Below are 57,671 nucleotides of genomic sequence, written 5' to 3'. Positions count from 1 at the left end.
GGACGGTTCGGCCACTTCTGGCCGCCGCGCGCTGACCTTGGTGCCGGATATTCACATCTGCGTTGTGCCCGCTTCCACGGTCGTCTACGGCATTCCGGAGGCATTTTCCCGTCTACGCGAGAGTGATCCCACTGCTCCAATCACTATGATTTCGGGGCCTTCTGCGACCTCGGACATCGAGCTTGCCCGAGTCGAAGGTGTCCACGGGCCGCGCACGCTGATTGTGATTATTGCTGAGTAGAGACAGTCGGGTCGGTTCTTGGCTAGCATTTTGATTGACACGCCAACATTTTGTTGTGGATGATGAATTTAGCTAGCCAAAGGAGCCTGTCATGAGCGCAATCATTCAAAAGTTCTCAGTAGCCGACAACCCACAGCTCCCCGGCATGGATCCCTTCCTGTTCGCGGTCCACCATTACGACCTATACCCGCAGGCCAAGGGCACAACCATGACACCAGATGCCTCGCTGCTCGGCCGTAATATCGGCATGGACTTTTCCGGCAAGGACGGCTGGTCCATGTACCACGGCACAACCGTCCCCGGCTTCCCCTCCCACCCACACCGCGGCTTTGAAACTATCTCGATTGTCGAGGAAGGTTACGTCGACCACACCGACTCCGAAGGTGCACAGGCTCGTTACGGCGACGGCGACACTCAGTGGCTGACCACCGGCGCAGGTACAGCGCACGCAGAGATGTTTCCGCTTTTGCATGTCGATGGCCCCAATCCCCACCACATGTTCCAGATTTGGCTGAACCTGCCGCCCGAAGGCAAGGAGGCAAAGCCGCACTTCCAGATGTTCTGGGCAGAAGACACTCCGCATGTCACCGGCACTGATGACAATGGCCACGGTTACGACGTAAAAGTCATCGCTGGCGCATTTGGCGATACCAAGCCACTCGCACCACCACCGGAATCCTGGGCCGCTGCACCAGATTCCGATGTAGCCGTGTGGTTGCTGCGTTTGCAGCCGAACGCGCAGCTCACTTTGCCACCTACCAATCATGCCGAGACAATTCGGACTCTCTACTCTCTACGCGGCAGCCTCACTATCGAGGGCGAAACGCTGGAGCAAGAGGGCGCAGTGCTGCGCTCAACCGAGACACTGGACATTTCTGCAGGTGACGAGGGGGCCTTCGCGCTCATCCTCCAAGGCCGACCAATTGGCGCTCCCGTGTATCAGCATGGCCCGCTTGTTGCGAATAGCCGCGAAGAGCTCGTTGAGGCATTCGACGCCTACCAGCGTGGTGAGTTCGGAGCATGGCCATACGAATCCAATGCTCCCGTCGCGCCTTTTGAAGAGGGGCGGTTTGCCCGCTACCCCGATGGCACGGTCAGTCGCCCGGCCAACTAACCGGGATCCCCCGACGGGCTGCACATGTGAAACTGTGTGAGTTTATGACACTTTCAGGCCATTTTTTGGGTCATTTTTGTCATAAACGCAGTCAGTAACTCGGATTGGCCCGCTTCCGCCAGGTACACCCGAAACAAAAATCCCTCAAGCAACCAGGCGAATCTAATCGAACCTAACCGCTTAAGGGATAAGACGTGCCCCCGAGAGGAGTCGAACCTCCGACCTTCGGTACCGGAAACCGGCGCTCTATCCACTGAGCTACGGGGGCGTGTGGCACAAGCACAACAAGTGCAACGAGAAAAGATGTTACCACTTGGCTGGGGCGATTAGCGAAATGCCCCGCACCCCAGCCAAATCCGCACTATGCGGCCTCAGAAACCTGGTCTTCCTCAATAGGACACACCACAGGAACGCCTCCATCATTAAGCACGCGGGCTCGAATTCCATAGACGCGGGCCAAAAGATCCGGTGTGAGAACGTCAGCAGGACTCCCCTGGGCAACCACGTGGCCGTCGTGAAGCATGACAAGCTCATCGCAGTAGCGGGCTGCGAGATTGAGATCGTGGATTGCGACGAGCGCCAAGGAGCTCCGTGAGGCGACCTCCGCGCGGACGAGCTGTAGGAGTTCCACCTGGTGGCGCAGGTCGAGGGCGGAGGTGGGTTCGTCGAGAAGCATGACCTCGGGATCGCGGACAAACATCTGCGCGACGGCGACGAGCTGACGCTGACCGCCGGAGAGCTCGCCGACGAAGCGGTCGGCAAGGTGCTCAATACCAACCTTCCGGAGAACCGCCGCAGTGTGCTCAATCTCGGAGCCGCGCACGCGCAGACGCCCGGCGCGCCGGCCAGAGACCAACACCGATTCAAATGCGGTCAGCGAGGCACTTGCTGGCAGATCCTGGGGCACGTAGCCCACCACATCGCGCAGTTCGGAGCCGACAACCCGCTCAGTGTCACGGGTCAGCACAATCTCCCCGGACATGGGCTTTCGAATCCCCGCCAGGGTGGTCATCAGTGTGGACTTACCCGCAGCGTTTGGCCCGAGCAAACCCGTCACCGTACCCGGCTTCAGCGTGCGCATCGACGCCCCGCGCAGCACCTTCCGCTTGCCATAGCCTGCAGCTACTTCGTTGACATCGAGAAATACGCCCATTAGTTCCACACCGTCCTCTTACGCAGGAAAACCAAACCGACAAAGAATGGGACACCGACGATTGCGGTAATGATGCCAATCGGCACTGCCACACCCGGCACCACCGTGATGGATACCGCATGAGCTGCCGCAAGCAGCGCCGCGCCTGCCGCCATCGATGCCGGGGCAAAGAAGCGCTGTTCTTCACCGACCAGCATGCGCGCAATGTGTGGACCGACCAGTCCGATGAAGCCGATGATGCCGGCAAAGGCCACTGCGGTTGCCGCCAGCAGCGAGGCTACAATCAGCGTCGCAATGCGCAGCCTATCCACATTGATGCCCACGGCTTTTGCGCGGGCATCGCCAAGTCGCAACACCGTCAGCGCCCACGCATAGCGAATGGTGAACGGAATGGCGATCAGCAGTGCCGCCGCAATAATGCCGTTGGCCACCCAGTTCGCGCGCTGGAGCGAGCCCATCGTCCAGAACACAATCTGCTGGAGCGCCTCGGTAGTCGCGCGGTATTGCAACAGCGACAACAGCGCTTGGAATAGAAACACCAGACCAATACCCAGCAGAATCATCGATTCCTTACCCGAGCCGCGCCATACCGACGCCGCCGCCACAATCGCCACCGCGATGACGGATGATACCCAGGCCACGGCCGCCAGGTTGAACTGCGCATGCGGAATAATCACCCAGCCCAGCACAATCGATGCCGCCCCACCGAACGCCGCTGCAGCCGAAATACCGAGGGTAAACGGCTCCGCCAGTGGGTTGTCGAGGATTGTCTGCATCTGTGCACCGGCAAGCGACAGCGCTGCACCAATCAGCACTGCCATCACTGATGCAGGAAGGCGCAGCTTCCACAGCACCGTACGAGTGGTTTCATCAACATCATTCGGGCTCACGATGCCCCGGACGACGTCTCCCACACTCAGTGACATCGGCCCCACGATTGTCGCCACTACAAACGCGCACACGGCCAGCCCCACCAGCACCGCAATAACGGCGATCTTTCGGGCTGAGCGTCGTCGGTACTGTCGCGCAGAGTCGTAGGTCGTGCTTGACGACGGACACTCGTGCTGTTCGGTGGCGGGCTGCGACTCTTGACCTCCACTGCCGTTGGTGGAGGTGGACTCGCGGGGTTCGTCGTCAAGCCCTGACGCGGGAGCGTGCAGATTGGTGTAAGTCATCGGATTCCTTCTTCGATGGTGGAAGATGGGTTACTTGGTCGGCTCCAGCGCGGTGAAGAAGGTGCCGCTGAGTTCGAAGGGCAGGTAGTCCTTGTGGAACTTGGCGAAGTCAGCGACCGGGTCGAGGTCAGCGAACTCCTCTGGGTGAATCCACTTGGCGAATTGCTCGAGCGCGAAGACGTTGTACGGCGAGTCGTAGAACTGGTGGAAGGCGGCGTACAGATCCCCCTTCTTCGGCGCGGTCAGGGTGTCAAAACCCGGAGTCTTCAGCAGGCCTTCCAGAGTGCGCTGTGCGGTCTCTGGGGTGGCGGTGTAGCCGAGTTCGACGTGTGGCAGCACTTCCGGCTTCTTCGGATCGAGCGCCCAAGAACCACCGGTGGCGATGATCTTCTCCGGCTGGACGGACAGGACCTTCTCTGCGGTCACGTCGCCCGATTCGGTGTCGAGGAGGCTGTCTCCGAGGTTCTCACCGCCGGCTGCTGTGACAAGGTCACCGAGGTTGGACTTGTTGACGGTCGAGCAGCAATCCTTGAGACCGGCTGCTCGCCAGACGAAGGTCTTTGGCTTGTCTTCGAGCTTGGCGGCACGTTCGGTGATCTCGTTGACGCGCTTTGTGTAGAAGTCGGTGAACTTCTTGGCATTGTCCTGCTCATCGACGATCTGGCCGAGGAGCTCGACGGACTTGGCGGTATTCTCCAGGGGCTTTTGCCGGAAGTCGGTGAATACGTACTTCAGACCTGCCTGATCGAGCTTGGTGAGGAAACCGGACTGCTCCGCGGCCTTCTTGTGGTCAAGGGTCATGACGACCACGTCTGGGTCGTGGGAGATGAGGTTTTCAACTGTGACATCGCCCTTGGCGATATTGCCGATGGTCGGCATGTCTTTCAGCTCGGGGTTCGTCTCGAAAAGCTTGGCTTCAAACGATGGTGCGCCCGAATGCAGATCGCTGCCCATGGCGACAACATGGTCACCCGGGTTTTCTTGGTCAAGCATCGCGGTGACAAACATGGCGCGACCTTCACCGAGCACGACTCGTTCTGGCTGCTTGTCGAAGGTCACAGTGCGACCTGCGACATCAGTGACAGTGAGTTCTCCCTTGTTGTCGGCAGCCGTGTTCGACTCTGCGTCCGCACCGCATGCTGTAGCGACGAAGCTCAGCGCTGCACACCCGATTGCGGCCAGAGTTTTGGTCTTTGGCGCGGTTTTAGCCTTGGCGAAAATATTGACTCTCATGCGTTTCAGTTTCTGCCTTGTTTATTTCTGCGTAATTTTTGGTACTTAGGGTGCACAAAGAGAAGTGAACAGTCACCCCTTTGCTTTAGGCACGCCTTACCTTACAGCTTGAAACGTAGAGAAAAAAGCGCCCTGCTAGTGGTTGTTTTACTAGCAGGGCGTGGAAGTCTTACTTCCTTTCGAGAACCGACTGGAAGCACCTCAGCATCACTTCGCGGTCTTCATTAGCAAGTGGTGAAATTACTTCCTGGCGAACAGTGTCTACATAATCCGGCGCCGCCTCGGCAAACACGTGCCGACCAACGCCTGTTAAGACGACGACATAATCCGAGTCCGGGTCTTCGCCGTGGTCTTCGGTGTGAATAAATCCGCGCTTTTCCAACCTGTTGGTATGCAGCAGCGCGCGGGGATGGTTCCACTTCAGTCGATCACAAATCTTGTCAACATGCAGAATCCCATCCTCTACCTCATGCAGAGCGATGAGCAGGGTAAAGTCCGCGAACGTCAGCCCGGTTCGAGTGCGTAGGCTTCGCTCGATATTGCGCTCTACCTCGCGAAAAGCAGCTACCATCGACTGCCAAAAGAGCTGTTCATCATCACTCAGCCATTCAAATGAGTTCATACTGCTCTAGGCTAATGGTGAGAGCCTCGTAGCGGAGACAAATGAGAAAACACTCACAAAAAACTTCTGGCTACTCTGCTTTTCCGTCGACTGAATCGGTGACCGTAGCATTGGCGGTCTCTGCAATCTTATCGAGCACAGCGGAAATCCCCTGATAGTCGATATTCTCACCGAGCACATCAAACAAAACATGGCGCACAAGCTTCACATGGTTCGGCGCCGCCTTCTCAATCACGGTTCGACCGTGTTCAGTAAGCGTGACATCAATACCACGGTTATCGCAGGCGCAGCGTTCCTTAGTTACTAGCCCGCGTCGCTCCATGCGAGTAATTTGATGCGACATTCGGCTGCGGTCCCATTCCAGGGATTCGCACAGGGTGCGCATGCGCACTACATTGTCTTCAGCCTCGGAGAGAACAACCAGAACCGAAAAATCTGCAGTGGAAATATCGAGAGAATCTTGCAGCTGAAGGTCGATTGACCTGTCAACGGCCCGTTTAGCGTTCAGAATTGAGCGCCATAACCGCTGCTCTTCATCACTTAACCACGGAACATCTTGCATATGTACAGAGCCTACTATCTTGAAACCAAATCCTGAATTTTCATAAACTCCGCTCCTGTCACACGATCAAAGCGGGCTTCATCGCACGTCAGGACTAATACCTGCATATCGCGCCCCGCTTTGGCAAGAGCATTATTCATCCGCCGCAAACGGTGTTCGTCTGAATAACCTAATGCATCATCAATAATCACCGGAGCGCCCTGCCCGCCCTCCATGACACCGGCAACGGCCAAGCGCAGCAGAATGTCCAGCTGCTCCTGCGCTCCACCAGATAGCTCATCGACATCGAACTTGCCATCGGCATTGGACCGTGACTCAATCTGCAAGTCCTCATTCATCGTGAACTGAGTTCCCGCACCGAACACACCGCCACCGTACTCTTCGAGCTTGCGCAGCAAGGGGTCAGCCAGCGCATTCCGCGATGCCACGCGTGCCTGTGTCATTACCTCCATGAGAGTCTTGGCGGCAGCTGCACGTCGACGCATTGAATTCCGATCTCGCTGTGTTCGCTCCACTACTCCCTCAGCTGCTGCCAGTTTCTCATTCGCGCTGTCGAAATAGTCCAAGTGCACCCGAATCTCTTGCCGACGCTTTTCCAGCTCAGCCAGGCGATTCTCAACTGCATCCCGTCGCTGCTTAGCGCCCGCGAGCGATGCTTCCACGTCGTCGGCATCCCGCTGCGCCAGCTCCTTCTGAGCCGCAGCCAGTTGCTCTTCTGCCGCCTCATAGTCCTTGCCTCGGTTTTCCACCGCAGCAAAGATCTCGGCGTCCGAGGCTTTTTCTCGCGTCGCCGTGAGCGAATCTTCGCGGACCTTCAGAACGGACCGAGCCCCTTCAAGCTCGCTGCTGGCCTTCGTATAGTTGGCGTGTGCAGGACGCTTCTCCAGCTTCGATAAGCGCATATCAGCACTGTCGCGCTCCGACTCGGCATCCCTACGCCCCACTGCAGCTTCTTCCAGCCGGGACTTTGCCGATACCAAGTCAATCTCCGTCGGCGCTTCCTCGCCCGCAAGTTCCTGATACCGCTCGCCGTGTACTCGTGCTTCTTCCTTCGCATCGTCCAACTCTGCTGTGAGCTGGTGATACTCCACACCGTCGGACACCGCAGTTATGGATGTCTCCACCTGGAATTTTGCTTTTTCCGCTTCCCGACGTCGTGTGTATGCCTTTTGTGCTTCCGCGACGGAATCAGCGCCTGCAACCTCAAGCTGTTCTTTGAGCGATGTCTCTGCTTTTTCTAGCTTGCGCTGCTGCGAATCTGAGCCGTCTCCGGGCTGTATAGCAACCGTGACGTCGCCGACTTCGATGGCCAATGGCTTAGTAACCGCGCGTTGAACTGTCTCAGCCTCCGGAGCTAGCCCCACTTTCTCGCCGTCGACCGTGACCTCCTGCGCACTACTAGCCGAGAGCTGCACACTCGGGCTCGATGCCTCCAGCACAGCGGCGGCTGTTGCAACTTCGCGTTCGCAGGTCAACAGTTTTTCCATTACCTCTTCGGTAACGGAATTCCGAGTAATTATCTCCTTGTGCTCTGCCAATTGCGCGCGGAGCGCATCGAGTTTCTTCACTCGCTTCGACAGAGCTTCAACCAAACCGCGCTTCTCTCCCAATGCAACTTCAGCTGCGGCCAGTTCTTCTGCCTTTCGAGCTTCGCGGTACGTGTTTACAACCGCATCGCGATCTTCCTGCGCCTTCTTTAAAGCTGCGACCTCCTTATCGAACGCTTCCTTAAATTCAGCAACTTTCTTCTCTGCAGCAGAATGCTGATCCTTGGCTTCTTGTGCCTGCTGAATGAAAGCTTCGCGCTCTTGCTGAGCCTGTTTAGCTAAGTCCAGCTGCTGCTTCGCCGCTGCAGAGACCTCCTGTGCCTGGGAGACGGCAACCCTGAACTTTTCGAGTTCTTCTAGTGCCTGGCCCCAGTGCTCGACTTCGTTTTGGGCTTCTGGCAACGATGCCCGCTGCGTTTGCTGGCTTTCTTCATTACGAGCAGCTTCCTCATTGAGCGCTTCGAATTCCCGGACCTTTTTCGCCGCTTCGTCGCGCACCTGCTGGGCTTCCGCCAGCTCCTTGTCTACGTCGGTAACCTGCTTGCGCTCTTTGCCATTTTTTTGGAAATAGTTGCCGTATTCGGCTTCAACGGCTTCAAAAAGGCCTACCTCTTCTGCGGTTTCCGCGCGCTGCCCCGATGCCGACTGCAATGCGCTAGTGACTTGTACATAACCGCCCAAGGAGAGGGTCTTTTGTGCTTGCCCCTGTTCAGCAACGAAAACCTGCCACAGGTTCTTGGTATCTGCATTGTGCATTCGGGCGGCCAGCCACTCCTCCGCCTGGTCATCTTTGAGAACCTCGGCTGTCGGAGAGTGGACGGTGACGATTGTGCCGGTGTCCTTGGTGCCACCAAAGATCTTGTCCAGCGTAAATTCGTAGCCGTCAAGCTCCAGCCGGAGCTTAACCTGCGGCTTTTCCTGGCTGGAGTGACTGTTCAGACTAAGCGCTTCGCTTGACCTGGACTTCCATTTTGTCGTCAGTGCAACGTGAATAGCTTTGGCGATTGTCGTCTTACCCGACTCATTTTCACCGGAAATCACTACCACGCCGCGCTCGGCGAGCCCTGTGATTGAGAGTGAATCAATCGCACGTACATTGTGTAATTCGATGTCGTGAAAACGCATGATTTATTCCTTCTCTCCTGCCAGGCGGGCCAGCAAGCGAAGCGCATCGGCTGCTGCGGTGGTTTCAGATTCTGATAGGGGGCTACCGCTCTCGGTTCGTCCCTTACTCAAGACCGTTAGTTTTTCTGCAGCTATGAGCGGATAACCGGTGAGATTGAGATTAGAGATATCCCCCTCGGACGGAACCACCGTCAAATCGGAACCACTTTCCCGGCGATAAAGTGCAGCGAAAAGCTGTTGATACTGCTCAAGTCGATTTTCAAAGGTAGTCGACTCCGACAGTGTCACGGTTCCTCGCAATGAATACTTCACCGCTGTGTCTGTCTTCGCCTCGATACCGTCCAGTTCAGCAAAGAACTCATCGAGGTCTTCCGCGCCAGTGATATCCATGTCAATGGCATGAAAAGCCCACTGCCCCACTCGGTGGGAGGCCACGGTAACTGAGCCCTTTTCGGGGCCGCTCTCTACAATGTCGACGACGAGTGCATTGCCGGAATCCCGTTCTTTGTCGTCGTACGCTGTGGTTTCGTGTGCGCCGGAGAAATAAACTCTGCCAGCATGATCGAGTTGGCTCGTGGAGTGGGAATCCCCCAGCGCAACATAGTGCAACGCCCCGCGCTCAATAGCTTGTTCCAAGCTGGTCAGATCAATGGTGGCTCCTGCATCAGCACCAAAGCCTTCTACTTGGCCGTGTGCGACCATCACTCGGATTCCATCGGCGGGCTCAAGCTCCGTGGCTATTTCCGCCACGATGTCGTCTGCCGAATACTTGCCGCGCACTGGCACGCCGATGAGTTCCACCCCGTCACGGATGGCAATGGGCGCGCTGTCGCGAATTACGTAAACTCCTCGGTCTTCCAAAGATTCGAAAGCACTACGTCGATAGATGGAAGAAGCATCAAGCGCATCATGGTTGCCGGGTAGGAGATACACCGGCACGGGTAGCTTGGCGATTCGCTCAAGAGCCCGCAGGAACACCTTATCCGGCAATGTGTTGGAATCGAACACGTCTCCAGCGACGACAATGAACTCAGCGCCTTCGCTGGTCGCCAACTCGCCGATGCGGTCGATGGCGTTGAGGCGACTTTCGTGGAACCTAGCTTGGGCTTCACCGCCGTCGAGCTCTAGGAACCACCGAGTCATTCCCAGTTGCCAATCTGAGGTGTGAATGAATTTCATGACTAGCGCTCCTTTTGTCCCAGGCTCAGCGATTCCTGCAGATGTTGCCAACAATCTTCCAAATCGGCGACTGCACGAATGGTCTCTCTCGAAATTACGCAGGTTGGCTGCAATGCTTCATGCAGCAAACTGCGGTCGGTAACTGTTAGTGGGTCAATAACCTCGAGCGAAGGAACGCTGACTCGTTCCAAATCATTGCCCCAGTAGTCGGCTTCGACAGCGAAAAGCTCGGCAACCTTTTTCTGCTCGTTGTCACCGCCATCATTTCCACCAGCGCCATCCGAGTTCTGGGCGGTTTTATCGGGATTCTCCCGAACCGCGCCACCAAGCCCGAGGCGCTTCGGCGCAGTCCGGTTTCGCAGCTGTGTTAGTTCCTGAAGCCGGCGTTGCAATTCGCGCTGCGGATAATCGCGCAGCTGTAGTAGCGACAGCGGATCGCGGTCGATATCAGCGACAAGTTGAGCGGCAACTGCAACGGTGTGCTTACACACAGGTGCCGGGTCCGGGCAGGTGCATTCGCTGTAAATGTGCTCTTCGCCATCGCACAACAGCATTTCCATCTGATCATACGGCAACTCGCCGTGCTCAAACTCTGTGAAGGCCGACGGATTGTTCACCAACCACCGCAGTACGTCGTCAGTTTGTTTCTGCTCCCGCCGTGGGAACCGAATAAAGACTGAAAATGGTTCCGGCTGGCTGCCCTGCACTTCACCGATGATGTAGCCATCCGCGATTCGAAGCCCCAGCACATTGCCGTCGAACCTGTACTTCTCACCTCTGTGAACACGACCCGAATCAGCGCCACGGATGATGAACTCCCACACCCACCGGGCAAAAGTAGTACGTGGCTCGACCGCCACGCGCGCTGCGGTTCCACGTCGCTGCTGTCCGGTAAATGCACCAGCCCAGTCCTGGGTGGCCAGGAGCTTTTCAATCGTCGAGCTGGTTGCTGGCGCGCTTCGCGCCGTAGTCCTTTTACGACCACGCTTTCCAGAGGGCCCCTTGCCAAACTCGGCAAAGATGACATTGTCGCCCCATGTCACGTCTCCGTCACCGGCCATCAGTACCACCTCTTCTGGACTCTAAACGGGGTCACATTGTTGGGAATCGAATCGTCATCCGAGGTTGTGGAGTCCGATGCCGTGCCCTTCGGGTTCACCCCATCAGTCACCGTCCCACCGGACTTTGACTCCGCTGCGTCCATCGATTCACGCAGTGACTGAATCTTGTCCTTGTCCAATTGCCACAGTGACCGCAAACGGTGAAAGTCCATCTCCGTCAGCTTGGTTTCACCAGCGCGCACAACTGCATCCGCCAATTCTGCTTTTTCAAAAATCAGCTCGTCGATGCGTTCTTCAAGCGTTCCAACACTGACCAGCTTGTGCACATGGACGTCTTTACGCTGACCGATGCGGTAGGAACGGTCCGTGGCCTGGTTTTCAACCGCTGGATTCCACCACCTGTCAATGTGAATGACGTGGTTGGCGGCAACCAGGTTGATGCCGACACCTGCCGCGAGAGTCGACAGCAAAATGATTGGCGGACCGTCCGGGGCATTAAACTCTGCCACTACTTTCTCGCGCTGTGCCGGAGTCATTGCCCCTTGAATAAACGGAATGTCCACGCCCAAGCGCTTGCTGAAATGAGGGGCAAGCATCTTGCCAAACTCCACGAACTGCGTGAACACAAGCGCGCGTTCACCGTTTTGCACAATCTCATCGACGAGCTCTTCCAACCGTGCGACCTTGCCCGAGCGATGCTGCCCATGATTAAGCAGCCCCGAGCCGTCGTGCTGGTAGTGCGCTGGGTGGTTGCAAATCTGCTTCAACTTCATGATGCCGCCGAGAATGATGCTCTTTCGCCCGAAGCTGCCAGAACGATTCCGCTTCGAGCGCTTAAGTTTGTCCTCGATATCCTTCACGGCCTCCTGATACAAGAAAGCCTGCTCCGTCGTGAGAGGCACCATCTCCACCTGCTCATTCTTCTTGGGCAGGTCCGGCGCGATAGCTGGATCCGACTTGAGTCGGCGCAGGATAAAAGGTGCTGTAATCGACTGCAATTGCAGTAGCATTTCCGCATTCCCATCACGCTCGATGGGAATCGCAAACTTGTTGCGAAATGCATTCGCCGAGCCCAGCATGCCTGGATTACAGAAATCCATGATGGTGCGCAGTTCGCCCAAGTCATTTTCCACCGGAGTACCAGTCATGGCGATGTTGTGTCGCGAGCCCAGGCTCCGCAGCGCTCTGGATACCTGTGCGTTGGGGTTCTTAATTGCCTGTGCTTCGTCAGCAATCACATGATCCCACTGCACTTGGGCGAGTTCGTTCACATCGCGGGTAGCAACACCATAGGTCGTCACAACAACATCGTGTTTTCCGATAAATTCTTGTAGTTCTCCACCATGAGGGCGGTTTGAACCATGCAGCAGCCCAACCTTAAGCTCTGGAGTGAACTTAGCCGCTTCTGCTGCCCAATTGCGCAACACACCTGTCGGAACCACCAGAAGCGAAGCCTTGTGCTCTTGAGCCGTAGCATCTGCTTTCCGACGGCAGCGCTCATACTCCAACAGCGCCAGAATTTGCACAGTCTTACCGAGCCCCATGTCATCAGCGAGAATGACACCAAAGCCGCGGTTGGACATATCCGTCAGCCACTCCACACCGCGCTGTTGATACTCCCGCAGCTCACCGACAAAACTCGGTGGCACCTCGACGGACTCTGCGAGGACCGTGGAACCGTCTGAGTACTTCGACACCAACGCCTTGAGCCAAGAGGGATCCCTGGGGGCGACTGGCACTGCTGCTGGAGCTTGCGACTCTAAGCCACCGTCGAAGACCAGCTCTTTCAGGGTGGCTTGCCCCTTACCGGTTTCCTCCCCGGCCTTGGTCTGCTCCACCAAAAACTTCAGGGCTTCCCTAGCTACCTCTGGGTTCGCGTGCACCCAATGGTCTCGCAGATGCACTAGCCCCGTACTCGATGCAGCGAGCTCACGCATTTCCGCTTCCGTCAGTACGGCATCCCCCACGGCCAGCTTCCACTCGTAATCAACCAGTTGGTCAAATCCGAGTTTCGGTTCCGAACGGCGCCCAGCAGGCCCCGTCGGATCTAACTGGATGACTTCAGTGTGCAACTGCAGGGTGGTCTCCACTGACTTCCAGTTCGGCGGCAGCATCACATCGATATCAACCTTTGCCAGCTGCGAGATGCCATCAGTCATAAGCTCTATCAGCTGCTCTGAGGTCAGCAGCAGATCCAAGCCCGGGTGGCCCGCTGCCTTCGCATATTTGAGCGTTGGGAATGCCTCCTGTGCAGCCAATAGCTGCGGGCGAAGCAGCGACAGCACGGACCGGCGACACATTTCTGGATTCAGGTGCTCCGGAGCTGCGACGCCGATGCGGTAGTACATCCGCAATGGCCATAGAGTCTCATGTTCCACCGCAGCTGAACGAGGATTGAAGCGAGTTACTGAGCCCCCTTCTTCATCCGCTCGATCCTGCAACTCCAACAGCTGCGGAAGATCCACATCCGGCAAGTCTTCCAGCTGGCCTTCAAAACCAACAGGTTCCTGCACCATTAGCTGCAGACGAACATCCTCACCATCGGCCGACAGTCTCCACTTTGCCAGTGACTGCGCCACCCCCGGCGTCGCACGCCCCAGGGACTGAGACTGCAACAACGACCGCACGAAACTCTGACGCTGTTCTGCTGGTTCATCCAAATCGGCCAGGAGCGCGTTGGTGACCCAATGAAACATCCGATTGATGAAGTCCTCAGCCACCGTGGCACCTCCGTTATCAATCAACACCGGTGGTGTACGGGAAATGACCTGACTCTGCCAAGCAATCTCACTCAGCCCCTCCGACATCCGCCACGTCGGCCACCACTCATTGTCTTCCCATGTCAGCGCCACCAATGCCCGCCCAGAGCGTGCGAAAGCATCCAATCCCTGTACAACATCCACAAAGAACCGAAGATCCGGTGCCATCGCCGCCGAGGCAACTTCCTCCTGCAATTGCACCAGTGCTGTCACCGCAGCCCATGGCGGGAACACCCATGTGGGTACCGCTTTCTCTACTGCCCGCCCCTTCGGTGTGCGCAGTTTTAGCGTCAGTTGCGCTCGACTCCCCTGGTCCAGCACTGCAAAAAGCCGACGCTGATGCGCCGGGACTTCCAGCAAATCCACGTCCGCAATAATCCGGTGCCCCTCTGGCCGCTCCACCCATAGGTGAAGACCCGAATCATCTTTCCAGACCGCGTGCAGCAGCAACGGCACCGCTGACTTAGCAACTTGATCCATTACTTCCTCCCCACTGCTTGCTCAGTCATCGCCTGCTCAGTCATCACCGTCTAATCACCCGGCGACTTCGCCACCAGATATTTGTTCAATGAAGATTCTGCCACGCACCCCGGATCAGCTTTTCCACCACACCACAACATTAGCACGCTTGTTCGAATTATGTATCTTGCAAAAACTACTCCCCTTCTGCCCAAATACCCCTTTTCCCAGGTAATTTGTCGCACTTAACCGATTTTTAAAAGCTTTTTCAACGCTTCTTATCTTGCAATGCAGCGCATCACATGAAAACGTCGTATAGGCCACAAGAATTAAAAATGTGTGACTCGTGCAATAGTTCTGCCATGGTTCGCATGTGCCAGTAGGCTCCGATGACTGTCGAAGATAGTCCGGAAGCTGAAGCTGTGTTGAATCGCGAACCGCAGGTTCCACCGTGAACGTCGGCCACTTTTTGGCTCGATGCTGCCGCGTCGCTGTGAACGTCGTCAAGCAGACTTGATTAAGCGAAATTGAGTTGTGCGCCGAAAATGCTTTTTGGTGCGCTAGGTAGTGCGCGAGTCCGACTGTACGACTAATAAATAATGAGGAGTTGCCCTGTGGACCAACACACATGGTTCATCATCGCACTAGTCATTTATCTGCTGTTGATGGTCTACATCGGTTGGACCGGATGGAAAAAGACTGCAGAGTATGACGAATACATGATTGGCGGCCGCGGCCTACATCCGTTCGTCGCGGCACTGTCAGCGGGTGCATCGGACATGTCCGGCTGGCTGCTGATGGGTCTGCCCGGCGCGATTTACCTTTCGGGTCTGAACCAGACCTGGATTGCAATCGGCCTGGTCGCAGGCGCATGGCTGAACTGGAAGTTCACCGCACCACGCCTGCGTAGTTACACCAAGATTGCTCGTAACTCGATTACCGTGCCGTCGTTCCTGGAGAATCGTCTGCACGATACGTCGAAGGTGCTGCGCGTTGCCGCAGGCCTGATTATTTTGCTGTTCTTCACCTTCTACGTCTCCTCGGGCATGGTGGCAGGTGGCCGTTACTGGGAGTCGACGTTCGGTGGCAACTACCTCGTCGGCATGCTGTTGGTAGCGGCTATCACTGTCGCGTACACCCTGTTCGGTGGCTTCCTGGCGGTGTCTTACACAGACACGGTGCAGGGCATCATTATGTTCATCGCACTGCTGGCGGTTCCGACTGTCGGCATCATCTACCTAATCAACAATGGCAACTCCGCCTCGGACATCTTCAGCTTTGCTGCTAACAACCCCTACCCGGGCAGCGAGGGACAGCCGGTTGAGGCCTTCTTCGATCCGTTCGCTGGCATTCCGCTAATCACGATTATCGGTCTGCTCGGCTGGGGTCTGGGCTACTTCGGCCAGCCGCACATTATCGTTCGCTTCATGGCTCTGCGTAGTGCAAAGGACGCAACCGAGGGCCGCCGCTGGGGCGTTGGCTGGCAGGCACTGTGCATGCTCGGCTCCGTCCTCGTGGCGCTGACCGCAACTGTTTTCTTCGCTACGAACCCAGATGCTTCGGTCACTGATGCGTCTTCCTACGAGACTATCTTCCTGGACATGACCCGCATCCTGTTCCACCCGCTGATTGCAGGCCTGATTCTGACTGCAGTACTGGCAGCAATCATGTCCACCATTTCCTCGCAGCTGCTGGTGTCTTCCTCCGCGCTAATCGAGGACCTGTTCAAGGCAACGGTCAACAAGTCCCTGCGTCCGAAGACCTACATGGCTCTCTCCCGCGTCGCCGTCGCGCTGATCGCCATCATCGCCGCAATCATCGCTGCTAACCCGAACAGCTCCATTCTGGATCTGGTTGGCTTCGCGTGGGCTGGCTTCGGCTCGGCATTCGGCCCGGTGCTGCTGGCCGCCCTCTACTGGTCGCGCCTGAACACGCCAGGTGCTGCTGCCGGCATGATCACCGGTGCGGTTGTCTCCTTCGCATGGGGCATGAGCTCGCTCAGCGACACTCTCTACGAGATCGTCCCGGGCTTCGCCGCTGCAACTGTCGTGATGATCATCGTCACGCTGGCCACGAAGGAACCGAATGAGAAGATCAAGGAAGAGTTCGACCACGCAGCAAAGCAGGCTCTGGTCTAACGCTTCGATCTAAGCTTGGCCTCCGCTAGCCCCACAGGCTAGCCCCGGCGCATACCTACAAGGGAACCGAAAAAGTATTTTTCGCGCCCAACTAGGTATGCGCCCTTTTTTATTTGCCATCCTAGCCGCCGTCTTGACCGCCGCCTTTGTCTCATCCTTTGCACTTACGCGAGTTCTCGTCACATCCTCCCCCGCTGGGCCGGACGCGGAAGCCGTCGTCAAGCAACTGCGCACTGTGCGCGTCGTCGCAGGCCGCCCCACCGTCACCGGGTACAAGCGCGAGCGCTTCGACGTCTGGGCAGGTTCTGCCGATTGCAATACACGCCATAAAGTGTTGGCGGCGTGGTTCGGGGGCTCTGTATGTTCGCTTGACGACGACTCCCTGCGCGAAATCCCCGACCCTTACACGGGTGACCCGGTGGGGGCGCATGAGGTCGATATCGACCACATTTATCCGTTGCCAGCGGCGTGGGATTTCGGAGCCTACACCTGGGATGCCGAGCGGCGTCGGCGATTTGGCAACGATATCGAGACCAACCTCGTGCCCACGCGAAGCGCAGTCAACCGGGATAAAGGCGATGCCAGCCCGGCCGAATGGCTTCCTGCGGATACGAAGGCGTGTGGCTATTCGCAGCGTTACTTAGCGGTGGCCATTAAATGGGACCTGCCCGTATCTTCGGCAGACTGGACGGCGCTGGCAGCTGCGTGTGGTATCCCCGCGGGGAAAGGCACGAAATAGAGAAAAAGGTGCGAGCACGTTAAGTTAAGGACTGGTCTTAATAAGGAAATATCCAGGCCACTCCTCGCTTGAACGCGAGGCCTACATTCAGTCGTGGAAAGGTAATACGTGCAAAACGTAGTTCTTATGGTTCACGTCCTAGCGGCAATTCTGCTGCTTGGACCGGTGACTGTCGCAATTTCGATGTTCCCGAAGCTCGCGCTTGCAGCCCGCGGCGGAGAGGCTGGAACGGTCGGCTCCGCGCGCACCATGCACGCCATTTCGCGCACCTACGGCATGTGGTCGCTGCTCGTGCCGCTGCTCGGCTTCGGTGTCATGTTCACCGATGTGTCGGCCTACATGAAGTCCGGGGCAATGCACGCCGCAATCCTGCTGGCGATCATCGCCTGGGCACTGCTGTTCTTCCTGATTATTCCGCGTCAGCGTCTGATGATGGCCGGCCTCGGCATCGCTGACGAAGACGAGGATGTCAACGACCCGGAGTTCATCGAACGTCGCAAGAAGGCTGACGAGCTCGACTGGGACAAGCAGAAGGGCCAGCTGGCCATGTTCTCCGGCATCTTCTCCCTGCTGTGGGTTGTCGCCGGCATCCTGATGTTCTTCATCTAGAGCTCACGCTCAGACACAATAAAACTGCCGGTGCGCCTGTACGTTTCGGCCCGACTTTTAGGGCTTGGAAGTACATGCGCACCGGCAGTTTTTTTATTTTCTAGGTCAGCGCCAAGGGCGGTCGTCGGTTGTCGCCTGACGACGCTCCCCCCCCAGCTCACCTCACCTAGCAGGTTTAGCGGCGTCCGCCTCGGTAACCACCGCGACGGTCATCACGGCCACCACGGTAGCCACCGCGACCGCGACCGCCACCACGACGGTCATCGCGACCGCGACCACGGCCACCGAAATCGTCACCGTCATCGAAGTTTCCACGGTAGCCACCACGGCCACGGCCACCACCACGACGGTCATCGCGACCGCGACCACCACGGTATCCTCCGCGACCGCGGCCGCCATCACGACGATCGCCACGGTAGCCACCACGGCCACCGCGGTAGTCATCGCTGTCGTCGACCGAGGTGCCGTCGTCAAGCTTCAGCCCAATGAGCTGGCCGGAGATGCGAGTATCGGAGAGGTTGTTGATGACTTCTTGCGGCAGGTTGGCCGGCAGTTCGACCAGTGTGTGGTCGCCACGGATGTCGATGTGTCCGAAGTCCTTGGAGGACAGGCCACCCTCGTTGGCGATGGCGCCGACGATGGCACCCGGGCGGACGTGCTGGCGACGACCGACGCTGATGCGGTAGGTTGCGGTGCCCTCGCGGTCGAATTCGACCAGGTCAGCGCGCTTGCCCTGACCGCGCTCACCGCGGGAGCGACCATCGCGGCCACGGTTGCGGTCGCGGTCGAAACGATCACGGTCACGGTCGTTACGACGGCCACGCGGCGGTTCCTTCATTAGGAAGTCGCCCGACTGTGCCTGCGCAGCGATAGCGGCGGCGATATCAACCAGTGGGGTGTCGTGCTCTTCTGCGTACTCCTCGATGAGCTCACGGAAGACCGGAACCTGCGAATCAGCAAGCGCCTCGGTCAAGTCATCAGCGAACTTCTGCTTGCGAGAGTCGTTGACCTCATCGACGGTCGGCAGCTTCATCTCGTGCAGCTGCGACTTGGTTGCACGCTCAATCGAGCGCAGCAGGCGTCCCTCACGCGGGGTGACAAAGAGCAGCGCCTCGCCGGAGCGGCCAGCGCGGCCGGTACGACCGATGCGGTGGACGTAGGACTCGGTGTCGTGCGGAATGTCGTAGTTGACCACGTGGGAAATGCGGTCAACGTCCAGGCCACGAGCAGCCACATCGGTTGCCACCAGGATGTCCAGGCGGCCGTCCTTGAGCTGATCAATCGTGCGCTCACGGAGAGTCTGCGGGATGTCGCCGTTGATGGCAGCAGCGGAGAATCCGCGGGCACGCAGCTTCTCGGCGAGCTCCTCGGTCTCGTGCTTGGTGCGCACGAACATGATCATCGCTTCGAATTCCTCGACTTCGAGGATGCGGGTCAGCGCGTCCAGCTTGTTGCGGTGGCTGACCATCAGGAAGCGCTGGCGAATGTTGTCCGCAGTGCGAGTCTGGGACTTGACGGTAATCTCTTCCGGCTCCGTCAGGTACTGCTTGGACAGGCGACGAATCGCAGCCGGCATGGTAGCCGAGAACAGCGCGACCTGCTTGTCATCCGGGGTGTCGGCAAGAATGCGCTCGACATCCTCCTGGAAGCCCATCTGCAGCATCTCATCGGCCTCGTCCAGCACCAGGAAACGCAGGTCGGAAATGTCCAGCGAGCCCTTCTCCAGGTGGTCGATGACACGACCAGGCGTGCCGACGATAATCTGCGCACCTCGGCGCAGACCCGACAGCTGCACTCCATAGGACTGACCACCGTAGATTGGCAGGACCTGAATCTTGCCCAGGTGATCAGCAAACGACTGGAAGGAGTCCGCAACCTGCAGCGCCAGCTCACGGGTCGGAGCAAGCACCAGAGCCTGTGGTGCACGGACGGAGCGATCAATGCGAGCCAGAATCGGCAGCGCAAACGCCGCGGTCTTACCGGTACCAGTCTGAGCCAGGCCGACGACGTCGCGGCCGCTCATCAGAGTCGGGATAGTTGCAGCCTGAATTGGGGACGGAGTCTCAAACCCAACCTTGCGAACTGCATTGACAATGTCATCCGGCAGCTCAAGCTCATCGAAGCCGACGGTGTCGTCGCCGTTGTCGTCTTTGTTCTTTTCGGCCTTCTTCTCGGCCTTTTCCTTGACCTCAGCCTTTTCGGTCTTTTCCTCAGCGGCCTTCTCTTCGACCACCGGTGCTTCCTCGGCCACTACATCCTCGGCCTTCACAATTGCGTCCTCGCGCTGGTTTTCGCGCTGATCCTCACGGTTTTCCTCGACGCTGCCATTCATTTCATTATTAGCCATTTGGGGCTCTTCCTGGGCCTTTTCGCCCGCACACTCAATATTCAACAGTTGATTACTCACAGTTGGGTCGCACATACATGACCCGCCCAATTTACGTTCTTGTTTTCAGTGCTCTCACGTCGGAATTGCGATGACATCGCTTCTCTTGCACATACTTCGAAAAATTGCGCCCAAACCCAATTCAGCTTTTACTTCCGAGGAGGGGCGCCCATCATGCACTATGCACTCTCAAGCGTTTCACCAGCGAATTTATACCGCTGCCAGATTCTCTGCGACATTGTCGTCAGGATTTCACACTGACTGCCCAGACTACGCCACCGTCGGTCAAAAAACCATTTCCCGTCAGCAAGGTCACAACACAAGGTGGTCGATTTCTTGGATGAGGCCCGGCGCTGGGGCCGTCGTCAAGCGAGCGCATTGCACCCACTTCGGGGTGCCTACTTTGTAATTTCCTAGGGTGAGCTGGCTAACATTTTCCCTACAAGTTTGTACACATATCAGCTATTTTCCGCCGTGGAACACCCACCGTTCGGCGGATTTTTGCAATTTCGCAACGCATAAGCCCAAGGTCGCTAGAGAATGTCCAGCTATAACAACGCACCAGAAACGCAGCCGTCTTCGCCCCGGCAGTCCCCGCTAAAACCACATTCTCCCGAGGAGATTTCTGGGAATGGCAGGCAGGAAAATAAGGCACCGTCGAAGCTCTCGGCAATGATTGAAGTTCTCGGGTTTCCGGGCTTTATTTTGGCGGGTTCGGCGCTGGCATTCTTCTTCCCCGCCCCGTTTACTCCGCTGACGGATTACATCACGTACTTCCTGATGATCATCATGTTCGCGATGGGCCTCACCCTGACCATCCCGGACTTTAAGCAGGTCGCTAAGCGCCCGTTGGCGATTCTCTTCGGCGTTATTGCGCAGTTTGTCATCATGCCGCTGCTGGCGATTGCCGTGGCTAAAGTCCTCGGACTCAACCCGGCACTCGCTGTTGGTCTGCTCATGCTGGGCTCTGTTCCGGGCGGCACTTCGTCGAATGTCATCGCATACCTGTCGCGTGGCGATGTCGCGCTGTCCGTCGCCATGACCAGTGTGTCGACACTGGTCTCGCCGATTATGACGCCGTTTCTTATGCTCGTGCTTGCCGACGCGCACACGGATGTCGACGGCCTCGGGATGGCCTGGAGCCTCTGCCAGACAGTCCTCCTGCCTGTGGTTGGTGGCCTGGTTATTCGCGTTGTGGCCGACTCGTTTATTAATAAGATCCTGCCGATTCTGCCGTGGATTTCCATTCTCGGTATCGGTGGCGTGGTCTTCGGTGCCGTGGCCAAGAACGCTGAGAGCCTGGCGAACATTGGCCTGATTGTGTTTGTGGCTGTGATCATCCACAACGTCCTGGGCTACGTGCTCGGCTTCTTTGCAGGCCAGCTGGTGGGGATGCCGACTGCGGGCAAGCGCACGGTGGCCGTGGAGGTCGGTACACAGTCCGCTGGCCTGTCCTCCGGTATGGCAGCGAAGTTCTTTACCCCGGAGGCAGCGCTTCCCGGCGCGGTGGCCGCTGTGGTGCATAACATTACTGGCGCTATCTACGTGGCTATTTGCCGAAAGCTCGATGAAGGCAAGGAAACTAGCAAATCCGCCTCTGCTTAAGCTGTTTTCGCTTCGGCTTCTTTGGCTCCGCTGTTCGACGAGTGGGCTGGTAGAGTCTCGCGCCCGAAGATCCAGCCCACCATTGCGACCAGCGAAATGACACCGCAAACAAAGAAACCGGCCTTGAACCCTGCGGCATCCACGATTGCGCCGACAATCAGCGGGCCGGAAATCGCTCCGAAGTCCTGAGCCATCTGGAAATTGGCGAGCACCTTTCCACCTTGGCGGTTGGCGCCGATGACGTCGGCAAGCACAGCCTGCTGCGATGGATTGATCATGCCAGCGCCGAAACCCGCGAGGACGGAGAGAATCAGTAGCGGAATGGCGCCGCTGCTAAATCCGATAGCGCCAGTGAATACGCCGTTGATAAACAGCCCTGTGATGAGCAGTGGGCGACGGCCAATGCGGTCGGAGAGACGGCCGGAAAACTGCAGTGCCGTAACATTGCCGAGTGCGAAGGCCGTCAGCGCAAAACCAGCTGTGGCAGTGGCGGCTACTGCCCCATCGCTGCCCGGTTCTGGTGCGCCGACATGGGAAAACGTTGCCGCGGCGAACAACGGGACAATCGCGACGCGCACGCCGAAGTTCGACCAACCGTTGGCGAAGGCTCCGACTAGTGCGCTTCGATATGCCGAGTCACGGATTGCCTCGGAGAACTTCAGCACCGGGGTCGTGCGCTTGGGCACTACGTGGCGAAGATGCTCCGCACTCAGCGACATACCGACCACAATCGTTGCCACAATCAGCGCGCCACCGTAAATGAAAAACGGCACCCTCATGCCCCATGCGCCCATCGCAGCACCAATAATTGGTCCAAAGACATTGCCCAACAGGAAGGCTGTGCCGTAGGCAGCCGAGCTCTTACCGCGGATCTCCGGCGGTGAAATCCGCACAATCAGCCCCATTGCCGAGACCGTAAACATCGTCGAACCGATGCCTCCGAGCGCACGAAACGCCAGCAGTTGCCAATATGTCTGCGCAACACCAACAAGCAAAGTCGAGAACGCGACGATACTGATGCCGGTTAGGTACGTGCGTCGATATCCGAGCTTCTCTACCAGTGAGCCCGATGCCGGCGCGAAGATTAGCCGGAAAATGGAGAACGAACTGACCACGAAGCTGGCCGCGAACACCCCCACATCGAAGCTGCGCGCGTACTGCGGCAAGATCGGTGCAATCAGACCGAAGCCCAGCGCAATGATGAACGCAGCGCTGACCAGAATCCAAATCTCTCGCGGAATCGGCTGTTTAGTCCCGTCTAATTCACCCTGCCGAGGATCCAGACCTTGTGGTTTGCTTCCCGCCTCCGATGCGATATCCGGCTGAGATTCGCACTTTGCTTTACGACGAAGCAGGTCGCGCGAACGGGAAGCTGACAAGGTAACGGTCCTTTCTACTGTGCAAAAGAGAGAATAAGAAGCCCAAGAGTTCACCATAGCCCGATCTGCAAACAGTGACGATTACTAGAATGAGGCGCAATGACAGAACGCGGAGTTGAGATGAAAAAACGAATCGAAGTTGTAGGTGCCGTTCTTACCTACGAAGGAAAAATCTTCGCCGCCCAACGCGGCCCAGGTCGCTCGATGGAAAACTATTGGGAATTTCCCGGTGGAAAGATCGAAGAAGGCGAGTCCCCTCGTGAGGCTCTAGCCCGTGAACTAAGAGAAGAGCTAAAACTTGACGCTGAGATTGGGAACCACATTCTCACTGTCGACCATGAGTATGACTTCGCCGTTATCTCACTTGCGACATACTTTTGTTCCGTTTCTTCTCCCGAAATCAAGCTAACGGAGCACACTGAATATCGTTGGTTAGAACCGTCCGAGCTTTATTCCGTTGATTGGGCGCCAGCGGACATCCCTACAGTCGACATTCTTGTAAACGAACAGTAATCAATACAAGCGACGCAGCGCGCATTTAGTATGCTAAAACAATGATGAATTCCCTGGTCGGAGACCTACGCTACGGCTTCATCGATAAAAACACCGTTGCCGACAAAAAATACAATCCCCGACTCATTCGCAACGACGAGTCGGCCACTATGTACAATGCGCTCCGCGAGGAGCTACGCACCGCTACGAGTTTCATATTTTCAGTAGCATTTATTTCTCCGGCCGCTCTTGCCATGCTGAAGGAGGATCTCCTTCAGTTTTCTGGCCCAATGACGATCATCACGTCGAACTACCTTGATTTCAATTCACCATCGATGTTCAGAGAACTACTCGAAATTGAGGGACTGAACGTCTACATCTACCCCGAAGATCATCACCGGGGTTTTCATCCAAAGGGATACCTCTTTTACAAGGAGGTTGAGCTTTCAGCCATCGTCGGCAGCGCAAATTTGACGCAAAAGGCGCTCCAGGAAAACGAAGAGTGGAATCTGCACTTTTCCAGTCACCAGAATGGTGATATCACATTCCAAATTGAGACTGCCATTGATATGCAACGTAGCCGTTGCATCCCACTAACTCATCAATGGGTCGATGAGTACGAACAAAACCGCGTACCTCCAGTTTCGAAAAACACGCACACAAAGTTGCTGCCCGAGGGCCCAGTTATCGCCAATCAAATGCAGCAGGTAGCGCTGTCGAATATCGCTGACTTGAGGCAGTCAGGCGAGCGGAAAGGCCTCATAATTTCCGCTACCGGCACGGGGAAGACGATCCTTGCTGCACTAGCAGTTAAAGAAGCACAGGCCAAGCGGGTCTTGTTCGTTGCCCACCGGGAACAGATTCTGGAAAAGACTAAGAGTGAGTTCCAAAAGGTACTTGCCTACTCCGGTTCTGAGCTTACGGACGCCGACTTTGGACTCTTGGTTGGTGGGAAAAGAGAAACTGATGCACGATACCTTTTTGCCTCAGTTCAATCCTTGTATTCCCAATCGACTTACAAAACCTTTTCTCCAGATGCCTTTGACTTCATCATTATTGATGAGGTTCATCGTGGCGCTGCTAATTCCTACAAGCCAGTTTTTGCATACTTCAACAGTGAGTTTGTCCTCGGCTTGACCGCAACTCCCGAGCGTCCAGATTCAGGGGACATCTTTCGCCTCTTTGATTTCAACGTTCCTTACGAAATCCGACTGCAAGCCGCTCTTGAAGCCGACATGCTCGCACCATTCCATTATTTCGGTGTCACCGATTTTGATGATGGAGTTCGAGCGATCGGTGATAAGACTGCATCCATCGATGCTCTCGTCGCTGAAGATCGTATCGACTATCTCCTGGAGAAGCTCCGTGTCTACGGGTTTCCTGAGAGAGTTAAGGGGCTCATATTTTGCAGTCGGAAAGACGAAGCGAAAGCGCTATCGGAGCAGCTTAACCAAAAGCAGCTCTTTGGCCGGCAGCTACGGACGAAGGTGCTTCTAGGTGAAGACTCAATCTCGACACGAAATGCTGTCGTTGCGGAGTTATCTGCAGGCGAACTCGACTACATCATCACCGTTGATATTTTCAACGAGGGCATCGACATTCCGGCAGTAAATCAAGTAGTGATGCTGCGCGGCACCGAATCAAACATCATTTTTACCCAACAGCTGGGCCGTGGCCTTCGCAAAGCCCCAGGAAAAGACCATCTCCGAGTAATTGATTTCATTGGAAACTACAAGAACAATTACATGATCCCGATGGCTCTTTTCGGAGATTCATCTAGAAATAAGTCGAAGCTCAAGAGCAAAGTCGTTGATCCCTCCAATATCCCATCGGGCTCTACTGTGAGCTTTGATGAAATTGCCAAGGAGAAGATCCTTAAAGCCATCGATACAGCCTCGGTGGACACGATTGCTGAATTTAAAAAGGATATTCAACTTCTCCAGTACCGACTGAATCGTGTACCACGACTAATGGATTTTGCTCGATTCAACCTCGTTGACCCTACAGTGATCTCCACCAGGCGTACCAAGAATTATTGGGAACTCCTACACCAGGTGGACAAAGCAGCAACAGGACCAACGGATAAGCAGAGTGAATACTTGAAGTTTTTGTCCCGCGAGCTACTTCCCGGAAAGCAACCCCAAGAGTTACTTCTACTTGACCAGCTTATTAAGCATGGTTCCATCACACGTGAAGAGTTTTCAGATTTACTCGACACAAGGGCTGTTTCTCACAGCGAGCTGGATCTCTCTGTTGTCGAACGAGTGCTCAACCTCGATTTTTACCCGAAGCGGGCCTACGAAGAAATTAGATTGGTCCGGTACGATGACGAAACCTCACGTTACAGTCTGACTGAGGAATTTTTGACTTTGTACAACAAGTGGGATTCGTCATATCCAAACAGCTTTCGAGAGCATGTGGATGACATCATTCAAACTGGTCTTTTCCTGTCCCGCGAAAATGATTATTTCGCGGGTGTGCTTCGCCGCAATCAACGATATTCCAGAAAGGATGTTTCTCGTCTTTTGAGGCTTCGGTCGGATCAATCAGGCACGCTAAATGGCTACAAGATTGATTCCCACTCGCAGACGATTCCAATCTTTGTAAACTACCGAAAGCACAAAGGGCTTGCTCCTCGCATCGCATACGAGGATGAATTCATTGACCATTCGACGATGCGTTGGTTTACACGTTCAAATAGGACGCTAAAGAGTCAGGAAGTCCAGAGCATCATCCAACATAAATTCCCTATCCATTTGTTTGTACGCAGGGATGATTTACCAGATGAAGGATTCACCTACCTTGGCGAAGCCACTCCAAGTGATCCCCAGCAAGCAAAAATGAAGGGGGTTAAGGGGAAAGACTCGAATGTTGTCACAATGAAGCTTCACCTTGAACATCCCGTTCCCGACACATTCTTCGAGTACCTTCACGCAAAGCCGATTGACTAACGAAAGCAAACCCCCTACCCCGCCACTGTGGCGGAATAGGGGGTTGGACGGAGCGTCGTAAAGCGAACGCCCTATCTACGAGACTGCGGTGACCTGATTAGAACAGGCTCGGCAGGTTCGCCTGCGAGGAAATGTTGCTGGCTGCCTGCGTTGCCTGAGCGGTCGCACCCGACAGCTCCGGAATCGGCAGCTCCGGGAGAGATGGGCTCTCCGAGATGATGTCCGCAATCTCCGGCGGGACCTCGACGCCCTCTGGGAGCAGCTCGCCAATCGGGCCCAGGTCCGGCTCTTCCTGCGGGACGTGCTGGTTGGTGAACTGGACGTCCTCGTCAATCGTGCGGAACTCGGACTGCGGTTCGGTGGAGGTCTCTACCTTGAAGCGCTCGTTGACCTGGCCGTCCGGAATATCGTACTGCTCTTCAAGAGCAACGTCAATCGGCTGGAAGCGGCTCAGCGGGCCGATGCCCATGGAGTTAACGCCGATGGCCTCGCGAGTCTCCGGGTTGTAAGCGTTTCCGCCCGAATCGCCGTGGTCAATCGGAGCGATAGCCCAGACACCGTTGCGGACACGGAAGACCTGGAAGCCGCAGCCGCGGCCAGTACGGGAACCGTCGGTGCACACGGGCTCACCGAGGTTGTCGAAGGAAATCTCCATCGGCTCGAGAGTGCGCTTGTCCTCGATACCGACGATCTGAACCGGCTCGCCGTGGACGTTGCCGAACTCATCCACAGAGTGGGACATAGAGGTGGTCTTGATGTCGTCCTGAACCTCAATGATGCCGTAGTCACCGCTATTGAAGAGCTCGTTGAAGAACTCCGGCATAGTGGTGTTTTCATCGAAGTCACCCTCTTCCGGCATGACATCGGTGCCCATGTAGTCCTTGTTGACCAGCTTGTCGCCATCCTTGGTTGGGATGAAGAACTGGCCGGTGACCTCTTCGCCGGTTTCAGTATCCTTCGCCACAACACAGTGGCCGGCAGTCATGATGACACGATGCGAAACACCATTCTGATCCACAACGGTGCCAGGAACTCCCAGAGAGCACATCGGGGACTGAACATGACGTCCATCGATGTTCTTGCTGCTCGGGAACGGCATTCGCAACGGCGAGCCCGGGCCGATGACAACATCCGAGTTTGCCGGTGCAGCCTCAGCTACCGCGATTCCGGGCACAAAGCCACCTGCAGCTACCGACAGTGCAGCCGTAAGTGTGGCGACCTTCTTCGAACTGGCCATAGTGTGCGCTACTCCATTTCTGTACAGAAAACTTGTCCCACTCAGTGTATTAGGGACACCTTTACAAAGCTCTCCAAAAATGGAACCTAGGGTGAAATTCTCAGTCGTGGAACCGTTCAATCGCCTTCACGGCACGCGCATTACGCATCAAAAAGTTTGTTCAACAGCAATGCAAGAGCCAGAACCATCCGCCTTGGATGATTCTGGCTCTCTTAACGGTTCGGGGGTGATTTTTGTCAGATTCTCAGACTGGCGCTAGCCCTCAAAGCTTGGAAGCTGAATTTCTGCCAACTGAGGCAGCTCAAACGGCTGTGACGATTGTGGCAATTGGGGCGATTGTGGCAGCTCAGGCAGTTGCGGCGACTGCGGCAACTGGTCCACAAGATCAGTTAACTGCGGTGCAGAACCTTCCTGAGAATCCTGCGAATTCTGCGTCCGGGCGTACTCCTGATCCGCCGCCATATCCTCGTTGAGGGTGCGATAGGTGGAGTCGCGCTGAGCCGTGGAATCCGATACCTCGAAGTGGTCATTTACCTGACCATCGGGAATGCCGTAGGCCTCCTGAATGGCAATATCCGCGGGCATCACACGCGAGACCGGACCGAAGGTCATCGAATTTACGCCAATAACTTCGTTAGTGGTCGGATCATAGGCATTTCCGCCGGAGTCACCATGGTCAACGCCAATACCAACCGTCCAAATGCCGTTTCGAGCCCGAAATACCTGATAGCCACAGGCACGTCCAGTACGCATGCCGTCCTTACAGATAGGTTTGCCAAAATTATCGAAGGAGACCTCGCCACGCGGCAGATCTTCATTGTCTTGAATGCCAGTCATCGCTACAGGCTCCCCGTAGCTCTGACCATTTTCATCGATGGAGTAACTTGCGCCGGTAGTTTCTACGTCCGGATCAAGGTTGATTACTCCATAGTCTGCACCATTAAAGGCCGCCGGCAACGACTCCAGTCCGACATCTTCCTGCGGCACTTCCCAACGGTGAGCACCTGTCGTACCAATGCGCTTATCGCCTTCGGTGGTTGGCACATACACCTCACCGGTAACGATTGGCAGACCCACATCCGGAGCATCATTCACACAGTGCCCTGCGGTCAACATGACCCGATGCTTTTCCCCATTGCGGTCCGTCACCGTCCCAGGAACACCCGCCGAACACATCGGCGAGTTGACATTTCGGTGCCCATCCCACGGGCTTCCCTCCATGGGAGTTCGAATCGGGTCACCCGGGCCAACCACGACAGCATGTGCCGCGACCGGGGCTGCCAAGGACAAAAGTGCTGCGAAAGCCGATACCGCCATTCGACTTCTTGCGTGCTTCATTGAGACGAATCTTTCAAATTTTTAGTTTTCCTTTAGGACCATCCCCCACACTAATCCACCACCCCACCCCCAGAAATAGCGTTTTCTCAGACTCTTGGACTTTTACAAAAGTCGTTATCGAATCGTTTCCACAACCCCACATGTCCCTGCAATAACACCAGGCACCTAGCCAATTGACTACCCCCACTTGGGTAGCCAATTGATGCTAAACACATCTCGAACATTAGTTCTATATGTTCGAAAATGTGAGTCCGGGGTGTTCGATAACTTGTGAGCCATGAACACAGCAGACGAGTTTCCCATTCATCGCCGCCTAGCTCTTCCCCCACTATCCGCTACCTACCGCGCAGAGTGTTTCGAAGACCTCGACCTCATCCACACAATCCTCTGCCACCCCACCATCGGCCGTAGGCATTCGCCCGGCGCGCTAGATCACACCTTCTCGCTTCCCGACGGGCCTGTGGTCACCGTCCGCGCGTCACGGATAGCGCTTCCTCGCGCACTGGTCTCTCAGCTTGCCGACGTGCAAGCGGAATACTTCATCCTGAAGGATGAGCCCATGTTCATGTACTCCGTTTCCGTCAAGGTGGAATCCTCATCGGAGGTAGTCCTCCGCGGAATTGGCGGTTCAAATCGGACGCGGGAAGAAAACCGCCGACGTACTCGGGCTGTGGCTGAGGCACTCCATCGTGCGCAAGATTGCAGCAAGATACACGAAAACGGCACTGACCTCGCGCTCCCCGGGCGCCGTTATAGCTGGATTGGCACCAGGGACGCGCGGCCACTGCCGTGTCCTAACGAGCTCTTTTCTTCTCGCCCATCAGCGGCTTAGCACTGGTCACAGTGCTGCCACAGTAGGCTACTCGCTGTCGTCGCCTTCTTCGTCGTCCTCGTCGTCATAGTCGCCATCGTCATAGAGGTCATCATCGTCGTCATCGTCATCATCATCCCCGTCCAAGGAGGCAACGTGATCAGAGTAGATATACTCCGCGTACCCGTCATCGACGGGTGCCAGCTGATCTTCCCATTCCTCTGCGCGGTCTACCACGAGCGCAAGGACATCCATCAGCTTGTCAAAGTCCTTGAAGGTGCCCAGCGTCAGAACCTCATTGCGCAAGGTCTGGATGTCAGAGTAGAGGTCAGCGAACATCTTGCGACGGTCATCATCGGTGAGAACCGTTTCGGTGTCCGAGTCCCAGAACTCTGCGATGGCCTGGTCGACAATGTCGTCCAAGTTCGCGTCCTGAGAGATGAAGCGGACGTGTGCGCTGGGCTCGTTGTTGTGGGCAGTTACCAAAACCTGGACCAACGAGGAGGTACCAACTTCGGAGGTGACCAAGGTTGCCTCTTCGGGGTCCTGTTCAAACTCCAGGTCAGCAATGCGGTCATCATCACCATCGAGCAGAGTGCGCAGCAGGCCAACAACCTGGTCAGTAGCTACATGGTGGGCGACTGCCGCGACGGCGTCTTCGACGGAGAATACAGCGGAGACCAGAACAGCTTCGAACTCGTCGTCCTCATCATCCACATCGGCAGCGGCTACGTAAACTTCGGCAGCCGGGATGTCCTCATCAATGGTGACGAACTGAACCTCCAGGTCAGAGGTAATGGGAACGAAGAGGGTGTCATCGTTGACACGGCTTTCAATGCCCTCGCGGTCCAGTGCCGCAGCAATCTGCTCGAAAAAGCTCATGGGTGGAATCCTCCCTTGAAAGATAATTGGCCTCTACCCGCAGCCAATCGTAGCGACAAACGCGCAATCATGGGGTGGCTCATGCCCCCGGCAATTGCTGCGAAAGATCGCGCCGGCAGCGTGCGTGCTGCTGCAAAGCCGCCAACGCGGTCGGTTGAGGAGCAGGCCGCCAGCTGTCGATTCTCGAAAACAGAGCGCTCAGTAGCGTGCCCAGAGTTGATGGCGTTCCTCACGAGAACGTTTTGGACAGGAGACACACAGATTGGCATCTGGGCTGTGATAAATCATGCAGCAAGTAGCTCTCTCCAGGTGAGTAACTACATCGAAGTCCGGTTCTTCTCCCGATTCAGCAGCGGCTTCATCCCAGGGGCGCACCTCGCCTCCGCAGGAATCCATGAAACGAGGAAGAGGAACCCGGTGTACTCGCTGTATTCCCTCAACGACATGTTTGCCAATAAGCGCTCCACGCCAGGGCTCCATCAGCTCATTACCGGCGGATATTGCGGCGTTAGCTACGGCATCGGCAGCCACGGCCCAAAGAGGGGCAGGCTTGATTTCCCCGACTTCTCCAACAACCTGAGCCAACGGCTCCAAGAAATGAGCCAGTGCTTCGCCGGAATCCTTCAGCTCATCCGCATCCTCAGCGGAAATGCTTTCAAACTGTTGAGCTTGGAACCCAACCCAATAGTCATCTCGAAGAAATGTGAGCCAAGAAGACCACTGCCACACTGGAACTCGATCGGACACCAACACGCATGCCAGCGATGGCCCTACCAATGCTCCGCACATGGACCACCACCACAACTGGGCCTGGAAACGGGTATCCACCTCAACCTCGGGCATGGGAAACAGCTTTCTCCCAGCCTCAATTCCGGCGGCTACAGCTTCGGTAGAAAGGTGCCACTCCGCAGCGCCGTCGTGAGGCGTGACATCTGCGGAAAACCGAGGAAAGTCCGCCAAAAGCTGGGAGTACTCGGGAGGCAATGCGGCACCCCGCGTGACATCGTTCACCAGTCTCATCCTTCTATCGACTGTGTTAATCGCCGTACACCTGTCTATTTTTCCACCGACTACGGAATTTCCCCACAGCTCAGTAGTGTTTATATGGGCATATGGCTCTCAACGGACCCGTTTAGGAGGTCTACTACTTTGTTCCAAAAGACGAAGAAGGATTCAACTCGCACAGTAACTGATGCGGTGAACTCAACCCCCGAAGCGATCGAACGTGATGCCGGAAAACTGGGAACCCTTCTTATCCAAACCCTGGATAAGACCATGAGCTGGCAGTCGTCTGCCATCACCGGGTACGTCAGTTCCCTGCACAAGCGCAAAAAAGATGAAACTCCGGCGCAGGTACAAGAACGTATTGATTCCCACTACCTCAACCTGGTCACCGGCACCGGTGGTGCCGCCGGCGGCAGTGCGGTTCTTCCCGGCGTCGGCATGATTACGGGCTTGGCTGCGGTTACCGGTGAATCGCTGCTGTTCCTGGAAGCATCAGCCTGGTACACACTGGCCTCAGCAACCCTGCGCAATATTGACATCACCGATCCGCAACGCCGTCGCACGCTGATTCTTGCGGCCATGAGTGGTTCTGAGGGGACAGCTATTATGGCCTCTCTGCTTGGCGAGGAATCGCTGCGGAAGCAGACCAAAACTTCCGTAAATTCTCTACTGCCACGGCTTGGCGTTCCGCAGCTGGGTGCAGCAAACCGCCTGCTGATTCGCGAGGCACGCAAGCGCTTGATGAAGAACGCTCGCCTGGCCATCATCGGTAAGATTTTGCCATTTGGAATTGGCGCCGTGGTTGGGGCCTCCGCCAACCGCAAGCTCGGTGGCATTCTTATCAGCTCCACTCGCGCATCTCTGGGCCCGCTTCCCCAGGATTGGTCGGACTTTGAACGAAAGCTACCGGCTAAATCCAACACCTCGGAGGACTCGAAGAAGGACTCAAAGTCATCGAGGTTCTCTATTCCCTCGGCGCTGAAGTGGCCGAAGAAAAAGAAGAATAAGTAGTTCCTCTTACCCCGATTACCCTTCAGCGACTTACCCTTCAGCGACGTTTTTCAATGGAAGAGCGGTACCCACCATGGCCCAGAGCAAACCCCTCAGAACCTCTCCCATGAAGTTCTTGTGGAAACAGTCTCTTCACAGGCCACTACCGCTCTATGGTGTCGTTGTCGCAGCGCTAATCGTTGTCGGGCTAGAGTCCGTACTTCCGCTTCTCACTAGAGATGCCATTGATGTGGCAACGGGCTCTTCCGATGGCGGTGTCCCCGCGCGCCTACTGCCTTCCCTAACTCCCCTGCAGGCAGTCATTTCCGTCTTTCTGGCCATCGCGTTAGTACGCTTCGTCGCCCAGGTGGGGCGCAGATTCTTCTCCGGCAAACTCTCCATTGATGTTCAGCACGACCTGCGACTAAAGATCCTTCGCTCCCTACAAAACCTCGATGGTCCAGCACAAGACCGAGTCAACACCGGCCAGGTTGTGTCACGGTCAATTTCTGACCTCCAGGCAGTGTCCGGACTACTGGCGATGTTGCCGTTGACGCTGGGATCCGTCGTCAAGCTGTTCATCACAATCGGCATCATGCTCGCCCTCTCGCTGCCCCTGACACTGGTCGGCCTCGCCGTGGTGCCAGCGATTGTCTACATTGCAGTGAATTCGCGTGACAAACTCCATGCCGCAACCTGGGCTGCCCAACAGCAAGCAGGCGAGATCGCCGGACAAGTCGAGGAAACCGTTTCCGGCATCCGCGTTGTCAAGGCGTTTGCGCAGGGTGACAACGAAGTTGCGAAGATGGAGCGTAACTCGTCGCTGCTCTACTCCCTCCGCCTGCGAGCGGCAAAACTCAGCGCTCGATTCCAACCGGCGCTACAGTCGTTGCCGCAACTGTCCCTCGTCGGAAATATCGCGGTCGGTGGCTGGCTCGCGATTAACGGACACATCACCCTAGGCACGTTCGTAGCTTTTGCCACGTATCTCACCAGCCTGACTGCCCTGTCGCGTCTGGTCTCCAACATGGTCATCTCGATACATCTGACGTCGGCAAGCATCGACCGCATTTCCGATGTCATCGACGCCCGACCAGACAACCCCGAACCCACCGACGCGCTTCCTCTCCCCGACGGCCCCGTTGGCATCAGCTTCAACCACGTCACCCACAGCCGTGGCGGACGCACGCTTATCGACGATGTCTCATTCTCCGTCGCGCCAGGGGCGACCTTAGCGTTGATTGGCCCACCGGGGTCCGGAAAGACTATCGCCACGGAGTTACTCGGCCGTCACTATCTGCCGGATTCGGGAACCATCACTATCGATGCGCCCAGCCACGGCACATCCACAGATACGGCGCGCATTCTCTCCAGCGATGTGTATGACGCTATTACTGTCGTTCCGGACACTCCTTATCTATTTGCGGGCACGTTGCGTGAGAACATCGCATTCGCCAATCCCGCGGCGTCCCAGGAAGAGATTGTCGCCGCAGCGACCGCCGCCCAGGTCAACTTCGTCGACGACCTGCCTCAGGGGTGGGACACAGCCATCGGTGAGCGCGGGCATAATCTCTCCGGCGGACAAGCTCAACGCGTGGCGTTAGCACGGGCATTCCTCGCCCGTCCTCGGGTTTTGGTTCTCGATGACGCGACCTCAGCAATCGATGCCGCGACAGAGTTGGAAATCTTCAGCGCGCTGACCTCACAGCTGGCGGATACGACTATCGTCATCGTGGCGCATCGATCTTCCACTCTCGAGCAGGCGGACCACATCGCCATTTTCGAAGACGGTGCCATCACTGGCATTGGCACCAAGGCCGAACTGATTGCTTCTCATCCGCGCTTCACCGAGCTGATGGACATCGACCAGAACGCCTACCCCGAAATCGAAAACCTCGTTCTCGACCCCATTGGCAGTGAGGACCCCAGCCCCGAGGAACTCTGGCCCGACGAAACCGCGCCAACCTCCGACAACTCCACGCCAGACACCGCTGCGCGGCTTCCCGGAGGTGCCACTTCTCAAATGAGCCGCGGGGTTGGCCGAGCCGGAGGCGGTCCAGGTGGCCGCGGCGGCGGTCGTGGTGGCATGGGGGCGGCTCTCGCCAATGCTCCTGCGACGCCTGAGCTTCTCGAGCGTGTGCGAAACCTCCCACCCGCTACCGAAAAACCGCGTGTGCCCGCTGCGGCACTCGACAACTCCGAGCTTTTTTCTCTACGCCGGCTGCTCTCCTATGTCCGCGGCCTATTTATAAGTGTCATCGCGCTGCTCGCCCTCATTGCCGTTGCCGATCTGGCGTTCCCCATGCTCGTGCGCTACGCCATTGACCACGGCATCAGTGAGCACAATGAGGCCGTGCTGTGGGCCTGCGCCGCAGGTGGCTTGGCGACGGTCCTCATCAGTTGGATTGCCGTAGCCACAAATGCTGTTATTACTGCGCGCACTGGTGAGCGGCTGCTCTATGCCCTGCGTGTGCGCTGCTACCGTCACCTGCAGTCGCTTGGCATTAACTACTTCGAGGCCAATCGCTCGGGCGCCATCATGACGAGGATGACAACCGACATCGATGCGCTCTCCTCTTTCCTGCAAACGGGACTGGCAGAAGGGGCAATCGCCGCGTTTACTCTGCTCGGTGTCACAGCGCTGTTGCTTGCCACACAGGTGTCACTCGCCGCGGTGGCGTTGGCATCGCTTCCCATCATTGTGGTGGCCACCCTGATATTCCGCCGAATCTCCTCGCGCCTATACAAGTCTGCACGCGAGCAGCTCTCCTTGGTCAACGCTGATTTTCAGGAGACCATTGGTGGGCTTCGCGAGATTCAGATGTACCACCGCGTCGCCGATATCGAATCTTCCTTTGCCGAGGAATCCAACAAGTACCGCGCAATCCGTCAGCGAGCGCAGCTGGCCGTGGCTCTATTCTTCCCCGGCATCAACTTCGTCTCTGAGTTGGCAACAGCCGCGGTATTGGCTTTCGGTGCCCAACAGGTTGCTTCAGGAACCACGACACCCGGCGTACTCGTCGCCTTCACGCTGTACCTGGGAATGCTCTTTGGCCCGATTCAGCAGCTGTCCCATGTTTTCGACGGCTACCAGCAGGCGAAGGTCGGCCTCAATCGCATTGATGACCTCCTACAGACCGTCCCCATGCCAGATCACGGCACTACTGACGGCGCGTCCCGCGCAGCTGCTGGCGACCTGCGCTTAGACAAGGTAGCTTTCTCCTACCCCGCCGCCGACTCTGAGCACGAACGCCCGCAGGTTCTCGATGCTCTCGATTTGCAGATTCCTGCCGGAGAAACAGTCGCAATTGTCGGATCCACCGGCGCCGGAAAATCAACAATCATTAAGTTGTTTGCCCGTTTCTACGACCCAGTTGGCGGCGTGGTGCGAGCCTCCGAAACTGACATCCGCGAGTTCCCTCTTAACGATTGGCGACGCACCCTCGGCTATGTCCCCCAAGAATCACACCTGTTTTCGGGGACAGTAGCAACAAATATTTCCTACGGTCTACCGGAGAGCAGTCATGCTGAAATTCAGCAGGCCGCGAAAAACGTCGGTGCCCTCAGCACCATTGCCAGCCTGCCCGGTGGCTTCCACCACCCCGTCGGCCCAGATGGCCGAGGGCTCTCCTCCGGACAGCGTCAGCTCATCGCACTCGCTCGTGCCGAAATGATGCGTCCTGAACTGCTGCTTCTCGACGAAGCCACCGCGACACTCGACCCTGCAACAGAGTCGGCAATCCTTGAAGCCACTGACCGTGCGTCGCGTCAACGCTCGGCAATTATTGTGGCCCACCGCCTGGCTACGGCGGCTCGGGCCAACCGGATTTTGGTACTTGACCACGGGCGTATTGTCGAAGACGGCTCCCATGATGAACTTCTAGCGGCGGGTGGCCAATACGCAGAGCTCTGGAGCAAGTACCATATGGGGAGCGCGACGGTGTAGTAATTCAGAATTTTCGTTATCCTTGAATGACACTTTGACGCTTGCGCTAATTAGAATAAACGTGAGTTAGTAAAACTAAGACGAAAAGAGGCGAGTACCTGCCGTGAGCAGCGACATGAGCTTCGGCCAGAACGAATGGCTGGTCGACGAGATGTACCAGCAATTCCAGAAGGATCCACAGTCTGTGGGTCAGGAATGGCGCGAATTCTTCGCAACCCACACCCCGTCCCAAAAGGGCGAGGACCTTTCCAATATGGCAAAGCCAGCAGCAGCCACGAAGGAGGAAGCTAAGGCAACCGGACGTCGTGAATCCAAGGGGGTCGAACCCACTAAGACCCCGAACAAGCCGGCGTCCCCGAAGCCAAAGAAGTCCCCAATGGATGCAGCAGCCAAGGTTTCGGCTGTTGAATCCGGCGAGGAGCCTCTGAAGGGCGTCGCACGAGCTATCGCTAAGAACATGGATGTCTCCCTGGAGATGCCGACCGCTACGTCGGTTCGCGATATGCCGGCACGTCTGATGTTTGAAAACCGCACCTTGGTTAACAATCATCTGGCACGCGCTCGCGGCGGCAAGATCTCCTTCACCCACATCATTGGTTACGCCATGGTGAAGGCTGTCATGCTCCACCCGGACATGAACAACAACTACAAGGTGGTTGACGGCAAGCCAGTTCTGGTTACCCCGGAGCACATTAACCTCGGCCTGGCCATTGATATGCCAGCTAAGGACGGCTCTCGTTCGCTCGTAGTTGCTGCTATCCGCGAGTGTGAAACCCTGACCTTCAAGCAGTTCGTCGACGCCTACGAGGACATCGTCGTTCGTGCTCGCCACGGCAAGCTGACCGGTAAGGACTTCCAGGGCGTCACCATTTCCCTGACCAACCCGGGCGGTATCGGTACTCGCCACTCCGTCCCGCGCCTTACCAAGGGGCAGGGCGCGATTATCGGTGTCGGCTCCATGGATTACCCGGCTGAGTTCGCCGGTGCTTCCGCGGACCGTCTGGCAGAGATGGGCATCGGCAAGCTGGTGACCATCACCTCTACTTACGATCACCGCATCATCCAGGGTGCAGAGTCCGGTGAGTTCCTGCGCACGATGAGCAATCTGCTTGTCGACGACAAGTTCTGGGACCACATTTTCCAGACCATGCATGTTCCTTACACCCCAATCCGTTGGGCGCAGGATCTGCCGAACACGGGTATTGACAAGAACACCCGCGTCATGCGTCTGATTGAGGCCTACCGTTCCCGCGGTCACTTGCTGGCTGACATTGACCCGCTGCGTTCTGACCAGCCAAATACTTCTGCTCCGAACCACGCTGACCTCGATATTGAGGAACACGGTCTGACCCTGTGGGATCTGGACCGTACCTTCAACGTCGGTGGTTTCGGCGGCAAGGAGACGATGACGCTGCGCGAGGTTCTCTCTCGCCTTCGCAACGCATACTGCCTCAAGGTCGGTTCCGAGTACGCTCACATTCTCGACCGCGAAGAGCGCGAGTGGCTGGAAGAGCGCATTGAGGGCGGCCAGCCAAAGCCGTCCCACGCTGAGCAGAAGTACATCCTGCAGAAGCTAAACGCCGCAGAGGCATTCGAGAACTTCCTGCAGACCAAGTACGTCGGTCAGAAGCGCTTCTCCCTTGAGGGCGCAGAGTCGCTGATTCCGCTGATGGACTCCGCCATCGACACCGCTGCTGGTGCTGGTCTGGATGAGGTCGTCATCGGTATGCCACACCGCGGTCGACTGAATGTGCTCGCAAACATCGTCGGCAAGCCACTGCGCCAGATCTTCACCGAGTTCGAAGGCAACATCGACCCGGCACAGATCGGCGGTTCTGGTGACGTCAAGTACCACCTGGGTACTACTGGCCGTCACATCCAGATGTTCGGCGAGGGCGAGATTGACGTCACCCTGACTGCGAACCCGTCCCACCTCGAAGCCGTCAACCCGGTCGTTGAGGGTCTTGCTCGTGCGCGCCAGGACAAGATCAACAAGGGCGAAGAGGGCTACTCCGTCATGCCGCTGCTGCTGCACGGTGACGCATCCTTCGCCGGCCTGGGCATTGTCCAGGAGACCCTGAACCTCATGTCCCTGCGTGGTTACAAGGTCGGCGGTACCGTCCACATCGTGGTGAACAACCAGATCGGCTTCACCACTTCGCCGGACTCCGGTCGCTCCTCCTACTACGCAACCGACATCGCCAAGGCATACGGCTGCCCGGTCTTCCACGTCAACGGTGACGACCCGGAGGCTGTCGTCTGGGTCGGCCAGCTGGCTGTTGAGTACCGTAACCGCTACGGCAAGGACGTCTTCATCGACCTGGTCTGCTACCGCAAGCGCGGCCACAACGAGGCCGATGACCCGTCCATGACTCAGCCGCTGATGTACAAGATCATCGACGAGAAGGAAAGCGTTCGTGCTCAGTACACCGAGGACCTCATCGGTCGCGGTGACATCTCCGAGGAAGAGTACGAGGCAGTTCGCCGAGACTTCCATGACCAGATGGAAGCGGTCTTCAACGAGGTTCGCGCAGCTCAGGACGCCAAGCCGGGCGAGCAGACCGGTATCGCCGGTTCTCAGCCGCTGCCGCACGGTCTCAAGACCGGCATCGACAAGGCTGAAATCGTCGAGATTGGTCAGTCTTACGTCAACCTCCCTGAGGGCTTCAAGATTCACCCGCGTGTTGCGCCGGTCGCTAAGAAGCGCGCGGAGATGACTCAGGAAGGTGGCATCGACTGGGGTATGGCCGAGCTGCTGGCAATCGGCTCCTTCACCGGTGCTGGCATCGACGTCCGCTTCGCAGGTGAGGATGTTCGCCGCGGTACCTTTACCTCTCGCCACGCAGTTCTGATTGACTCCGAGGACGGTTCGGAATACAACCCGATCGACGCCTACGGTAAGTCCAAGAACGGCGGTCGCTTCATGATTTACAACTCGGCTCTGACCGAGTACGCAGGCATGGGCTTCGAGTACGGCTACACCCTGGGTAACCCGGACGCAGCAGTGTTCTGGGAAGCACAGTTCGGTGACTTCGCCAACGGCGCTCAGACCACCATTGACCAGTACGTTTCCTCCGGCGAGGCCAAGTGGGGTCAGACCTCCAAGCTGATTCTGCTGCTGCCGCACGGCTACGAGGGCATGGGCCCGGACCACTCTTCGGCACGCATCGAGCGCTTCCTGCAGCTGGCAGCCGAGGGCTCCTACACCGTTGCTCAGCCGTCCGAGCCGGCTAACTACTTCCACCTGCTGCGTCGCCACGTCCTGTCCGACCTGCACCGTCCGCTGGTTGTGTTCTCGCCGAAGTCGATGCTGCGCAACAAGATGGCAGCGTCTGCTGTCGAGGACTTCACCAACCCGAACAAGTTCCGCTCGGTCATCGATGACCCGAACTTCGAGTCCAAGGACAAGTCCGGCATCAAGACCCTGCTGCTCTGCTCCGGCAAGATTTACTGGGAGCTGGAGAAGAAGCGCAAGAAGGACAAGCGCGACGATCTTGCAATCGCTCGCCTGGAGATGCTGCACCCGCTGCCGCACAACCGCCTCCGCGACATCTTCGAGTCCTACCCGGATCTTGAGGAAGTCCGCTGGGTTCAGGATGAGCCGGCTAACCAGGGTCCATGGCCGTTCCTGGCACTGAACCTCCCAGAGGTTCTGCCGGATATGCCGAAGCTGACCCGCGTTTCCCGCCGTGCACAGTCCTCCACCGCAACTGGTGTGGCTAAGGTCCACCAGATTGAGGAGAAGGCTCTGCTGGAAGAGGCTCTCAAGTAGGTCTCATTGACTGGTCTTCGCCAGTTGGCGTGTAAACGCTAAGGGGCTCCAACCGAACGGTTGGAGCCCCTTTCTTGTTGCTTGGGCGATCGTTGCCAGGCATCAAGGGCGAATAGTCAAAAAGCGTGTCCGGTCGGCGTGCCACCGGGTCGGCACCATTTACTACTTAGTCCTCAATGCGAGTTACTGACTACGTTTATGACAAAAATGTCCCGAAAAATGGCATGAAAGTGTCATAAACTCGCACAGTTTCACATTTGCAGCCCGCATTCATGGGTTAATCAACAAACTTGGCGGCGGCCAACAGCAGATACACGTCCGATACCGCCACAACTAGCCCCCGCCACCCCGACTACGCCTTATCCAGCCACTCCTGAGCCACCAATTCAGGGTTGGCACCGCTGGCCACAGCCCGAGTCATTAGCTTTAAATCCTCAGTGCTCAAAGAACCAGCGATCTCGTTGAGTACCCGGACTCGGTCGCTCCGGTCCAACGCCGGCTTGGCGTAGAAAGGCACGATCCACTGCGGCAGGTTAGCCCCGGGGTTGTCAGCTGACATATCCGTGCACCCCTGGGCCATGCCCGCGTCGGTGGCCATAACTTGCCCCGGCAGCGACCGCGAAAAAGCATCATAAACGCGGTCGCGCCACTCGCCACTGAACTGCTTGTCCGGAGTGGAGTCCTCTGCGTAATCCTCGGCCAACAGCTCCGCCGACGCCGGGTCACTCAGTCCGAGCAGTTCACCGGTGCAGCCGAAAGAGACCAGAACCGCTTCATTGCGCACAGCTCGCAACCGGTCCTCAGCATCGCGGATGCCGACGACCTCCGCTTGGCGCCCTACCCTCTCAAAGCTTCGCGCATACACGTACGCGAGAGCTGCTTGCTCGGGGTTGCGCAGGTCTGCCCCGATAGTTACTACCGCCTCCTGCTCGGGAGGAACAGGCATCTGCGGATCCAAATCAGAACACGCGGAAAGGCCGAACCCCGCTGTCCCAGCGACCAACGCCAGGGCAGCAAAAGTGCACACAGCAGCCTTGGAGCTACCCCTGTTCCCCATTGAGCCAGTGCAATAGTGGAGCTCGCCGCTCGCACGTCTAAAATCAATCATCGACACCAGCGTAACCTACGAACGGATTGTGAGGTCTCCCAGAATGGGTGATACGAATAGCCGCAACAACAGCGCTTCGGCGAAAGCTCGCAATCCGCGAACTAACTCGACAAGTAAAGGCTCAACACCGTCGGGCGCAGAAAAACCCGGCAAGACCGCTCGGGCAACGAATGCAGCTAAATCTGCAGCAATGTCAGCTGTCTCGAAGGTGACGCGCACCAACGGATCGTCGTTAAGCGTGGGAGAAACGCAGTCGGAGGCGGTGCGCGACGCCCTGCGCGATTGCGGCGTCTACATCGGCGGCAAGCGTTTGCCGGGCACCTACGACCACTTCTCCGGTCTGTCCGAGGTACGTAATTTTGGCGAGGGCTTCACGTGGCTGTCGTTGTCGCGCCCCAACGCGACGCAGATGGACGCCATCGCTGAGCTCTACGGCCTGGATGAGCTGACGGTGGAGGACGCACTGACCAATCGTCAGCGCCCTAAGATTGAGATCCACGATGATCACGTGGTTTTTGTGATTCGTTCGATTCACTACTCTCCGGAAGGTCTCGCAGACGACGAAAATGAGATCATTCGCTCTGGCCAGCTGATGATTGTTATCGGCCAGGAGTACGTCATCACCATTCGCATGGGCATGCCGAGCTCGGATATGCAGCGCATTAGCGCACGCGTGGAGAACACCACCGACGCCATCGACTACGGCCCCGCGGGCGTGCTGTGGGCGCTGACGGACAACCTCGTCGACGCGTACCTGCGCATCGCGATGCAGCTGGAAGATCGCGTGGAGATTATGGAAGATGCCGTCTTCGAGCCGAATTTGGTGTCGGATATTGAGGACATTTACATCCTCAAACGAGAAATCCTGGAGATGCGCCACGCGATCGATCCGCTGACACCGGCGCTGCGCTCCCTGATGAATCTGCGGGAAGACATCATGCCTAAGGACGTCAGCCGTTACCTTTCCGATGTTCTCGACCACCAGCTCGCCGCGGCGGACCTCGTAGCCGGACTCGACGAACGCCTCTCATCCCTGATCGACGCCGCCGCAGTGAAGATCCAGCTGCAGCAGAACCAGGACATGCGTACCATCTCGGCCTACGCAGCTATTCTCGCCGTGCCGACCGCACTCGCCGGCATCTACGGCATGAACTTCGACCGCATGCCCGAACTACACTGGGAGTACGGCTACTTCATCGTCCTCGCCATCATGTTCGCCATTGTGGCGTTTTTGGTGTGGCTCCTGCGCCGCAACAAGTGGCTGTAATCTCTGCTTCTTACAGCCCTCGCTTTACGACGGTCATTGCGACTCATCCCCCGCGTTTAGCTGGGTAGCTTGTTGCCCGTGTTTAGCTGGGTAGTTCGCTAGCTCTGCGCTGATGGTTCCTCTAAGTGGGGAGCTTTCCCCATTGGGGATCGACCGCGCTGGACAGGTCAGTAAACTTAATTAAGGTTTAAAAAATTTCTTACTAATTTTAAGGCGCCTTAATGAGTAACGATCCCTGGGAGCTCCCACCACCCGAGGAAAATGGTTCCGATTCCTGGGCACTTCCCGCAGATGACCACGATGAGTCGCGTCCGAGCTTCGATTCGGCTGGAACTCGGGACGCTGCTGAGCCGGAGTCGGTTGAGCGGGAACCGGAGTCAGTTGCGTCGGAGCCAACGCCAGTTGAGCCTTCGGAGCAGCCAGCATCGGAATCGCCGGTCCCGTCAGAATCGCAGGAACCTGTTGCTTCCTCGGAGCAGCCAGCACCCGAACCGTCGGCACCACAGGATGACGCGCCGGAGTTAGCGTGGAGCACGCACGCTCCCGATCCCGAAACCTTGCAGTTCGCTCCCGAGCGAGCCCAAACGGAATGGACGCAGTGGGGAGAGTTCAATCCGGACCGCCAGATACTTCCGCAGTCGTCTGACCAGTATTCTGACCAATATTCCGAACAGGCGCCGTCGGTCACAGAGCGCGGCAAGAAGAAATCCGGCCTGAGCGGAAAAGTGTTAGCACTTATCGCTGTTGTCGTTTTGGTCATCGCCGGCGGCACCACTGTCTTTTTCCTTACCGGTCGAGGCAAGAGTCTTGCGGCGATGTCTTACATTTCTTCCGAAGACCCTGGACCGAGTCCTTTTATGGATTCCACGGTCAACGAAAAAGCGGTCGCAGCGCCAAACAACTCGAGCTTAGTTAACGCGTCTTCTCAAGGTGCTGTCGCCGGAAACGACCCCAATATCTACGGAGGCTCCGGCCAGCTCAGCGTCTGCGATGCAGATGCACTCGTTGCGAACCTCAACGACAACGCTGACCTCAACGCTGCATTCGCCGAGGGAATCGGCATCAATGCGTCTGATGTGCCGAGGTACGTTAAGTCCCTGACCCCAGTTGTCCTGCGCCAGGACACGTGGGTCACCAACCACGGCTACGACAACGGCCGAGCAACTCCTTACCAGTCAGTTCTGCAGCGTGGCACCGCAGTCATGGTCGACGCTTACGGCGTGCCCCGCGTCCGCTGTTCCTGTGGCAATCCCCTCGCTGAAGCATGGAACGGCTACACCGCGCCAGAGGCTAGTAAGACCAACTGGGACGATTACGAACCGCGAAATGTCGTGACCATCTACGAAACCGACGTCACCATCAACAACATCAACGTCATCGATATTGAAGATGGCGATGACATAGACATCTCAATCTCGTCGGACGATATCGATACGCAGCGGGCGATTCTCGATGCCGTCACAGAAGACACCCCAGTAACGAGCCCTAAAGACATGGGAGTGCGTCCCGACGGCAAACTCCTCGGCGAGCTAGGCCTAGCCGAGGCCGAAGGCGACGCATCCGAGCGCCCCACCGGCGCAGACCGCTTTAACGACTACCAGCAGTGGGCCGAAACCGGCTGGGGTGGTGTTGGTGGTGACCGCGCAACTCGTTCAAACGGCGCCAACGATGCTGACGGAACGATACCAGTAGATCCTGCTGAATTTAAGAAACAGGTTGGATTAGAGCTCTTTGGGGATTACTACATCGAGATTGAAAATCGCGGAGTTGGCTGCTTCATCAACCCAGCCACTAACGGCATATTTTGTTACATCGATGCACTGGCCAATTCTGGCCAACGTGGCCCATATAGTGCCGTTGACGGCGCAGCACCTGACGGCGATGGACCACTCAACTTCCTCGTCTTTAGTGGTCCACCCGGCGGCTTTACTGCGATGGCATATCAACTTGAGAGCCCACTGAACGGCATACGCCCCGAGCGCCGACTTCGGCCTGGGGAATCCGTGACAATAGGTGACTACACTTGCTTTAATCTGGAAGAAACCATGGGTTGTGAAGCACCTGTAACACGCTTCGATATGGACGCCACGGGGGATGTTTACATCGATAACGCTGAAGTACCTGTTAACAGAAATTAATCCCACGCCAACGAGCGAACAACCTACCCACGGTTCCCACCGAGCGCCCGCTGCGCAAGCAGGTCACGGGCGCGTTCGGCATTGCGGGGGTTGCACAAGACGTCGTAGCGACGAGCAACGATCTCCGTGGTGGTGGAGAAATCCCGCTTGCCGTTCTGCATAGCGTATGGGACTGCAGCCAGCACGATGCCGAAGATGGCGCCCATCCCGAGGCCAACAATCAACGGGCTAACCCAATCTTCCTGGAAAAGCCCCAGAATAAGGCCGAAGAACAGGCCCATCCACAGGCCGTACAGCGCGCCGCCGCCGAGAACCTTCGGCCAGGTCAACCGGCCCACCACGCGCTCCACCTGCATCAGGTCAACACCGACGATGGTGAGATCTGACACCGGGAACTCATCGCGGTCACTGAGCGAATCCACAGCCGCCTGCGCGTCAGAATAGTTGGTGAAACTGCCCACCGGCCACCCTTCGGGCACCTGACGCTGAGGCAACCGGGACTTCATGCTCTGTTCCCGGCCGCTCCCCCAACCGCTGTTCGCTTCCCCATTTGCCATCGGTACTCTCACCGTTCCCTTGCAGTTGTTGTCGCAGTAGTTGTTGTCACAGTAATTGGTGACGCAGTTGCTAAAAGTGTTGCTAAAACTATTGCCAAAAGGCGTTCTACCGAAGACAACGCCTAACAGTTTCCAATTGTTCCACCGCCTGCCCCACCACACATTTCGCCACCACCGCGCTTACCGCAGGGGCTGGGCGCTATGCCCGTCGTAAAGCGGAAAACTGCTGATTTTGTCAGTAGTTCTTTGTCTTACGGGGTCTCACGATAAGATTCACTACATAATGTCTACGATTACTGAAGCTGAAGTTCGCACCGCCCTGGCGCAGGTCGAAGATCCTGAGGTACGTCGCCCGATTACCGAGATTGGCATGGTCAAGTCCATCTCGGTGGCGGACAACAACGACGTGGCCGTGGAGATTTACCTCACCATTGCCGGTTGCCCCATGAAAAACACCATCATCGAGCGCACCGAAAAGGCGCTCAACGGTATCGAGGGCGTTGGCAACGTCACCGTCACCACCGATGTGATGAATGACGAGCAGCGCCGCGAGTTCCGCAACGCCGTCCGCGGCACCGCCTCCGAGCCGGTGATCCCATTCGCCCAGCCGGACTCCCGCACCCGCGTGTTCGCCGTCGCCTCCGGTAAGGGTGGCGTTGGTAAGTCCTCCGTGACCGTGAACCTCGCCGCCGCGCTGGCCGCGAAGGGTCTGTCTGTCGGTGTCCTCGATGCCGACGTCTACGGACACTCCATTCCGCACATGATGGGCTCCGAGGAAAAGCCGCACCAGGTCGACGACATGATCATGCCTCCGCAGGCGCACGGCGTGTCACTGATCTCTATCGGACACTTCGTCGACGACAACGCACCGGTTGTCTGGCGTGGGCCAATGCTGCACCGCGCTATCCAGCAGTTCCTCGCGGACGTGTTCTGGGGCGACCTGGACGTCCTGCTATTCGACCTGCCCCCGGGAACCGGCGACATCGCCATCTCCGTGGCGCAGCTCGTGCCGAACGCTGAGCTGCTGATTGTTACTACCCCGCAGATGGCCGCCGCCGAGGTCGCAGAGCGCGCCGGCACCATTTCGCTGCAGACCCGCCAGCGCATCGCCGGTGTCATCGAGAACATGAGCTGGATGGAAATGCCCGACGGCTCCAAGATGGAGGTCTTCGGCACAGGCGGCGGCGAGACCGTTGCCCGTCGTCTTACCCAGATCACCGGCGGAAAGGTCGAGCTGCTCGGCCAGGTACCGCTGGACACCGAGCTCCGCGAAGGCGGCGACAAGGGCACTCCGATTGTCCTGTCCAAGCCGGATTCGGGCGCGGGCGAGGCCCTGAACGCTATCGCTGGCAAGCTGGTTGTTCGTCGCGAGTCGCTCGCAGGCAAGTCGCTCGGCTTGGGCGTGACTCCGAAGTAGGCCTTCGCTTTACGACGATCACAGCGACGCCCCCTCCCCGGTATTTTCGGTGCCGGGAAGGGGGCGTCTGCTTTTGCGGCTGCGGTGTCTGGGGCGTATGTGTTGTGGGCGTTTTCGGTGGTGCATCCACCAAAGCGGCTGCGTGCACTTACTGACTAGGTTTATGACACTTTCGTGGCAAAATTTGTGCTCAAAGTGTCATAAACCTAGTCAGTAACTTGCGGTCGGGAACGGTTTGCGACCGCTATAGGTTGTCGTCGTCGACCCAGGCCTGCACCCCACGGGGCTGCTGAGGTTGTTGCGGTTGTTGCGGTTGTTGCGGCTGCTGTGGTGTTTGTTGCGCTTGCTGTTGGCGGGCCTGGGCAACTGGATCCTGCCACGTTCCCGGCTGCTGGGCTGGCTGCTGGGCTGGCTGCTGCGTCGGAGCCGGCTGCACTGGCTGGCTCGTATTGGACTGCTGGTACTGCTGACCCGCAGCCCCAGCCGCTCCTGCGGCTCCTGCGGCTCCGGCTGAGCCAGTTCCGCCACCACCCGCTGCGGGCTTACCGGAGAGCATGTCCAGGTAGGTGTCATCTCCGTCGAAAAGCGTCCTGGTGATGGCGGTCTTCGGGTTGAGACGACGGAGATCGTTGAGCTCCTGCAGCGGCTTGCGAAGATCGTCGAAGTCTTCACCGAACTCGTCCGAGAGGTTATCGCGTGCGTCATTGATTGCGGTGCGCGCAGCCAGAAGCAATGCGCGGACGTCCTCAATTACCTTCGGCAACCGCTCAGGTCCGATGAGAATTAGTCCGAGGATAAAGAGGACAAGAATCTCGCCCCAGCCAACATTAGAAAACACGTTATACCACCTTAGTTACAGTGCACCTCGCATGCAGCATTGCGCGGCCAAATCCACCAAATCTGCCAAATCCGCAGAAACCAGCCGAAACCGGCCGAAACCAGCGCCCCCTACTCCGGCGTGATCTTCGCCTCCAGCTCGGCTCCGTGGCGAACGATCTTCAATACCGCCTCATTACCAGCGCCAACAGTCCACAGCGCCACCGTGAGCTCATCTGCGGACGATACCGCGCGGTCTCCCACAGCCGTAATCACATCGCCTTCCTGCAGGCCTTCCCGGTCGGCAACGCCTCCCGGCAGGATGCTGGCAATCTCGGCACCAGTCAGTGCGCCATTGGAAACCGTGCGCGCTGTCACGCCAATCCCCGGATGAACCGGCTGCTCACCGGCGATGAGCTGCTCAGCGATGGCAACGGCTGAATTGATCGGAATCGCAAAGCCCAACCCCTGCGAGCCACCCGAACTACTGAAAATCACCGTATTAATACCGATAATGGCACCGCGAATATCCACCAGCGGACCACCCGAGTTACCCGGGTTGATGGAGGCATCGGTCTGAATCGCATCGGCGTAACCGTCCGTGTCGGTCCCCTCAGCAGCCAGGCGCACCGGGCGATTGAGCGCCGAGACAATGCCCGAGGTCACCGTGCCGCCCAGCCCCTGCGGCGAGCCCATCGCAATCACTGTGTCACCGACCGCAACCGCGTTGGAATCACCAAGCTGCGCCACGGTCAGCCCCGCAACATCTTCGACCTTAATTACGGCGAGGTCGGTCTTCGGGTCACGGCCAATAATCTTGGCCGGCACCTCTTTCAGCTTTCCGCCGGACCAAAACGTTACGGAGACCTGCATATCCTGCCGATCCGCCACCGCCGAAACGACGTGGTTATTGGTCAAAATATGACCGTCACCATCAATGACAAACCCCGAGCCCACGCCCGAGACCTCACCGGCACTGACCGCAATCGACACCACCGCGGGACGAAGAGCCTCCGCCACCTTGCCGATCTCAGTCAAATCACCGTTGCCCGGCCGCCCCTCGATCTGCTGCAGCTCCACACGCTGGTAGTCCGAGCGGAAAGTCTTGCCAGCCCAACCGCCAACAAAGCCACCAACACCGCCAATGAGCAGCACCACGGCCGACGACGCCGCAATCACACGCCACGGCACCTCGCGGCCAAAAATCACTTCCCGCGCGCTGACGCGGGGAGCCGTCTTCGGGCGAGGCTTCTTTTTCGCTTCGGGTTTGCGGGCTGGACGCCCCGTCGTCATGCGTGACGACGAATCCTGCCACGGCGAATACTCTTGGGCGGTGGCACTGGTGTCGTCGTCAAGCTTCTGCCCTGGAGCACGCTGTAACCCGCCAGTTGCGGCGGCACGATCGGAGTCCGGGGCGAACGCGGAATCATCGAAAGAGCGATGTTTGCCCACTAGTGACTACCACCTTTACGAAAACCGCGAACGATCTGCTCCAACGCGGCACTCAGCGACTCCGGCGGACGGTGCGTGAGATGCCGCGCCGACCGATGGGGCTCTGAGTCCTCGCAACTGCCTGCGAAATCAGCAATACGAGCGCGCAGCTCAGCTGGAATGTGCAAGGGCGCGCTATCACGCAGACGCTTGGCCGCCTGCCGCTGCTTCGCGACCTCCCGGCGACATTCCGGGCATGCCATCAGGTGCGCCTGCGCACGACGCTCAGCTACGACCGACAACTCGCCGTCAACAAAAGCGGCAATTGCCTCGGTGCCGAGATGCTCCGTTGACAAAAAACGCTTGTCATCGCCCTGCTGAATCACAGACTGCAGCACCTCCAGAAATCGCACCTATTTAACTAGCCCCACAATAGCCGCTCCCGCGGATTGAGTGCGGGAAATCTAGCCTGCGGTGACCGACTCCGGCAGCTCCTGTCGTTCCTTCTCCAGGCGCTCCAACGTCGCCCGCAAGCTGGAACGTGCCCGGTGAATACGCGAACGCACAGTGCCCATCTTGAGCCCAAGGGTGCTGGCAATTTCCTCGTAGGTCAGCCCCACCACATCACAGAGGACAACCACCGCGCGATAGTCCGGCTGCAGCTCAGCCAGCGCGATTTCCAAATCCGGGTCGAGCATCGCGTCATCGACGGCCTGCTCCGGGGTCTTCAGCGTGCCCGGGACACGGTCGTAGTTCTCCGGCAACGCCTCCATCCGGATGACCTGCCGATGCCGGACCATATCCAAAAACAGGTTAGTGGTAATCCGATGCAGCCAGCCTTCAAAAGTGCCGGGACGGTATGACTTCAGCGAGCGGAACACACGCATGAATGTCTCCTGCGTCAGGTCTTCCGCGTCCTGCTGGTTACCAGTCAACCGATATGCGAGCCCGTAAACACTATCCGCGTGGGCCTGGACAAGTTCCGACCACGACGGCATCTCCCCCACACCTGCGTCAAAAGCCGCGGTGCCGGACAGTTGCTCAGTTACGTCAGCGGACGCGGCGTCCTCGCGGCTGGCGCCTGCGCTGACTCGTTCGGACTTGACTCGTTCGGGCATGAGGTTCAGTGTTCCTTACCAACCTTAGGTTTGTAGTGACCTTACCCTGAAAATAGTTTGAGAGTCCAGACAAACTTGAGGCTTGTTTACCCACCTAGTCCGGCACTGACCGGCGCGCCCCGCTGCCCTGCCCGAAGTTTTTTCCTACGCTATAAAGCGTGTCCGAAACGAGTTCTTCTGCTACCCCGCTATCCGCACGTGACGCTATTGCACAGCACGTCAACAACACGACCGTAGTCTCCGAGGCCCTTGAAAGCGCCCGAGAGAGCGCTCGCGAATACGGAGTTGCCGTCCCCGATACGATGACCGGCGCCGCTTTGACCTCGCTCATGGCTCTGACCAGTGCCCGCCGCGACGGTCACCCCGCCGCTGTCATCGCATCGCCTGCGGCAGGCGTAGTCGGTTTGCACCTGGCCGCCGGTCTCGGCGATGACGGCGTTCTCACCTGCATCGACCCGGAGCTCGAGCACCAGTCTCTGGCAAAGTCCGCTTTCCGAGCCGCAGGCATCCGCCCCAACCGACAGCGCTTCCTGCCCTCGCAGCCACTGGAGGTCATGGATCGTTTGGCCGCCGACTCCTACGACTTGGTCTACTTGGACGTCGCCCCGGCGATCCTCCGCGCCGCCCAGGAAAAGGCCTGGCCGCTGCTTCGCTCCGGCGGCGCGCTCGTCCTGACCGGCGCGCTCCTCGACGGCACTGTTGCTGACTCGTCACGCACTGACCGTGACACCGTCGCTGCCCGCGAAGCCGACGAATACATGCTCCAGCTTGACGACGCTTACGTGATGCGCCTCCCCCTAGCAGCCGGCACCACTGTGCTGGTGAAGAAGTAGTTTTCTACTGTTGGCCGGCCGGCTGGCGGCGGTGGGCCACTGCGACTTACTGACTGCGTTTATGGCTCGCGGCGGCGGGCCAATGCGAGTTACTGACTGCGTTTATGACAAAAATGGCCCGAAAAATGGCTTGAAAGTGTCATAAACTCACACAGTTTCACATTTGCAGCCCATGCCCGTATTCACAGGCGAAGCCCGTAGCCACACGTGCAGCCCATAATTTTTGGGGCTGCCGGTTTTGGGGCTAGGTAGCAACTAGGTAGCAAAAAGGGTTAGAAGAAAAAGGGCACGTACCCCACGGTACGTGCCCTTTTGCAGCCGCTCGGACTCAACCAGCCTAGATAACCTGGTTCTTACCAACGGCCACAACGCCACCAGCGCTGACCTTGAAGCGCTCTGCGTCCTTCTCCGGATCGACACCGATAATGGCGCCGTCGGAAACTACAACGTTCTTGTCCAAAATCGCGTGGCGAACCACTGCTCCGCGGCCGACGCGAACGCCTGGGAAGAGAACCGAGCCCTCCACCGTCGCGCCATCCTCGACCACAACGTTGGTACTAATCACCGAGTTGCGGACCGTACCACCGGAGACAATCGAACCAGCACCGACCATCGAAGCCTGAGCAATACCGCCCTGGACGAACTTGGCCGGAGGCAGGTTCTCCTCCGAGAAGGTGTGGATTGGCCACTTCTTGTTGTAGAGGTTAAACACCGGGTGGACGGAAATCAGGTCCATGTTGGCCTCGTAGAAGGCATCGATGGTACCGACATCACGCCAGTAGCCCTTGTCACGTTCGGTCTCACCCGGAACGTAGCTGTCCTTGAAGTCCCAGACGAAAGCTTCGCCCTCCTCTACCAGCATCGGAATGATGTTTCCGCCCATGTCATGGTCGGAGTTTTCATCTTCCGAGTCACGCTTAATAGCGTCGATAAGCGCGGAGGTAGTGAAGATGTAGTTACCCATCGACGCGAACGTCGAGTTCGGGTCATCCGGGGTGCCGGGCGGATCTGCCGGCTTCTCCAGGAACTCGGTGATTCGGTTGTTATCATCGGCATCGATGACACCGAATGCGCTAGCCTCAGAACGCGGGACGCGGATACCAGCGACGGTCACGCCAGCGCCAGACTCGATGTGGGCCTCCAGCATCTGCTGCGGATCCATGCGATAGACGTGGTCGGCACCGAAGACGATGACGTACTCCGGATCCTCGTCATAAACCAAGTTCAGCGACTGCAGGATCGCGTCCGCCGAACCGGTGAACCAGCGCTTACCCAGACGCTGCTGAGCCGGCACCGGGGTGACGTACTGGCCGGTGATGCCGGACAACTGCCACGCCTGCGAAATGTGACGGTCGAGCGAGTGGGACTTGTACTGGGTCAGCACACAGATCTTCAAGAAACCTGCGTTGACCAGGTTCGACAGCACGAAGTCGATAAGCCGATAGCTACCGCCGAAAGGCACGGCGGGCTTAGCGCGGTCTTCCGTCAGCGGGAAGAGACGCTTGCCTTCGCCACCGGCAAGGACAATGGACAAAACATGTGGTTGACTCCTCACACCAACCAACCTATATGCGATTTACGTTCCTCGCTGCCAGTCTCCCCTCCCCGCTACCCACACCCAGTCATATCAAGCAACGGAAATTGTCAAATCTGGTTACGCTGGAACTATGCGTGTTGCCATGATGACCAAGGAATACCCTCCGGAGATTTACGGCGGAGCAGGTGTTCACGTAACTGAACTGACTCGTTTCATGCGCGGCCTCGACGGCGTTGACGTCGATGTGCACTGCATGGGTGCTCCTCGCGATGAGGCGGATGTATATGTCCACGGCGTTGACCCGGAGTTGAAGGATGCCAACGCCTCGATTAAGACGCTGTCCACGGGGTTGCGCATGGCAAATGCCGCCGCGGCAACCGACATTGATGTCGTCCACTCTCACACCTGGTACTCAGGCCTGGGCGGTCACCTCACTGGTCTGCTCAAGGGCATTCCGCATGTGGCAACCGCGCACTCACTGGAGCCGCACCGCCCGTGGAAGCGCGAGCAGCTCGGCGGCGGTTACGACGTTTCCAGCTGGTCCGAGCGCAATGCTATGGAGTACGCAGACGCTGTCATTGCTGTTTCCGCGCGCATGAAGGACGCCATCCTGGACGCCTACCCGCGTATTTCCCCCGACAAGGTTCACGTTGTCCTGAACGGTATCGACACCGAGCTGTGGCACCCGCGCCCGACGTGGGAAGAGTCCAAGGAACAGAACGGCTGGTCCGTCCTGGAGGAGCTTGGCGTTGACCCGTCTCGCCCAATGGTTGCGTTCGTCGGCCGCATCACCCGTCAGAAGGGTGTCGCTCACTTGGTCAAGGCCGCATCGCTATTCGACGACGGTGTGCAGCTCGTTCTGTGCGCCGGAGCTCCGGACACCCCGGAAATCGCGAAGGAGACTGAGCAGCTCGTCCATGACCTCCAGGAGAAGCGCGATGGCATTTTCTGGGTGCAGGACATGCTGCCGAAGGAGAAGATCCAGGAGATCCTGACGGCCGCGGATTCGTTCGTCTGCCCGTCCATCTACGAGCCGCTGGGCATCGTTAACCTCGAGGCTATGGCCTGTGGCACCGCCGTTGTCGCCTCTGATGTCGGCGGCATTCCGGAGGTTGTCGTCGATGGTGAAACCGGCACTTTGGTTCACTACGACGAGTCCGATCCGGAGGGCTTCGAACGAGGCATCGCTGCCGCTGTCAACAACATGGTTGCCGACCGTGACCGCGCTGCCAAGGTTGGCCAGGCGGGCAAGAAGCGCGCTGAAGATGTGTTTAGCTGGGAGAACATCGCTCAGCAGACCGTCGAGGTCTATAAGTCTTTGATGTAGCTGGCTGTCTGCGAGACGCCACGGCTGCGCGGTGGACGAAGTCTCCTCATAAGGCCCATCGCTTCCGAAGAGGAAGCGATGGGCCTTTCTTAGCTTTTTACTAACCCCGTTCAGGACATTTACTTATGCCTTTGCCCACTTTTTCTAAACCTAATTTGAGTTTTGGCTGAATTTATCATTACTGGTCAATAGCATACTGAGTATGAGATTCACTAAGAAGGTGGCAGCAGTTGGTGCCGCCATTGCCATAGCGCTAGCGGGTGCAGTACCGCATCAGGCGCTCGCTTCAGAAGTAGCACCATCCCCTAGTACCGCTACCATCACCGAGCGTGGTCCTCTTGGACAGTCCGGTCGCTGGTTTACCGACGGTGACGGCCGAGCTTTCCTCACTCAGGGGTCAAACATCGTCTACAAGCACGATCCTTACACCCCAGAGGCCGGAGGCTTTAACGAGGACGATGCTGACTGGCTCGTGCAGCAGGGCTTCGACTCCATGCGAGTCGGCATTATCTGGAAAGCAGTAGAGCCAAAGCCCGGCGAGTACAACGACAAATACCTGGATTCCATTGCCCGCACTATCTCCATGCTCACTGAGCGTGGAATCGCGGTCTTGGTCGATGCCCACCAGGACATGTACAACGAGAAGTTCGAAGGCGAATTTGCCCCGGATTGGGCTGTCATTGACGACGGCGTTCCCAGCCTCTTGAAGGTTGGCTTCCCCGCTAACCAGGCCCTCAATATCGGCCTCATTAGGGCATACGACAATTTCCTGAATAACCGCGAAGGGCCGGGCGGCGTTGGGTTGCAGGAGCGTTACGCAGCCATGTGGTGCCATGTCGCCAAACGTCTTGGCGACATGCCGGGACTGATGGGCTACGACATCATTAATGAACCGTGGCCAGGCTCGGCATACCCACTGTGCTATTTGGCTCTCGGCGACTGTGGTCCGGCTAAGGAAAAGCTCGATGAACTGCACCAGAAGGCTGCCAATCAGATTGTCGACAAGGACCCGGACGCTATTGTCCACTACGAGCCCTACTCCATGTGGAACACCGGATTGAACACGAATCCGGCAGCCCCGGAAATTCCTGAAACCGCTGGTACGGCCCTCAGCTGGCATGTCTACTGCACCACGAATGCCCTGTTCAACACCTACACGGGCTGTGACTTTTTCGATGGTCGCGTCTTCGACAATGCGGAAATCGTCTCATCCGGTAACGGCTCGGCCACACTGCTTTCCGAGTTCGGTGCGACCGACGATGCCGATACCCTCAATGGCGTAATTTCGCTTGCTCGGCGCCACATGGTCGGCTGGCAGTACTGGTCCTACTGCGGATGCGACGACCCGACGACGCAGAACCAGAAGGAACAGGGCATGGTCTTCGACCCGAAGGATCCAGGACCTGTAGGTGCCGATGCCTTCAACCGCGATAAGATGACCATCCTCGCCGCTCCACACCTGCGAGCGGTCGCAGGCACCCCGCAAGCTACCGATTGGAACCACGACACCCGTGTCTACCAGGCCAGCTGGAACAATAGCCGCGTCGATGGCACCGGATCTTTCGCACCTGGTTCCACCAGCGAGCTCGTTGTGCCCTCAATCAACTTCCCGAATGGGTTCACAGTGAATGTCGAGGGTGGCCACGCCACTGTCGCTGCCGATGGCCAGACGGTTCATATCGTCTCGACTTCTGACCACGTGTCAGTCACCATCCAGCCGAAGTAGAACCAACCGCTCGATTCACCAAACAACGCCCTGTGGATTCTTCCGCAGGGCGTTTTTCGTGCCGCAGGGTCCTCCCACACCATCGGACCGAAAACGCCGAACAAACTGAGCCACAAGCACCGCGAATATAATGGCTTCCATGACCACTCACGAGAATTTTCCAACGGTCCGACACACAATTTTCCAAAACTCACTGATGTCCGCACTGCTCGATGGCATCTACGACGGCGAGATGACCATTGGCGAAATCCTTGGTCATGGAAACTTCGGCATCGGCACCTTCGACGGTCTCGATGGCGAAATGGTAATCCTCGACGGTGTTTGCTGGCAGGTGCGTCACGACGGCTCCGCGACCCGGGCCACCATGGATCAGCGCAGTCCCTACACGGTGGTGACCAACTTCGTTCCCCACACGGTGATGGATGCGCCGGAAAACCTAACGCGCAAGGAAATTAGTCCCATCATCGATTCCCTGGTGCCGAGCCAAAACTTTATGTACGCACTGCGGATTACCGGCGAATTTGAGTGGGTGAAGACTCGAACCGTCGTAAAGCAGGAAAAGCCGTACCAGAAGATGGTTGATGCGACGGAAGAAGACGCGTCGGTTGATTTCGAGAACCTGCGGGGCACGATTGCGGGCTTCCGCACGCCGGTGTACGAGAAGGGAATTTCGGTGCCCGGCTGTCACGTGCACTTCCTTGCGGAAGGCGGCACCGGCGGCGGGCATGTGCTGGACTTTAAGCTGCGCTCGGGCACTATCGAGTTGTGCCCGGGCACCGACCTGCAACTTCGCCTTCCGCTAACGGCGGAATTCTCGGATGCTGATCTGGATCCGGATGACCTGGATGAACAGATTCACAAAACCGAGGTCAAGGAGTAGGCGCTAGTCGCCCGGGCGCCCCAGACGGGTGACATAGGCACGGGCGGTGACGTGCATCTCTGCAGGTAGCGCTGCAATACGTTCCTGCAGCACCTCTGGGTGGATATGGCGTGCCGACGGGCTCATACCGATCTGAGCGGCAATTGCACTCTGGTTGAGGTTCATACCGAACTCCACCAGCTCCGGGTCACCAACAGGCACGAGGTGCCCCTCTGCCTGGGAAATCATGCGCTCGACCTTGCCGCGCTCGACATCGATGATGCCCAGCGGCTCACGAAGCTCGCCCAGGTGACCAGTAGTGGCAGTCAGAACCACGACCTGGCCGCCCGGCTTGAGCACGCGAGCGAACTCCTCCGCGTTGCGAGGTGCGAAGACGACTGTAAGCGCATCGATGGAGCCATCACGCAGCGGCAGACGCGCCCACGCATCGGCCACAACCGCACCGAGCCGCGGGTGACTCTTGGCCAGGTGCTTGGCGGCCGGCACTGAGACGTCGATGCCCACGCCCCGGGAATTGGGAATGCTGTCCAGCGTGTGTGCGAGGTAATAACCAGTGCCCGCACCGACTTCGCAGATGACTGGGCTGGCGGCCTCGGACACGTTGGCGTCGTCAAGCACGTCCTGGACGTTGCCTGTAACTGCCTCAACGAATGGAGCATAGTGGCCACCAGAGAGGAACTCCTCGCGGGCGGTAATCATCTTGGCGTCATCGCCGGTGTAGCGCAGACCAGCCCCACCGGCGAGCGTAACGTAACCCTGGCGGGCGACATCATAGCTATGTCCGGATTCGGACTTCAGAGTCATTCGTTCGGCATCACCAAACTTCAAATCAGTGCCATCGATGGGGTCAGCAAGCACATCAATGATGTCAGCTAGCACGTCGGTCACTCCTCAAACTGAGCTAGAAAAATAATTTTCACTATCTTAGCCCGTGACGAGCTCAGCCAAGTAACTCCAATGCGAGTTACTGACTACGTTTATGACAAAAATTGCCCGAAAACTGGCT

The 57,671-nt window shown here is 57.6% G+C and carries 42 protein-coding genes and 1 tRNA gene (1 of these 43 running past the window's edge); 19 read left to right on the top strand and 24 right to left on the bottom strand.

The genetic code is table 11. The features are described 5' to 3' along the window. Both CRD18_RS02555 and CRD18_RS02550 read left to right on the top strand, forming a co-directional pair. Nucleotides 1–241, top strand: partial view of an LUD domain-containing protein gene (locus CRD18_RS02555; RefSeq protein ID WP_076771929.1) — the 3' end only. 488 nt of this gene lie to the left of the window's left edge; 241 of the gene's 729 nt are visible here — the last part of the coding sequence; its start codon lies beyond the left edge, outside the window; its stop codon occupies nt 239–241. Between the two features lie 91 nt (nt 242–332). Beyond that, entirely contained in the window at nt 333–1,355 is a 1,023-nt protein-coding gene (locus CRD18_RS02550; protein WP_187406497.1) for a pirin family protein, read from the top strand. Between the two features lie 195 nt (nt 1,356–1,550). On the opposite strand, the gene CRD18_RS02545 is transcribed toward CRD18_RS02550, so the two are convergent. From CRD18_RS02545 to CRD18_RS02500, 10 genes are all read right to left on the bottom strand, one after another. Next, nucleotides 1,551–1,623: transfer RNA gene (locus CRD18_RS02545), tRNA-Arg, on the bottom strand. 93 nt (nt 1,624–1,716) lie between these two features. Then, the gene (locus tag CRD18_RS02540; protein WP_049190084.1) at nt 1,717–2,508 is read right to left on the bottom strand and encodes an ABC transporter ATP-binding protein; all 792 of its coding nucleotides are present in this window, start codon (nt 2,506–2,508) and stop codon (nt 1,717–1,719) included. Next, on the bottom strand, nt 2,508–3,683 hold the full coding sequence (locus tag CRD18_RS02535; protein ID WP_101687636.1) for an iron ABC transporter permease: 1,176 nt from the start codon (nt 3,681–3,683) through the stop codon (nt 2,508–2,510). Before CRD18_RS02535 ends, CRD18_RS02540 begins: the two co-directional genes overlap by 1 nt. A 30-nt stretch (nt 3,684–3,713) precedes the next feature. Further along, nucleotides 3,714–4,916, bottom strand: a complete 1,203-nt coding sequence (locus CRD18_RS02530) for an ABC transporter substrate-binding protein (protein WP_150963233.1) — start codon at nt 4,914–4,916, stop codon at nt 3,714–3,716. A 169-nt stretch (nt 4,917–5,085) separates the two neighbouring features. Beyond that, the gene (locus CRD18_RS02525; RefSeq protein ID WP_070437896.1) at nt 5,086–5,538 is read right to left on the bottom strand and encodes a MarR family winged helix-turn-helix transcriptional regulator; all 453 of its coding nucleotides are present in this window, start codon (nt 5,536–5,538) and stop codon (nt 5,086–5,088) included. Nucleotides 5,539–5,608: 70 nt separating this feature from the next. Further along, nucleotides 5,609–6,100 carry a MarR family winged helix-turn-helix transcriptional regulator gene (locus CRD18_RS02520; RefSeq protein WP_070437900.1) on the bottom strand — a complete coding sequence of 164 codons (492 nt, stop codon included), beginning with the start codon at nt 6,098–6,100 and terminating at the stop codon, nt 5,609–5,611. Nucleotides 6,101–6,114: 14 nt separating this feature from the next. Then, nucleotides 6,115–8,772 carry an ATP-binding protein gene (locus tag CRD18_RS02515; protein ID WP_070862731.1) on the bottom strand — a complete coding sequence of 886 codons (2,658 nt, stop codon included), beginning with the start codon at nt 8,770–8,772 and terminating at the stop codon, nt 6,115–6,117. A gap of 3 nt (nt 8,773–8,775) precedes the next feature. Continuing rightward, on the bottom strand, nt 8,776–9,951 hold the full coding sequence (locus CRD18_RS02510; protein ID WP_049190081.1) for a DNA repair exonuclease: 1,176 nt from the start codon (nt 9,949–9,951) through the stop codon (nt 8,776–8,778). Nucleotides 9,952–9,953: 2 nt separating this feature from the next. After that, nucleotides 9,954–11,012 (bottom strand): hypothetical protein, encoded by a 1,059-nt coding sequence (locus tag CRD18_RS02505; protein ID WP_187406496.1) that lies wholly within the window; start codon nt 11,010–11,012, stop codon nt 9,954–9,956. Next, nucleotides 11,012–14,251, bottom strand: a complete 3,240-nt coding sequence (locus tag CRD18_RS02500) for a DEAD/DEAH box helicase (protein WP_187406495.1) — start codon at nt 14,249–14,251, stop codon at nt 11,012–11,014. The genes CRD18_RS02505 and CRD18_RS02500 overlap by 1 nt, the downstream gene beginning before the upstream one ends. A 593-nt stretch (nt 14,252–14,844) precedes the next feature. Here CRD18_RS02500 and putP point away from each other — a divergent pair. The 3 genes from putP (at nt 14,845) to CRD18_RS02485 (ending at nt 17,716) form a co-directional block, all read left to right on the top strand. Continuing rightward, complete coding sequence (gene putP / locus CRD18_RS02495) at nt 14,845–16,368, top strand: sodium/proline symporter PutP (RefSeq protein ID WP_070827410.1); 1,524 nt, start codon at nt 14,845–14,847, stop codon at nt 16,366–16,368. A 133-nt stretch (nt 16,369–16,501) separates the two neighbouring features. After that, nucleotides 16,502–17,107: an HNH endonuclease family protein gene (locus CRD18_RS02490; RefSeq protein ID WP_242458666.1), complete on the top strand. Its 606-nt coding sequence runs from the start codon at nt 16,502–16,504 to the stop codon at nt 17,105–17,107. A gap of 108 nt (nt 17,108–17,215) precedes the next feature. Next, entirely contained in the window at nt 17,216–17,716 is a 501-nt protein-coding gene (locus tag CRD18_RS02485) for a DUF2269 domain-containing protein (protein ID WP_070856590.1), read from the top strand. A gap of 175 nt (nt 17,717–17,891) precedes the next feature. On the opposite strand, the gene CRD18_RS02480 is transcribed toward CRD18_RS02485, so the two are convergent. Beyond that, entirely contained in the window at nt 17,892–20,063 is a 2,172-nt protein-coding gene (locus tag CRD18_RS02480) for a DEAD/DEAH box helicase (RefSeq protein WP_083295695.1), read from the bottom strand. A 711-nt stretch (nt 20,064–20,774) separates the two neighbouring features. On the opposite strand from CRD18_RS02480, the gene CRD18_RS02475 reads away from it, so the two are divergent. Continuing rightward, complete coding sequence (locus CRD18_RS02475; protein WP_049190072.1) at nt 20,775–21,707, top strand: bile acid:sodium symporter family protein; 933 nt, start codon at nt 20,775–20,777, stop codon at nt 21,705–21,707. Here the strand turns inward: CRD18_RS02475 and CRD18_RS02470 are convergent. Further along, nucleotides 21,704–23,086, bottom strand: a complete 1,383-nt coding sequence (locus CRD18_RS02470) for an MFS transporter (RefSeq protein WP_242458665.1) — start codon at nt 23,084–23,086, stop codon at nt 21,704–21,706. The genes CRD18_RS02475 and CRD18_RS02470 overlap by 4 nt on opposite strands. A 120-nt stretch (nt 23,087–23,206) precedes the next feature. On the opposite strand from CRD18_RS02470, the gene CRD18_RS02465 reads away from it, so the two are divergent. Together CRD18_RS02465 and CRD18_RS02460 are read left to right on the top strand one after the other, a co-directional pair. Continuing rightward, nucleotides 23,207–23,599 (top strand): (deoxy)nucleoside triphosphate pyrophosphohydrolase, encoded by a 393-nt coding sequence (locus CRD18_RS02465; RefSeq protein ID WP_187400138.1) that lies wholly within the window; start codon nt 23,207–23,209, stop codon nt 23,597–23,599. 41 nt (nt 23,600–23,640) lie between these two features. Further along, nucleotides 23,641–26,529 (top strand): DUF3427 domain-containing protein, encoded by a 2,889-nt coding sequence (locus CRD18_RS02460; RefSeq protein WP_187406492.1) that lies wholly within the window; start codon nt 23,641–23,643, stop codon nt 26,527–26,529. Nucleotides 26,530–26,626: 97 nt separating this feature from the next. Here CRD18_RS02460 and CRD18_RS02455 read toward each other — a convergent pair whose 3' ends face one another. Beyond that, the gene (locus tag CRD18_RS02455) at nt 26,627–27,766 is read right to left on the bottom strand and encodes a trypsin-like serine protease (RefSeq protein WP_242458664.1); all 1,140 of its coding nucleotides are present in this window, start codon (nt 27,764–27,766) and stop codon (nt 26,627–26,629) included. Between the two features lie 255 nt (nt 27,767–28,021). Continuing rightward, a complete protein-coding gene (locus tag CRD18_RS02450; RefSeq protein WP_187406490.1) occupies nt 28,022–29,083 on the bottom strand; it encodes a hypothetical protein in 1,062 nt (353 codons plus the stop codon). A 298-nt stretch (nt 29,084–29,381) separates the two neighbouring features. Between CRD18_RS02450 and CRD18_RS02445 the strand changes: the two genes are divergently transcribed. Continuing rightward, nucleotides 29,382–29,936 carry a hypothetical protein gene (locus CRD18_RS02445; RefSeq protein WP_187406489.1) on the top strand — a complete coding sequence of 185 codons (555 nt, stop codon included), beginning with the start codon at nt 29,382–29,384 and terminating at the stop codon, nt 29,934–29,936. A 27-nt stretch (nt 29,937–29,963) separates the two neighbouring features. Here the strand turns inward: CRD18_RS02445 and CRD18_RS02440 are convergent, their stop codons facing one another. Continuing rightward, nucleotides 29,964–30,797 (bottom strand): hypothetical protein, encoded by an 834-nt coding sequence (locus CRD18_RS02440; protein ID WP_048732832.1) that lies wholly within the window; start codon nt 30,795–30,797, stop codon nt 29,964–29,966. Nucleotides 30,798–30,995: 198 nt separating this feature from the next. Continuing rightward, the gene (locus CRD18_RS02435; RefSeq protein WP_242458663.1) at nt 30,996–31,817 is read right to left on the bottom strand and encodes a (2Fe-2S)-binding protein; all 822 of its coding nucleotides are present in this window, start codon (nt 31,815–31,817) and stop codon (nt 30,996–30,998) included. A 177-nt stretch (nt 31,818–31,994) separates the two neighbouring features. Between CRD18_RS02435 and CRD18_RS02430 the strand changes: the two genes are divergently transcribed. The 3 genes from CRD18_RS02430 (at nt 31,995) to CRD18_RS02420 (ending at nt 40,510) form a co-directional block, all read left to right on the top strand. Then, the gene (locus CRD18_RS02430; protein WP_224783718.1) at nt 31,995–32,813 is read left to right on the top strand and encodes a hypothetical protein; all 819 of its coding nucleotides are present in this window, start codon (nt 31,995–31,997) and stop codon (nt 32,811–32,813) included. A 106-nt stretch (nt 32,814–32,919) separates the two neighbouring features. Then, the gene (locus CRD18_RS02425) at nt 32,920–36,738 is read left to right on the top strand and encodes an ABC transporter ATP-binding protein (RefSeq protein WP_187406487.1); all 3,819 of its coding nucleotides are present in this window, start codon (nt 32,920–32,922) and stop codon (nt 36,736–36,738) included. Between the two features lie 103 nt (nt 36,739–36,841). Next, nucleotides 36,842–40,510 carry a multifunctional oxoglutarate decarboxylase/oxoglutarate dehydrogenase thiamine pyrophosphate-binding subunit/dihydrolipoyllysine-residue succinyltransferase subunit gene (locus tag CRD18_RS02420; RefSeq protein WP_187406486.1) on the top strand — a complete coding sequence of 1,223 codons (3,669 nt, stop codon included), beginning with the start codon at nt 36,842–36,844 and terminating at the stop codon, nt 40,508–40,510. Nucleotides 40,511–40,862: 352 nt separating this feature from the next. On the opposite strand, the gene CRD18_RS02415 is transcribed toward CRD18_RS02420, so the two are convergent. Beyond that, nucleotides 40,863–41,567, bottom strand: coding sequence for a hypothetical protein (locus tag CRD18_RS02415; protein ID WP_242458662.1), 705 nt, complete (start codon nt 41,565–41,567; stop codon nt 40,863–40,865). Nucleotides 41,568–41,661: 94 nt separating this feature from the next. On the opposite strand from CRD18_RS02415, the gene CRD18_RS02410 reads away from it, so the two are divergent. Together CRD18_RS02410 and CRD18_RS02405 are read left to right on the top strand one after the other, a co-directional pair. Then, on the top strand, nt 41,662–42,885 hold the full coding sequence (locus tag CRD18_RS02410) for a magnesium and cobalt transport protein CorA (protein WP_070595809.1): 1,224 nt from the start codon (nt 41,662–41,664) through the stop codon (nt 42,883–42,885). A 221-nt stretch (nt 42,886–43,106) separates the two neighbouring features. Next, nucleotides 43,107–45,023, top strand: coding sequence for a DUF6777 domain-containing protein (locus tag CRD18_RS02405; protein ID WP_070595810.1), 1,917 nt, complete (start codon nt 43,107–43,109; stop codon nt 45,021–45,023). 23 nt (nt 45,024–45,046) lie between these two features. Here the strand turns inward: CRD18_RS02405 and CRD18_RS02400 are convergent, their stop codons facing one another. Beyond that, nucleotides 45,047–45,529 (bottom strand): general stress protein, encoded by a 483-nt coding sequence (locus CRD18_RS02400; RefSeq protein ID WP_070595811.1) that lies wholly within the window; start codon nt 45,527–45,529, stop codon nt 45,047–45,049. A gap of 334 nt (nt 45,530–45,863) precedes the next feature. Between CRD18_RS02400 and CRD18_RS02395 the strand changes: the two genes are divergently transcribed. Continuing rightward, nucleotides 45,864–46,997: an Mrp/NBP35 family ATP-binding protein gene (locus CRD18_RS02395; protein WP_070595812.1), complete on the top strand. Its 1,134-nt coding sequence runs from the start codon at nt 45,864–45,866 to the stop codon at nt 46,995–46,997. A 244-nt stretch (nt 46,998–47,241) separates the two neighbouring features. Here CRD18_RS02395 and tatB read toward each other — a convergent pair whose 3' ends face one another. The 4 genes from tatB to sigE all read right to left on the bottom strand — a co-directional run bounded on the left by tatB (nt 47,242) and on the right by sigE (nt 50,362). Further along, nucleotides 47,242–47,835, bottom strand: coding sequence for a Sec-independent protein translocase protein TatB (tatB, locus tag CRD18_RS02390; RefSeq protein WP_187406485.1), 594 nt, complete (start codon nt 47,833–47,835; stop codon nt 47,242–47,244). Nucleotides 47,836–47,945: 110 nt separating this feature from the next. After that, nucleotides 47,946–49,265, bottom strand: coding sequence for a S1C family serine protease (locus CRD18_RS02385; protein ID WP_187406484.1), 1,320 nt, complete (start codon nt 49,263–49,265; stop codon nt 47,946–47,948). Then, nucleotides 49,265–49,642: an anti-sigma factor gene (locus CRD18_RS02380; RefSeq protein ID WP_242458661.1), complete on the bottom strand. Its 378-nt coding sequence runs from the start codon at nt 49,640–49,642 to the stop codon at nt 49,265–49,267. The genes CRD18_RS02385 and CRD18_RS02380 overlap by 1 nt, the downstream gene beginning before the upstream one ends. Nucleotides 49,643–49,708: 66 nt before the next feature. After that, nucleotides 49,709–50,362, bottom strand: coding sequence for an RNA polymerase sigma factor SigE (gene sigE, locus CRD18_RS02375; RefSeq protein WP_049193704.1), 654 nt, complete (start codon nt 50,360–50,362; stop codon nt 49,709–49,711). A gap of 158 nt (nt 50,363–50,520) precedes the next feature. Here sigE and CRD18_RS02370 point away from each other — a divergent pair, with 158 nt between their 5' ends. After that, nucleotides 50,521–51,195, top strand: coding sequence for an O-methyltransferase (locus CRD18_RS02370; RefSeq protein WP_049193703.1), 675 nt, complete (start codon nt 50,521–50,523; stop codon nt 51,193–51,195). A 337-nt stretch (nt 51,196–51,532) separates the two neighbouring features. On the opposite strand, the gene glgC is transcribed toward CRD18_RS02370, so the two are convergent. Next, a complete protein-coding gene (glgC, locus tag CRD18_RS02365) occupies nt 51,533–52,750 on the bottom strand; it encodes a glucose-1-phosphate adenylyltransferase (protein ID WP_042388575.1) in 1,218 nt (405 codons plus the stop codon). A gap of 112 nt (nt 52,751–52,862) precedes the next feature. Between glgC and glgA the strand changes: the two genes are divergently transcribed. The 3 genes from glgA (at nt 52,863) to budA (ending at nt 56,665) form a co-directional block, all read left to right on the top strand. Beyond that, nucleotides 52,863–54,059 carry a glycogen synthase gene (glgA, locus tag CRD18_RS02360; RefSeq protein WP_049193596.1) on the top strand — a complete coding sequence of 399 codons (1,197 nt, stop codon included), beginning with the start codon at nt 52,863–52,865 and terminating at the stop codon, nt 54,057–54,059. Nucleotides 54,060–54,261: 202 nt separating this feature from the next. Beyond that, a complete protein-coding gene (locus CRD18_RS02355; RefSeq protein WP_197977003.1) occupies nt 54,262–55,785 on the top strand; it encodes a cellulase family glycosylhydrolase in 1,524 nt (507 codons plus the stop codon). Between the two features lie 130 nt (nt 55,786–55,915). Beyond that, the gene (gene budA, locus CRD18_RS02350) at nt 55,916–56,665 is read left to right on the top strand and encodes an acetolactate decarboxylase (RefSeq protein ID WP_038628349.1); all 750 of its coding nucleotides are present in this window, start codon (nt 55,916–55,918) and stop codon (nt 56,663–56,665) included. Between the two features lie 3 nt (nt 56,666–56,668). Here the strand turns inward: budA and CRD18_RS02345 are convergent, their stop codons facing one another. Next, nucleotides 56,669–57,544, bottom strand: a complete 876-nt coding sequence (locus tag CRD18_RS02345) for a methyltransferase domain-containing protein (protein WP_038629489.1) — start codon at nt 57,542–57,544, stop codon at nt 56,669–56,671. Nucleotides 57,545–57,671: the final 127 nt, after the last annotated feature.

The organism is Corynebacterium sp. LK31 (assembly GCF_014335015.1).
GTDB lineage: Bacteria > Actinomycetota > Actinomycetes > Mycobacteriales > Mycobacteriaceae > Corynebacterium > Corynebacterium jeikeium_D.
The sequence above is the reverse complement of the archived record's forward strand: the minus strand, read 5'-3'. Positions and strand labels throughout refer to the sequence as shown.

Coding starts and splice junctions, on each gene's coding strand:
- budA (WP_038628349.1), top strand. CDS start 55,916: ATGGCTTCCATGACCACTCACGAGAATTTTCCAACGGTCCGACACACA.
- CRD18_RS02525 (WP_070437896.1), bottom strand. CDS start 5,538: ATGAACTCATTTGAATGGCTGAGTGATGATGAACAGCTCTTTTGGCAG.
- CRD18_RS02475 (WP_049190072.1), top strand. CDS start 20,775: ATGATTGAAGTTCTCGGGTTTCCGGGCTTTATTTTGGCGGGTTCGGCG.
- CRD18_RS02415 (WP_242458662.1), bottom strand. CDS start 41,567: ATGGGGAACAGGGGTAGCTCCAAGGCTGCTGTGTGCACTTTTGCTGCC.
- CRD18_RS02400 (WP_070595811.1), bottom strand. CDS start 45,529: ATGAAGTCCCGGTTGCCTCAGCGTCAGGTGCCCGAAGGGTGGCCGGTG.
- CRD18_RS02515 (WP_070862731.1), bottom strand. CDS start 8,772: ATGCGTTTTCACGACATCGAATTACACAATGTACGTGCGATTGATTCA.
- CRD18_RS02455 (WP_242458664.1), bottom strand. CDS start 27,766: ATGGCCAGTTCGAAGAAGGTCGCCACACTTACGGCTGCACTGTCGGTA.
- CRD18_RS02445 (WP_187406489.1), top strand. CDS start 29,382: ATGAACACAGCAGACGAGTTTCCCATTCATCGCCGCCTAGCTCTTCCC.
- CRD18_RS02405 (WP_070595810.1), top strand. CDS start 43,107: ATGAGTAACGATCCCTGGGAGCTCCCACCACCCGAGGAAAATGGTTCC.
- CRD18_RS02530 (WP_150963233.1), bottom strand. CDS start 4,916: ATGAGAGTCAATATTTTCGCCAAGGCTAAAACCGCGCCAAAGACCAAA.
- sigE (WP_049193704.1), bottom strand. CDS start 50,362: ATGCCCGAACGAGTCAAGTCCGAACGAGTCAGCGCAGGCGCCAGCCGC.
- CRD18_RS02425 (WP_187406487.1), top strand. CDS start 32,920: ATGAAGTTCTTGTGGAAACAGTCTCTTCACAGGCCACTACCGCTCTAT.
- CRD18_RS02550 (WP_187406497.1), top strand. CDS start 333: ATGAGCGCAATCATTCAAAAGTTCTCAGTAGCCGACAACCCACAGCTC.
- CRD18_RS02500 (WP_187406495.1), bottom strand. CDS start 14,251: ATGGATCAAGTTGCTAAGTCAGCGGTGCCGTTGCTGCTGCACGCGGTC.
- CRD18_RS02505 (WP_187406496.1), bottom strand. CDS start 11,012: ATGGCCGGTGACGGAGACGTGACATGGGGCGACAATGTCATCTTTGCC.
- CRD18_RS02395 (WP_070595812.1), top strand. CDS start 45,864: ATGTCTACGATTACTGAAGCTGAAGTTCGCACCGCCCTGGCGCAGGTC.
- CRD18_RS02480 (WP_083295695.1), bottom strand. CDS start 20,063: ATGGCTAATAATGAAATGAATGGCAGCGTCGAGGAAAACCGTGAGGAT.
- CRD18_RS02465 (WP_187400138.1), top strand. CDS start 23,207: ATGAAAAAACGAATCGAAGTTGTAGGTGCCGTTCTTACCTACGAAGGA.
- CRD18_RS02535 (WP_101687636.1), bottom strand. CDS start 3,683: ATGACTTACACCAATCTGCACGCTCCCGCGTCAGGGCTTGACGACGAA.
- CRD18_RS02540 (WP_049190084.1), bottom strand. CDS start 2,508: ATGGGCGTATTTCTCGATGTCAACGAAGTAGCTGCAGGCTATGGCAAG.
- CRD18_RS02450 (WP_187406490.1), bottom strand. CDS start 29,083: ATGGCGGTATCGGCTTTCGCAGCACTTTTGTCCTTGGCAGCCCCGGTC.
- CRD18_RS02510 (WP_049190081.1), bottom strand. CDS start 9,951: ATGAAATTCATTCACACCTCAGATTGGCAACTGGGAATGACTCGGTGG.
- CRD18_RS02355 (WP_197977003.1), top strand. CDS start 54,262: ATGAGATTCACTAAGAAGGTGGCAGCAGTTGGTGCCGCCATTGCCATA.
- CRD18_RS02460 (WP_187406492.1), top strand. CDS start 23,641: ATGATGAATTCCCTGGTCGGAGACCTACGCTACGGCTTCATCGATAAA.
- CRD18_RS02435 (WP_242458663.1), bottom strand. CDS start 31,817: ATGAGACTGGTGAACGATGTCACGCGGGGTGCCGCATTGCCTCCCGAG.
- glgA (WP_049193596.1), top strand. CDS start 52,863: ATGCGTGTTGCCATGATGACCAAGGAATACCCTCCGGAGATTTACGGC.
- CRD18_RS02520 (WP_070437900.1), bottom strand. CDS start 6,100: ATGCAAGATGTTCCGTGGTTAAGTGATGAAGAGCAGCGGTTATGGCGC.
- CRD18_RS02440 (WP_048732832.1), bottom strand. CDS start 30,797: ATGAGCTTTTTCGAGCAGATTGCTGCGGCACTGGACCGCGAGGGCATT.
- CRD18_RS02410 (WP_070595809.1), top strand. CDS start 41,662: ATGGGTGATACGAATAGCCGCAACAACAGCGCTTCGGCGAAAGCTCGC.